Origin of the sequence: Candidatus Dormiibacter sp., assembly GCF_050999135.1 — a bacterium.
GTDB classification, from domain to species: domain Bacteria; phylum Chloroflexota; class Dormibacteria; order Dormibacterales; family Dormibacteraceae; genus Dormiibacter; species Dormiibacter spiritus.
The window spans coordinates 1-55895 of the sequence record NZ_JBPCPN010000050.1; the positions used below are offsets into that span (position 1 = coordinate 1).

Genomic DNA, 55895 nt, shown 5'->3' on the forward strand with positions numbered 1-55895 from the left:
AGCGACGACGGATCCCTCTTGCGTGAGCTCGTCCTCGACCCGAGTCGCAGCTACCAGCCCTCGACCAGCCCTAAAGTGGTCGCCAATCAATTGAGACAGCGGTCCACTGTCTCCTGAGACATGACAATGGCGGAGGGAGAGGGATTCGAACCCCCGGTGGCGTTGCCGCCACGACTGTTTTCAAGACAGTTGCCATCAACCGGACTCGGCCATCCCTCCGGTGTCAGGCGAGCATACAAAGAGGGCCGGCGCCCGACGCCAGCCCTCCTCGACTGCCTTGGCAACCGCCGTCAGTGCGCCTGAGGTGGAGCCACCTCGCCGCGCCAGCCGCCATTGGCGCTGCCGCCTCCTTCCATCAGCTTCTTGAAGCGCTCGAGATCACCCTTGACCTGCCGGTCCAGGAAGCCGAGCTTCTCGCCCACCTGCTCCTTCAGTCCCTCCGGCTCGACGTCCATCGCGAGGGAGACCTCGCAGCGCGCGTCGTCCAGGCGATGGAAGTCAACCACGCCGGCGTTCGTGCGGCCAGTGGTGTTACGCCAGGCGATGCGGGTGTCGGGCACCTGCTCGGTGATCTCCGCATCCCACTCCAGCTTCTGACCAGCGACCTCGGCCTTCCAGTGCAGGCGCTTGTCGTCCAGCTGGGTGACCGACTCCACGCCTTCCATGAACGAAGGAAAGCCCTCGAACTGCGTCCATTGGTTGTAGACCTCCCGGACCGGCGCGGGGATCTCGAGGGTTTGCTGAACTCGTGACATGAAGTACTCCTTTCGCTTGAAACCTAAGTATCTCGACAAATGAGCATTATAAGGATCCCCGCAGGCAGTCCAGGCCGAGAAGATACGGGCGCAGCGCATCCGGCACGGTGACCGAACCGTCAGGCTGCTGGTAGGTCTCCAGCACGCAGTCAAGGGTCCGGGTCAGGGCGAGCGCACTGCCGTTCAGCGTGTGCAGGTAGCGGGGTGGCTCGCCGGGGCCTGGGCGGTAACGCAGGTTGGCGCGCCGGGCCTGGAAGTCGCTGAACACCGAGCAGGAAGACACCTCCAGGTAACGACCGAGCCCGGGCGCCCAGGCTTCCAGGTCGTACTTCTTGTACTGCCCGAAGCCCATGTCGCCAGTGCACATGCTGAGCACCCGGTAATGCAGGCCCAGCCGTCGCAGCACCTCCTCGGCCTGCCCAGTCAGCTCTTCCAACGCGGCGAGCGAGGCGTCCGGCTCGACCAGCTTGACCAGCTCCACCTTCGAAAACTGGTGGAGGCGGATGTAGCCCCGTGTGTCCTTGCCGGCCGAGCCGGCCTCAGAGCGGAAGCAGGGCGAGTAGGCGACGTAGTTGAGCGGCAGCTGCGCTGCGTCCAGCATCTCCTCCCGGTGCAGGTTGGTGACAGGTACCTCGGCGGTTGGGATGAGCCAGAGATCCCTGCCCACCACCTTGAACGCGTCAGCGCCGAACTTGGGCAGCTGCCCGGTGCCGACCATGGCGGCGGTGTTCACCAGGAACGGCGCCAACACCTCGGTGTAGCCGTGCTCGCGCGTGTGCAGATCGAGCATGAACTGCACCATCGCCCGCTCCAGCCGCGCGCCCTCGCCCTTCAGGAAGGCGAAGCGCGAACCCGCCACTCGGGCGGCCCGCTCGAAGTCCATGATGCCCAGCGCTTCACCGATGTCGTAGTGCGTGCGGGGCGTGAATTCGAAGCGGGGCTGCGTCCCCCACTCCCTTACGACAACGTTGTCGTCGGCAGTCTCCCCGATCGGCACGCTCTCGTGGAACACGTTGGGGATCTGGAGCAGCAGCTCATCCCGCTGTCGCGCCAGCTCCTCAGCCTGCGCCATGAGCGCCTTCGCCTGCGCGGACAGCTCTCGCATCCTCGGCAGGAGCGTTTGGTCGCGGCTGCTGCCGAACTGCTTGGAGACCGCGTTCTGCTCCGCCCGGCTCGTTTCGGCTGCAGCCGTCATCTCGCGCCAGCGCCGATCCACCTCCAGCAGCTGGTCCACCGGCGCGTCCTCACCCTTGAGCGCCGCCGCCCGCCGGACCTGATCGGGATGGGCCCGGATGAACTCCATCGCCAGCATGCGGGCTACTGCTCCTTCTTCAGCTGTGGGAAGAGGATGACGTCGCGGATGGCCGCCTGCCCCGTCAGCAGCATCACCAGGCGGTCGATCCCTACCCCGAGCCCCCCGCTCGGCGGCATGCCATACTCGAGCGCGCGGACGAAATCCTCATCGAAGGGGTGCGCCTCTTCGAAGCCTGCCGACTTCTGAGCCAGCTGATCCTCGAAGCGCTGGCGCTGGTCGATGGGGTCGGTCAGCTCCGTGAAGGCGTTGGCGTACTCGCGGCCGCCGATGATGAGCTCCGACCGCTCCACGAACCGGGGATCGTCCTCCCGGCGGCGGGCCAGCGGCGAGGTCTCCACCGGATAGTCGGTGACAAAGGTGGGCTGCACGATCCCTGGCTCCACCAGCTCCTCATACGCCCCCGCCAGTTCGAGTCCGGTGAGCCGGCGCCCTGTCTGCTCGGCAACGAGGTCGACCATGCTCCGGCGCTGAAAGGGAGGTCGGAGATCGATCCGCTCACCCTCGTACTCCGGCTCCAGCTCGGTTCCCGCTGCCTCGGCGGCCGCTGTGAAGATTCGCTCGGTCAGGTCCAACATGCCGCTCAGATCGGTGAACGCGTGGTAGCACTCGAGCGTGGTGAACTCCGGGCTGTGCGTTCTGTCGATGCCCTCGTTGCGAAAGTTGCGGCCGATCTCATAGACCCGCTCCAGGCCGCCGACTATCAGCCGCTTCAGCGGAAGCTCCAGTGCAATGCGGAGGTAGAGGTCATGCTGGAGTGCGTTGTGGTGGGTGCTGAACGGCCTGGCGTGACCGCCACCAGGAATTTCCTGCAGGGTGGGCGTCTCCACCTCGATGTATCCGTCAGCGTCCAGCAGCCGGCGAACTGCGCTGATGATCCGGGAGCGCTTCAGGAAGACCTCTCGTGACTCGGCGTTCACTATCAGGTCCACGTAGCGCTGCCGGTAGCGCGTCTCCACATCCTTCAGGCCGTGCCATTTCTCGGGCAGCGGCCGCAGGGACTTGGCAAGCAGCCGGAATGAGTCCAGCCAAACGCTCGGCTCGCCGCGCCGGGTCTTTCGCGCCGGCCCGCTGGCGCCGACGATGTCGCCTCGATCCAGATCCGCAAAGCCGGCGTAGGCAGCCTCGCCCACGACGTCGCGCTGCGCCACCAGCTGGATTTGTCCGCTCCGGTCCTGCAGCGGAGCGAAGGTCATACCGCCCGACCCCCGCTTGGCGAGCAGACGGCCCGCCACCGTCACCCGCTCCACCTGGCCCTCCGCCTCCACGCGGCTGCGCACCTGAGCCGCTGTGTGATCGCGAGAGAAGCGGGGCGGGTACGGCTCCACCCCCGCCTGGCGAAGCGCCGACAGCTTCTCCAATCGATCTCGCATCTCGCCGGACGCGTCGAAGTGGTCGGGGGGCGAATCCATGGACGGATTCAGGGTAGGGAAGCTGCCCTATCGCCTAGCTGAGATTCACCTAACTGACTCTCAAGATCTTGCCCGAGCTGATGCCGCCGGGCGAAGACCAGGTGACCTCGTCGCCAGCACGCCTGCCCAGCAGGGCTCTGCCCAGCGGGCTCTCATTGGAGATCCGGCCGCCCAGGGGATCGGCTTCCGCCGCGCCCACGATGGAGTAGGTCTCGCTGCCTTCGGCCGAGAGGACTTCAACCTGGGTGCCGACGGTGACCACACCGGTCTCTCGCGGCGCCTCCTCGATCAGCACAGCGCTCTGGAGCAGGCCCTCCAGCGTCTGGATGCGGCCCTCGACCAGCCCCTGCTCATTCTTCGCCTCGATGTATTCGGCGTTCTCGGCTATCTCGCCGAAATCGCGCGCCTGCCGGATGCGGTCAGCTACCTCAACCCGGCGCACAGTCACCAGGTGCTTCAGCTCCGCCTCGAGCTGGCGCAAACCTTCAACGGTGAGCAGTACTGGCTTGCCCTCCATCAGCGAGCCGCCGATTCTACTGCCGGCGCCAGGAAACGTGCCGCTCAAGAAGGAGGATGGCTCGCGGCCCACTGTTGCAGTTCGCCCACCTCTGCCTCGAGGGCTGTGACACGACCTGTCGTGTCCAGGCCGCGCAGCTCCAGCGAACGCTCGGCTCCCCAGGGTGGCTGGTGCCTGCCCTCTCGCACCGCCGCGGCCACCTGCTGATGCGCTTCCCGGAAGGCGACACCCCGGCCGACGAGCTGCTCAGCGGTATCAGTGGCGTAGAGGCCGGGATCGCCCAACCCCTGCGCCAAGCGCTCCGAGTCGAAGGCCAGGTTCACCACCAGCAGCCGCGCCGCCTCCAGGCAGTCGAGGGCGTTCTCGACGGCCGGAAAGAGGGCTATCTTGTCCTCCTGCAGGTCACGGTCGTACGCCAGCGGCAGGCCCTTCAGGACAAGAAGGAGGCTCATGAGCGAGCCTATCGCCCTGCCGCTCCGACCTCGGATCAGCTCAGCGATGTCGGGGTTCTTCTTCTGGGGCATGAGGCTGGAACCTGTCGCCACCCGATCGGCGAGCTGGATGAAACCGAACTCGGCGCTGGCCCAGAGCACGAAGTCCTCGCCCAACCGGCTCAGGTGGATGGCGATGGAGGCGCAGGCGTAGATCAGATCCAGGGCAAAGTCGCGGTCCGCCACCGCATCCACAGTGTTGGCTGTCAAACCAGAGAAGCCGAGCTCGTCCGCAACGTGCTGGCGCAGGAGCGGCAGGGTGCTGCCGGCCAGCGCGCCCGAGCCCAGCGGCAGTAGATCTGCGAACGCATAGGCATGGCGCACCCGCTCCGCGTCTCGCAGCAGCGGCTCGGCGTGAGCCAGCAGATGCCAGCCCACAGTGATCGGCTGCGCCCGCTGGAGATGCGTGTAGCCAGGCATTGCCGTGGCGGCGTGACGGCGGGCCTGCTCCCCCAGGGCGGAGATCAGGGCCGCCAGGGCCGTGACCAGCGCCCCGGAGGCGGCCCGACAGTAGAGCCGCAGATCCAGCGCCACCTGGTCGTTGCGGGAGCGGCCGGCGTGGAGGCGCGCGCCGGCGTCCGGCGCCAGCTCGGTGAGCCGCCGCTCCACGGCTGTGTGAATGTCCTCGTCCGACTCCTGGAAGTCAAACGTACCGCCAGCGATCTCCTCTCCCACCCGTTTCAGGCCCTTCTCGACGCTCCGCAGCTGACCCTTCGTCAGGAGCCCCGCCGCCTGGAGCCCGCGGGCGTGGGCGATCGAGCCGGCTATGTCGTGTGGCGCCAGCTCGACATCGATCTCCAGAGAGCTGGAGAAGCCCTCCAGCTCAGGCAGCAGCCCCTCGTGGAAGCGGCCGCTGTAGAGCTTGCCCTTGGCGGAGGTTGGCATCAATCTCTAGGGAGTGAGCCGCTTCAGGTCGGCCGGCAGCAGCTTCTCGAGATCCAGGCTGGAGAGCTTGCCCTGAACCTCAGAGGCAGTGCGCACACCCATGCCGAACAGCTTGATGAAGCCGGCGGCGGCCCCCTGGTCGAACTCGTCGCCGCGGCCGTAGGTCGCCAGTTCCATGCGGTAGAGCTGCTCCGGCGCCTTCCGGCCCGCGACGCTGGCGTGGCCCTTGTAGAGCTTCAGCCGCACCTCACCGGAGACGTGCCGCTGCGTGTGGGCGACGAAGGCGTAGAGCGCCTCGCGCAGCGGGCTGAACCAGAGACCGTCGTAGACCATCTGCGCCCACTGCTGGCCAACAACGTCCTTGAACCGGGCGACGTCCTTCGGCAGCGTGATGTCCTCCAGCGCCTGGTGGGCCTGGAGCAAGAGCATCGCCGCCGGCGCCTCGTAGATCTCGCGCGACTTGATGCCCACCAGCCGGTTCTCCAGGTGGTCGATCCTGCCCACGCCGTGCTCACCGCCTATGCGGTTCAGGGTCTCGACCAGCTCCACAGCGTTGGTCGGCATACCGTCCAGCGCGATCGGCAGGCCGTCTTGGAAGGACAGCTCGACGTAGGCGGGTTCGTCAGGAGCCTTGGCCGGGTCCACCGTCCACTCGTAGACCTCGGCCGGAGGCTCGGCCCAGGGATCCTCCAGGACGCCGGCCTCGATCGAGCGTCCCCAGAGGTTGGCGTCGACCGAGTAGGGCGACTCGACCGAGGCGGGCACCGGGATGCCGTGCTGGCGCGCGTACTCGATCTCATCGTCGCGGTTCATCCCCCACTCCCTGACCGGGGCCACCACCCTGAGCTCGGGCGCCAGCGCGGCCGTCGCGATGTCGAAGCGCACCTGATCGTTACCCTTGCCGGTGCAGCCGTGAGCGATGCCCTGCGCACCCTCGCGGCGGGCGATCTGGACCAGCATGGCCGCGATGAGCGGCCTGCCCAGCGCGGTGGCCAGCGGATACTCCTTCTCATAGAGGGCCCCTGTCTGCAGGGAGGGCCAGACGAAGTCGCGCAGGAACGGCACCTTGCCGTCGACCACGTAGGCTGCCACCGCGCCGACCAGCAGCGCCCGCTGCTGGATGGCATCGAGATCCCTGTTCTCGCCCAGGTCGATGGTCAGGGCCACCACTTCGTAGCCCTGGTCCTTGAGCCAGCGGATGGCGACCGAAGTGTCGAGTCCGCCCGAGTAGGCAAGGACCAGCTTTTCACCCGATTCAGGCAACTCAGACCCCCAGAAACGAGCAGAGCCGCGGATAGGCGTCGGCGCGGGTCAGCACGACGATGATCGTGTCGTCCCCGGCCAGGGTGCCGGCGATCTCGTCCAGCGCCGATTCGTCGATGGTCCGCGCGACCAGACTGGCAGTGCCGGGCGGCGTGCGGATCACAGCGAGAAACTCCACCTGGGTGGCCGAGAGCACCAGCTCGCCCGCAGCCGAGACGGGCACAGCAGTGCGATAGCCGTCAGAAGTGCGCACCAGCCCCAGCTCCTGGATATCCCGCGAGACGGTCGCCTGGGTGGCGTGGATGCCAAGCTGGGCCAGCTCCTGGGAGAGCTCCTGCTGGGTGTGCAGGGAGCGGCGGCGGACCAGCCGCAGGATCGCCCGCCGCCGCTCTTCCTTGCTCTTGGTCGGCGCCGCCATGCTCGTCACCGGCTCAGATCCGCCTGGGCAGCCCGGACGCGCTCGACAGCTTGCTCGATCTGGTCGGCGGTGATGACGAGCGGCGGCACCAACCGCAAGGTGTGGTCGTCGGTCGCGTTGACTATCACACCGTGCTTCAGGCTCTGGAGCTGCAGGTCGCGAGCGACGGGCTCCTGGAAGACCACCGCCTGCATGAGCCCTCGGCCCCGTACTTCGCTGACCCCGGCGAGACCTGCCAGCTCCGACTGGAGCAGCTCGCCGAGCTCCAGGGACTGCTCAACAAGGCTCTGCTCCTCGATCGTCTTGAGGACCGCCAGCCCCGCCGCGCAGGCGAGCGGGTTGCCGCCGAAAGTCGAGCCGTGATCACCTGCCTCGAGCACGTCGGCCCGCGGCGCCGCCAGGCAGGCGCCGATCGGCACCCCCCCGCCCAGCCCCTTGGCCAGCGTCATCACGTCAGGTGCTATGCCCTCGTGCTGATGTGCGAACCAGTTGCCTGTCCGGCCGAGGCCGGTTTGCACCTCGTCCAGGATCAAGAGGAGGTTCTGTTCGTCGCACCACTCCCGCACCTGCTTCAGGAAGCCCGCGGGCGGCACCACCACTCCCGACTCGCCCAGGATCGGCTCCAGCAGTACAGCCGCAGTGCGCTCACCGGTCATCCGCTTCAGCGCCCCAATGTCGCCGTAGGGGATGTGGCAGAAGCCTTCGGGCAGAGGCGCGAACGGCTCCTTGTACTTGGCCGTGCCGCCGGCCGTGACGGTGGCCAGAGTCCGGCCGTGGAAGGCGCCCTCGGCGGCGATGATCTCGTTAGCGCCGCCGCGGTTCAGGCTGCCCCACTTGCGCGCCAGCTTGATGGCGCACTCATTCGCCTCGGCGCCGCTGTTGCAGAAGAAGACCCGGCTCGGAAAGGCCAGCTCGACCAGCCGCTGCGCCAGCTGCACCTGGGGTTCGGTGTAGTAGAGGTTGGAGGCGTGGATCAGGCGCTGAGCCTGCTCAGCGACAGCCTGGGCGACGGCTGGATGGGCGTGGCCCAAGACGTTGACGGCCAGCCCTCCCACCAGGTCCAGGTACTCGCGACCGTCGCTGTCCACCGCCACCGCCCCCTTACCTGAGGCCAGCGTGATGGGCAACCGCTTGAAGGTGCCCATCAGATAGCGGTGTTCGAGCTCGGCCAGGTTTTCTGCGCTCACGGTGTCACCATCGTGCCGATGCCGCCCTCGGTGAAGAGCTCAAGCAGGAGCGAGTGCGGCAGGCGACCGTCGATGATGTGGGCCAGCGGCACCGCCTCGAGTGAGCGCAGGCAGGCCTGCAGCTTGGGGATCATGCCGCCCGTGACCTCACCCCGGGTGAGCATCCGTTCGGCGCTGGCACGCTTGATCTCGCTCCTGACCTGACCCTCGCCATCGAGGATGCCGGTGACGTCGGTCATCAGGATCAGCTTTGCCGCGCGCAGGGCAACAGCTATCTCGGCCGCCACGGTGTCAGCGTTGATGTTGTAGGAGTTGCCGTCGTAGCCGAGTCCGATGGAGGCGATGATCGGCACGTAGCCGCGGTCGATCAGGGCCGTGATCGGCTCGGGGTTAACCTGGGTCACCTTGCCCACGAAACCCAAGGCAGGATCGAGTTCGCTCGCGATGATGCTGGGCCCGTCCTCGCCTGACATGCCCACCGCCTGCCCGCCCAGCCGGTTGAGGCGTGCCACCAAATCAGGATTGACCTTGCCGGTCAGCACCATCTTGACTACTTCCATGGTCTGCTCGTCGGTGACGCGCAGCCCGTTGCGAAACTCAGAAGTGAGGCCAAGCCGGCCCGACAGGGCGGAGATCTCCGGACCGCCGCCGTGGACCAGGACCGGCAGCATGCCCACATAGCGCAGCAGCACTATGTCCAGCAGCGTCTCCTCCTTGCGCTGCTCGATCGCGTTGCCGCCCACTTTGACGACGACTATCCGATTGTGGAAGCGCTTGATGTAAGGCAGGGCCTCGACCAGCACCTGGGCCCGAGCCTGCACGTCGAGGGTCACGGCCTCCTCCTCTGTCATGTCGTGTAGTCCGCGTTGATGTGCACGTACTCAGCGGAGAGGTCGCAGCCCCAGGCCTCGGCTTCACCGCTGCCCAGTCCGAGCTCCGCGTGGATCTCGATCTCCGCCCCCTCGAAGGCCCGCCGGACGGCACTTAGATCCACGTCCAGCCCTGCTCCCAGGCTGAAGATGGGCAGCCCGGCGATCTCCAGCCGGAGCCTGTCGAGGGCCAGCTCAGCACCGCTGTAGCCCAGCGCGCAGAGGATCCGGCCCCAGTTGGGGTCGCCGCCGTGAACAGCTGTCTTGACCAGGCTGGAGGACGCGACTGTGCGCGCCGCCAGCCGCGCCTGCTCTGAGTCGGCGGCGCCTGTCACTCGCACGGTGATGAGCTTGGTGGCGCCTTCGCCGTCCTGAGCTATCGAGCGAGCGAGCTCTCGGGCGACAGCCACTATCGCCCCCTCCAACAGCTCAGCTTCGGGCGTCGCCGGCTCTACCGGCTCGTTGCCCGCGGCGGCGTTGGCCAGGATGAGGAAGGTGTCGTTGGTCGAAGAGTCTCCGTCCACTGTCACCTGGTTGAAGCTGCGGTCGGCGACTCGCTTGGTGATCGCCTTGAGCCAGCCCGGGGCCACCGCGGCGTCGGTGGATATGAACGCAAGCATGGTCGCCAGGTTGGGATGGATCATGCCCGAGCCCTTGGCCATGCCGCCCACCCGCACAGTCACGCCAGCCATTTCCAGCTCCACAGCATGGGTCTTGGGCCGAGTGTCGGTGGTCATGATGGCGCGAGCGGCGAGCTCGCCCTGGTCTCTGCCCAGGCGGTTGCACGCATGGGCGATGCCTCGCTTCACCGCGTCCATGGGCAGGTTCCGGCCTATCACACCGGTGGTACCTACCAGGACCTGGTTGGGATCCAGGTCAAGCCGGTCAGCTGTCTGTTTGGCCATCTGAAGGGCGTCCTTGAAGCCCTGCGCTCCCGTGCAGGCGTTGGCGTTTCCCGAGCACACCACCAGGGCCTGGACCCGGTTGTTGGCCAGGTGAAGCTGGTCGATGATGACCGAGGCGCTCTTCACCCGGTTGGTGGTGAAGACGCCGCCGGCGTCGCAGGCTGATTCGCTGTAGAGGACAGTCAGGTCCTCCCGCTGCTCGTCCCCGAGAGCGCTGGCTCCTGCGGTGAAGGCCTTGACCCCGCAGACCGCCACACCTGCCTGCCAGCCCCGCGGCGCTGTGAGGCCGCCCTCGATGTGCCGGATGGGGGCGGTCACGGCCACTGCGCGGCCAGCCGCAGGCCTTCCCCCCGCTCGAAGGCGAAGGCCAGGTTGAAGCACTCGACCGCCTGGCCCGCGGCCCCCTTCAAGAGGTTGTCGATGGCAGCAGTCACGACTGCCTTCGGTCCCTGCTGAGAGACGTTGATGAGGCAGCGGTTGGTGTGCGCGGCAAGTTTGGTGGCAGCCGGCTCCCGCAGCACCTGGGTGAACGGCTGGCCGGCGTAGAAGTCGAAATACACCTTCTCCAGCTCATCGCGCGGGCTCATGAGGTCGAAGTAGCAGGTGGTGAGGATGCCCCGCACCATGGGGATCAGGTGGGGCACGAAGGTCAGCTGCGGCGGCTTGGCCGGCGCCAGTGAGCACAGCTCCTGCGTCAGCTCGGCCAGGTGCCGGTGGCCGCTGACCGCATATGCGTGAACTGAGTCGCTCACCTCCGAAAAGTGAGTGCCGAGACCGACGCTGCGGCCGGCGCCCGAGACTCCAGACTTGGCGTCGACCACCACATCGGGGCCCGCCAGGCCAGCCTTCACAGCAGGCGCCAGGGCGAGAATGGAGGCGGTCGAGTAGCAGCCGGGGACGGCTATCAATCGCGCCTGGGGCAATTCCGCGGCATGAAGTTCGGGCAGCCCGAACACCGCCTGGGCCAGCACTCCAGGGCTGGGGTGGTCCTGCCCATACCAGCGCGGATACTGATTGGCGTCCTTGAGCCGAAAGTCGGCGCTGAGGTCGATGACGCGCACCCCGCGGGTCAGCCACTCGGCGGCCAGACCGGCGCCGACGTTGTGGGGCAGGCAGCTGAAGATGACGTCGACCTGCTCGGGCTCCGGTGCGGCCAGAAATTCGCCTTTCCGCTCCAACAGAGGAAAGACCGATTGGTAAGGCCGGCCGGCGAACGAGCGCGAGGTGAGCTGGGCCAGCTCGACGCCCGGATGTAGTTCGAGGAGGTTGACCAGCGTCATTCCCGCATAGCCGTTGGCCCCGGCGACGGCTGCTCGAACCCTCCTCATACCTGCATAAACATACAAGGTGACGCATCTTTATGCAGGTCTGGCGCTTGCGCTGCTTGCCGGAATGAAGGTCGGGCGGCGCCGGTTCCATGGCCATGGCAAGAGCAACTTGGAACGGTGCAGTCCTGGCGGAGAGCGATTCGACAGTCGTCGTGGAGGGGAACCACTACTTTCCCCCGGATTCGGTCACTGAAGGGGTACTTCAGCCTTCCGAGGCGCACAGTACCTGTCCCTGGAAGGGCGAAGCGAGCTATTACAACGTTCTCGCCAAGGGCGAGACCAACACCGACGCGGCCTGGTACTACCCCGCACCGAAGGCCGCCGCCCAGCAGATCAAGGACCACGTGGCCTTCTGGAAGGGAGTTGAGGTAGAGGGCTAGACCACGCGGCACGGCCTCACTGTGTGATATCAGGCCGCGGCGCTTCAGCTTTTGAGCGACTGCCCAGCGTAGAAGTCCTTATACACTCGCTGTCACTCAACATGAAAACCGCGAAGGCGCTGGCCGGCGAGGGGCAACCGGCGCAGGCTGGGATTGCAGAGACGCTCCCGGCCACCTACGTCCTGCCCCTCCGCCGCGATCGGTCAGACCCTTCCGACGCTGAGCTGGCAGCCTATCTTGACTTGCTCTCGGCGCATGTGGAGGTGATAGTGGTCGACGCCTCCCCGGATCCCGTGTACTCCGCCCACACCCAGCTCTGGGGAGACACTGTGACGCAGCTCCGGCCGGCACCTGCGCTCCGCTGCCAGAACGGCAAGGTCTGGGGCGTGCTCACGGGACTGGCCGCCGCGGGACAGGAAGCTCTGGTCATCGCTGACGACGATGTTCGCTACGACCTGCCTCAGCTGCGCAGGCTCGTCGACGCGCTCACCGAGGCCGATGTGGTGAGGCCCCAGAACTATTTCTCTCCCCTGCCCTGGCACGCCCGCTGGGATACCGCCCGCAGCCTGATCAACCGCGCCACTGGTGGCGACTGGCCTGGCACCCTGGCCGTGCGCCGCTCCCGGCTGGCTGCCAGCGGCGGCTATAACGGCAGCGTGCTCTTCGAGAACCTGGAGCTGGTGCGGACCGTGCAGAGCACCGGCGGCCGCGAGCGGGTGCTCGGCGATCTCTTCGTCCGGCGCCAGCCCCCCAGCCAGAGACAGTTCTGGGGTCAGCGGGTTCGCCAGGCCTACGACGAGTTCGCCAGGCCCTGGCGGCTCGCCGTCTGGCTGGCCGTGCTGCCGCTTAGCGTCGCCCTGGCAGCTCGCCGCAGCTGGGCCGGGCTGGCCGTCGTCGCCGCGTCCTGGGTGGGCCTGGCTGAACTGGGTCGACGCCGGGACTCAGGCCGCACAGTGTTTCCCGCCTCCAGTTCCTGGCTGGCGCCGGCCTGGGTGTTGGAGCGCGGCGTCTGCAGCTGGCTGGCAGTCGGCTCGAGGCTCTGGCTGGGCGGGGTGCGCTACCGAGGCGGCCTGCTGACCCGGGCGGCCAGCTCGTCGGCGGCTCTTCGCCGCCGTCATCCGCTGAGTGAGGCGCAGTCATGATCGTCGAGCACTCGGCTGGCGGTCGGCTTGACGCCGCACCTGACGCTGATTCACTGGCGGCTCTGACCGAGTTCTTGGAGGCGCCCAGCTTTTCCTGTCTGGGGGCCAAATCCGCACTTCACCAGGGCGGGTTGCAAGCTCGCCGCTACGGTGAGCTCGGCTCGAGGGCGACCACTCGCCGGCTGGCCAGCGACCTGAACCGTTTCGCCGCGGGACATCGCCGACAGGCGCCCGGCTTCGCCAGCTACATCGCCTGTTTCAGCGGCCCCCGCGACCTGGATGAGGTCCGCTTCGAAGCGCGGCTCTGGCAGCAGCTCGCGGACCTGCACCGTTGGGATAGCGAGCAGTCCGATTGGGACGCCGGCGTGGATCGAGACCCGCAGAGCCCCCACTTCGGCTTCAGCTTCGGCGGCCAAGCCTTCTTTGTGGTCGGCCTGCATCCGGAGGCGAGCCGTCTGGCTCGTCGCTTCGACTGGCCCGCCCTCGCGTTCAACCCCCACGATCAGTTCGCTCGCCTTCGCACCGAGGGTCGCTTCAGCCGCTTGCGGGAAGCGATTCGGCGACGAGAGGTGGAGCTGCAGGGCAGCCTGAACCCCAACCTGGCCGACTTTGGCCTTGCGCCTGAGTCTCGCCAATATTCAGGCCGGCAGGTGCCGCCGGGCTGGCGCTGTCCCGTCAGCTTCACAGAGGACCAAACTGACTGACGTGAACCGGGCGAGGCTCGCCCCCCAGACCGGCACGGCGTTCCGGCTGGCGGCCGGGGAGCGGCTGCGGGTGGTTGATCCCTGCGGCGAGCAGGTGGCCGACCTGATGGCCTTCGCCGCCGACGACGTGGACGAGGTGCTCTCCTCAGGCCGCAGCCTTGACTACAACGAGACCCTCTTTCTCACCACCGGCCACATCCTCTATTCCAACCGCAGCCGGCCGCTGCTCACGATCGAGCGAGACGACGTCGGCCGTCACGACTTCCTTCTCACTCCCTGCAGCCCCGAGACCTTTCGCATCATCTATAAGCAAAACGGCCACCATCCGAGCTGCCTCGAAAACCTGAGCGGGAACCTGGCGCCCTTCGGCATTGCGGAGAGCCGCATCCCCACCACCTTCAACGTGTTCATGAACGTCCAGGTGGCCGCCGACGGCAGGCTCACCGTCGCCCGCCCGCTCTCCCGGGCTGGTGATCAGATAGTGTTCAGGGCCGAGCTCGACCTGATAGTCGGCCTCACCGCCTGCTCGGCCGAGATGTCCAACAACTACGCCTTCAAGCCGATCGACTACGAGGTCTTCAGCTGAGCTCCCACGAGGCCGCCGCCGGTCAGGTGCTGACCGATGAGCTCTGGCTCGACGCGCACTTTGTCGCCTGCCGGCCTGAGTACGAGTCCATGCTGCGGAGAGCCGGCATCCGGAACGGTGATCGCGTGCTCGACGCCGGCTGCGGTTCCGGCAGCTTCCTGCCCCTGCTGAGCGAGCTGGTCGGCGAGAGTGGCGGGCTGGAGGCGGTCGACCAGGCGCCGGCGAACGTGGCCGCGGCGCGCAAGGCCGGCTTTCAGGCGCGCACAGGTTCAGTGCTGAACCTGCCCTATCCGGACTCCAGCTTTGCTGCCGTGTGGTGCGCCAACGTCGGCCAGTACCTGAGCGACGAGGAGCTGGCGCGCGCGCTGCTCGAGTTCAAGCGGGTGGTGAAGCCTGGCGGTTTGGTTGCTGTCAAAGACGTCGACATGCTCCTGATGCGTGTCCACCCGGGCGATCCGTTTCTCCTCGCCCGGCTGGCGCAGGTCTGCGCCGAATCGGTGACCGCCAGCGTGCAGTCCCGCGGCTCAGTGCGGGGTCGTGAGCTGCGCCGCTGGTTGGAGCACGCTGGCCTCCAGTCGGTCTGGCAGAAGAGCGAGCTGATCGAACGCTGGGCTCCTCTCACTGACCAGGAGCGCGGCTTTTTCGCCGAGTGGCTCGCGTTCCTGGCCGCGGTCGCCTCCAACCAGGCGCTGCCTGACGCTGACCTCGAGGCGTGGTCTCGGCTGCGAGATCCCGCCCACCAGGACCACCCCCTGAACCACACTGACTTCTACCTCTGTGAGGGCCAGGTCCTGGCGGTGGGTCGCAAATGACCGGCTGGCCATGACCACTGTGGCTGCTGGCACGGGTTGACCGCGTCTTGAATGCCGACGCCGACAACGTGCCCAAGTTCCGCAGAAGAGGGCGTACGATGCACTCACCGCGTGAAGGAAATCCTCGCTTAGAGCAGTTGGCAGACCGAACGCAGAGGAGGGAGTAAATGTCTGAGCTGGCAGAGGAAACGAGACCGGTGCTCCCGGTCGCGGATCCGGCCCCGTTGGGTCTGGCCGCTTTCGCCCTCACCACCTTCGTGCTCAGCGCTCACAACGCCGGCTGGGCGCCGGAGCTCATCTTCGTGGGCCTGGCGTTCTTCTATGGCGGCCTCGCCCAGTTCGCGGCCGGTATGTGGGAGTTCAAGAACCGCAACACCTTCGGGGCCACCGCGTTCTCGTCCTACGGCGCCTTCTGGCTCTCGCTGGCAGCGTTCATCGTCCTGGTCCTGGCCGGGAAGGTGGCAGCTGCCGACGTGACGCACAGCCTGGGCTGGTTCGTGCTGGCCTTCGCGATCTTCAACACCTACATGTTGGCCTGGGCCGCCAGGGTCAACTGGGCGGTCTTCGGAGTCTTCCTGACCCTGGAGATCACGGAGATCCTGCTGTTCCTCGGATACTTGAGTGGCACCACCGCGCTGGTCACCCTTGGCGGCTACATGGGAATCGTTACGGCGCTCGTCGCCTGGTACACGTCAGCTGCCGGGGTCGTCAACAGCATGGCGGCGACACCGTTCCTCCCGGTGGGCAAGCCGCTCTGGGGCGCACTGCCGACCCCCGCACGGGCCGAGCTCCCGCAGGCCCGCACCCAGCCGTAGGGCAGCGCACAGGAGAGCCGACCAGCCCGGAGCTACTCCGGGGAATTGAAGAAGCAGCTCCGGGCGCCCGTGTGGCAGGCCGGGCCCTGAGGTGTGACGCGGAGCAGGATGGCGTCACCGTCGCAGTCGAGCCGGATCTCCACCACCTCCATGTGGTTGCCGGAGGTGGCGCCCTTCTCCCAGAGCCCGCGGCGGCGCGAGTGGAACCAGGCCCGGCCCGTTTCCCGCGTATGGCGCCAGGCCTCCCCGTCCATGTAGGCGAGCATCAACACCTCGCCCGTCGCCGCGTCCTGGGCCACCGCCGGGATCAGGCCCTGCGAGAAGTCGGGTCTCAGCGCCTGACCTCCACTCCGGCCTCGGCGAGAGCGGCCTTGACTTGGCCGATCGAGATCTCGCCGAAGTGGAAGATGGAGGCGGCCAGCGCTGCCTCCGCTCGTCCTGTGGTCACCGCCTCGACCAGATGCTGGGCGCTGCCGGCGCCACCCGAGGCGATGACCGGCAGCCGCACCGCCTCGCTCACGGCTCGGGTGAGATCGAGGTCAAAGCCCTCCTTGGTCCCGTCCCGATCCATTGAGGTGAGCAGAATCTCACCTGCACCGCGGCTCTCGCCCTCCCGCACCCATTCGATCGCGTCGCGGCCGGTGGGTCGCCGGCCGCCGTGGGAGAAGACCTCCCAGCCCGGGGCGTCCTGGCGGCGACGAGCGTCGACGGCGAGCACCATGCACTGGGCGCCAAAGAGCCCCGCGCCCTCGGTCAGAAGCTCCGGATCAGCCAGCGCTGCTGAGTTGACTGCCACCTTGTCGGCACCGTTCGAGAGCAGCTCCTGGACATCCTCGACTGAGCGGACACCGCCGCCCACGGTGAGCGGGATGAACAGCTGGTCAGCGGTCTGGGCCACCACGTCGAGCAGGATGCGGCGCTGGTCCGAAGAGGCAGTGATGTCGAGGAAGACGAGCTCATCAGCGCCCTCCCGGTCGTACCACGCCGCCAGCTCGACTGGGTCCCCGGCATCCTGCAGGTCGACGAAGCGAACGCCCTTCACCACCCGACCAGCCGTGACGTCGAGGCAGGGGATCACGCGCTTAGCGGGCAAGTTATCCGGCTCCGCACATGGCGAGAAAGTTGGCATAGATCTGGAGCCCGTTGGCGCCGCTCTTCTCCGGGTGAAACTGCGTTCCCTGCACATTCAGCCGGCCGGCCGCCGCGGCCCGGGTATGGGCGGCGGCCGCGACGGCGTCGGGCGAGGCTTCGGGTGTGTACGAGTGAACGAAGTAGAAGTAGGAGTCGTCGGCCACCCCAGCCAGCAGGGGTGACCACTCCAGCTGCCGAAGGCGGCACCAACCGGTGACAGGCAGCCGCTCGGCTCGCGAGACCTCGACGACCTCACCGCGGAGCAGGCCCAGGCCCTGGTGGCGGCCGTGCTCAGCCGACTGCTCGAAAAGCAGCTGGTAGCCCAGGCAGACGCCGAGCAGCGGCTTGCCCTTGCGCGCCAGCTCAACCAGGCCGCGGCCCAGGTTGCCGCTCTCCAGGTTGCGGAGAGCAGCGGCGAACGCGCCCACGCCGGGCAGCACGATGCCCTCACTGCGGGCAAGCTCGCCAAAGTCGGCGGTGAGCTGGGGCCGGGCGCCCTCTCTCATGAGCGCCCGCGCCACCGAGCGCACGTTGCCCAGGCCGTAGTCGACTATCGCGATCATCAGAACGCCTCGCCTCCGCTCAACCCAGCAACCCTTTGGAAGAGGGCGTCCCCGCCCCGCCTTCTTGCGCGACAGCCTGGCGCAGCGCCAAACCCAGGGCTTTGAAGGCGGCCTCCGCGACGTGATGCCGGTTGTGGCCGCGGATGCAGTCGACGTGCATGGTGGCTCCGGCGTGGATGGAGAAGGCCCGCCACCACTCCTCGATCGTCTCCGACTCCAGGCTGCCGATCCGGCCTCGCAGACCGAGGCCGTAGGCAAGATAAGGCCGCCTGCCCAGATCCAGCACCACCCGCGCCAGCGCGTCATCGAGCGGCGCGTAGGCGGAGCTGAATCGCGCTATGCCCGCTCGATCGCCAAGGGCCTGGGAGAGGGCCTCGCCGAGGACGATGCCGGCGTCCTCCAGCAGATGGTGGGGATCCACCTGGATGTCACCCCTGCCCAGCAGCCGGAGATGGAAGCAGCCATAGCGCCCGGTCTGCTCCAGCATGTGGTCAAGGAACGGCACTCCTGTGCTGATCTCGAACTCGGGCGCGGCGCCGGCGGCTTGGGCCGGGAGCCGGATCTCGCAGCGCAGCTGCGTCTCATGTGAATTGCGCTCGCAGCTGCCGACTCTCTCCACTACTCCTCCTTGGTTCTCGCGGCGATGGCGTGCGCGTGGGCTGTCAGACCCTCCAGCCGCGCCAGGGTCCGCGCCGCCCCCTCCAGCTTTCGGAACTGCGCCCGGTTCACGCGGGCGACGCTCGTCCGCTTGAGGAAGGTGTACACGCCCAGCGGCGACGAGTGGCGAGCGGAGCCGGCGGTGGGCAGCGTGTGGTTGGTGCCGATGACGTAGTCGCCGAGGGAGACCGGGCTCAGGGCTCCCACGAAAACTGCGCCGGCGTTCTCAACCCGCGCCAGCAGAGGCTCCGGATCGGCGGCAAGTATCTCCAGATGCTCAGGGGCGAATTCATTGGCCAGCTCGACCGCCTCCTCCAGTGAGGTGGTCAGCACTATCGCGCTTCTGCCCGCCGCCACCACGTCCGCGCGCTCCAGGCTCACCTGCAGCTCGCTGAACCCCTCCTCGGCGGCGTCGGCAAGAGCCGCCGAATCGGTCAACAGCACAGCCCAGGCCAGAGGGTCGTGTTCCAGCTGTGAGGCGAGATCCGCCGCCACCAGCGTGGCGTCGGCCTGGCCGTCTGCTATCACGAGGATCTCCGTCGGACCAGCCACACCGTCCACACCGACCGCCCCGAACACTTCCCGCTTGGCCAGCGCTACGTAGATGTTCCCGGGACCGGCTATGACGTCCACCGCCTGCACAGTCTCGGTGCCGTAGGCGAAGGCCGCGATCGCCTGGGCGCCGCCCATGCGGTAGACGCTGTCCACCCCGGCCAGTGCGGCGGCAGCGAGGATTGCGTCAGGTACCCTGCCGTCCGCGTTCGGCGGGGTGGCGAGCGCAACCTGTTGGACCCCTGCCACCCTGGCTGGGATTCCCGTCATCAGCACAGTCGAGGGATAAGCGGCACGGCCGCCGGGCGCGTAGAGGCCCGCTCGGCGCACTGGCCGGGTTAGCAGCTGCAGCCCGTCAGGGCCTTCCACATCGGCGTAGGTCTGGGCGGCATGGAAGGCGCGGATGCGCTGCGCTGCGAACTTCAGGGCAGCGATCTGGTCGGCTGGAAGACGCTGGGCGGCCAGCTGCATGTCTGCCTGGGACACCGCCCACGACTCACCAGACTGAGGGGCCCAGCCGTCGAAGCGACGGCTGTATTCTGCCAGAGCGGCATCGCCGCGCAGAGCCACCGCTCTGACGATGGCGGTCACGCTCTCCCGCTGCTCGTCGGTGCCGCCCAGGTTCAGCCGCCGGTCCAGGCGCATCTCTCTCCGCCAACCAGGCGCGTCGAACCGGCGCAGCGGCATCAGGCTTCCACGCTCTGGCGCAGCCGGGTGACCAGCCCCTGAACTGTGTCGCTGCGGGTTTTCAGCGACGCCTGGTTGGCTATCAGCCGGGCGCTGGACCGGCCCACCATCGCCACCACCCGCAGGTTGTTCTCGCGCAGCGTGCGGCCGGTCTGGGTCAGATCCACTATGCCGTGAACCAGCCCCAGGAGCGGCGCCAGCTCGATCGAGCCGTGGAGGTGGACCAGCTCCACAACCTGGCCCAGCCGTTGCATGAACCGCTGGGTGGCCAGGGGATACTTGGTGGCCAGGCGCAGCGTGGGCGGCCAGGTCTCCGGCGCAGCCAGCGGCGAGGCTTCCGGCACAGCCACTATCATGCTGCAGGCGCCAAAGCCGAGGTCCACCAGCTCGTAATGGCCGCCCGGGGCCTCCCACAGCTGGTCCTTGCCCGCAATTCCGAGGTCGGCCGCACCGTGATTCACGTAGGCAGCCACGTCGGCGGGACGAACCAGAACGCAGCGAAGTCCTGCCTTCTCCACGAGCAGCTTGCGGCCCAGCTCGGCGCGGTTCAGATCGACCACACCTGCTCTCCGCAGCAGCCCCAGGGAGTCGTCCAGAAGGGTGCCCGTCGGGATGGCGATGGTGATCACCGGGCGCTCGTCCCTGCCAGCTGCGCCACCGCGTCCGCCAGGGACAGGCGGAGCCAGCCCCTGTCCCGACCAACCGCTATCTCCCCTCGCGCGTTGACATGGCAATAGCCGCGAGCGCCCAGACCGGTCGCCCAGCTGCGCGCCGTCGGCGCCGCCCGAGGCTCGGTGCTGACGACTGTTCGCAGACCGAAGCCCCGCAGTGCCTGACCGAGGCGAAGGGCGACCTCCAGCCCGCCCTGGCTCCAGGCGATCGCCGCCTCCAGGTGCACAGGATCAGGTTGGACGCCTGCGCGCTGCAGGGCCTCACCCACCCGGTCCAGGTGGATCACGAACCCGGTGGCGGGAGCCGGACGTCCGAACCGCGCCAGCAGAGTGTCGTAGCGACCGCCCTGGGCGAGCGGCCTGCCGAGATCGGGTCCGTAGCCCTCGAAGGTGACGCCTGTGTAGTAGTCAAAGTCGCGGATCGCGCCCAGGTCCAGCGAGACCGGCGCTTCCAGGCCGTGCAGAGCCAGCAGCTCATGCACCCGGCGAAGCTCCGAGAGCGCGGCGTCGGAACGCCGGTTGCGGACCAGGCCGGCGGCGGCGTCCAAGATCTCCGGACCACCTCGCAGCGCGGGGAAGCGCAGCAGCAGCTGGTGCTCCTCGCGCCGGAGCGGAGTTTCGTTCAGGATCGCTTCCAGGCCCACAAAGTCCCGGGCGACGAGCTGCGCCTTGACCGCCGCCTTGGCAGCCTCGGGCAGCTTCAGCCCCTCCAGCAGGCCCATGAAGAAGCCTGAGTGACCCACATCGACCTGGTAGCGCCGCAGGCCCGCGGCCGCCAGCGCTTGAACAGCCAGGGCGATCACCTCGGAGTCGGCAAGTGGGCCCGAGGCGCCTATCAACTCCGCTCCCACCTGCTGGGTCTCCCGCTGTCGGCTGAAACCTTCAGGGTGGTTGCTCAGCACGGGTCCGGCGTAGCAGAGACGCAGCGGCAGGGGCGCTCCGCGGAGCTTGCCGGCCACCAGCCGCGCCACCGGCACAGTGCGCTCGGAGACCAGGCCCAGGACGGACCCATCCTGGTCGACCAGCTTGAAGAGGCGCCGGCGCTCCTCTTCGTCCAGGCCCAGCGCAAGCAGATCGACGCGCTCCAAGGAGGGCGTGACGACGTAGCGGTAGCCCCAGCGACGCATCTCCGCCAGCACAGCCTCCTGGCTGCGGCGGGTCGCCTCCGCCGTCTCGGGCAGCAGGTCGCTCAGGCCTGGAATGTCGCGCCGGCTGAGCGGGCTAGACGGCCTGGTGAAGAGACCTCCGGCTATTGGGCTCCAGCAACCTACTCTTCGTCCTCGTCGTCGACCTCGCCTTCGGCGTCGTCCTCATCGTCGACCACCTCATGCATGCCTTCCTCTTCCTCCAATTCGGCCTCGCTGCCGGCGACCAGGTCATCGCTCTCCTCGTCGTCGAGGACGAAGGCGTCAGCGTCGCGGTTGATGAGATTCTCCCGCGTGTAGGGACGAAATTCGGTCTCTCGCTTGCGAACAATCGGAAAGCTGGGCTTGCCCATGAACTTTGGATCCTGGTAGAGCTCGCGGAGGATCACCTTGACAGTGCTGCCGTCGCAGGACATGACCCCCACCTGATAGCGGTTGCCGCCCTGGATGAACTTCAGCAGCCGGCGGGCCAGCTTGGCCTCCAGACTGCCGACGCGGACGCCGCGCACTGTGTCGACCTCCACCCCGTCACCCTCGACGCGAAGCTCGGCCACGTCGCCCGGGACCACCTTGGAGCAGACGTCGCCTGCCGCCGCCTTGAGCGTGGTGACCACAGTCTTGCCCATCTCCTCCACGAAGAGGCTCAAGTCGACCTTCACTGTTCCGCCCTTCAGAGCCTGCTTGGCGCTCATCAGGCCCTTCAGCTTCTCGGCGTTCTTGCGGGCGACCGGGTTCATGGGGTTGAGCTTCAGGGCCGACTCATAGGCCTCCCGCGCATCCTTCAGCTTGCCCAGCTCAGTCAGGGCCTTGCCCAGCCGGTTGTAGGCACTCTCGTCGGGGCCGTAGGCGTCGACCAGCTCGCGGTTCAAGTCCGCTGCCTCCTCCCAGCGCGCGTCCACGGCGCACTGGACCGCCTGGTCCACATAGACGGACTTCGACTTGGCTGGCTCTTTGGTCTGAGTGCTCAACGGGCGCGCTCCAACTGCTGCTTCAGGATCATGGCGAGCGGGTGCGCTGCGCCGGACTGTCTAGTATAGGTGGACCGGGCGCGCCTATCGGCGTCTCCGGGGCTGAGTGCTGGCGTTAGGTCGATAGGCCGGGTTCATCCCGGCCCGTACACGACCTCGGCCCAGGCACCGATGCCGGCTTCACGAGAGCAACCGGCGCAGCCACTGACCTGAGGCTAAGCACAAACCCGGTGGGGTTCCGGAAGGGGAGGCCTGCCTCCCCTTGCCCGTGCCAGGCGGACGCCTCCGCATACGGGCGACTTGACAGAGGGACTCCGGCTGAGCAGTATTGGCGTCGGAGTACTATGCACGTCCTACGGGGCGGGCTATCCCCCGTCGGTGCACTCTCGCCCCGGACACCCGCCCGGGAAGAGGACGAGGGAAGGTAACCAGATTGCTTCAGAGGTTTCTGAAGGGAGAAGTGAATGACGAGACTGAAAGGTCTGAGACCGGTCGCGGTCGTGTTTGCGGCCAGCCTGGCCGCGGCAGCCTGCGGCGGCAGTAGCGGCGGCAGCAGCAGCACAGCTGACAAGGGTGAGATCCACATAGGCGTGGAGATGCCACTGTCAGGCACCGAGAGCACCCAGGGTCAACCGATCCTGAAGGGCGTCCAGTACGCCGCTCAGCGAGCCGGCAAGGTCAAGGGCTTCACCATCAAGGTGATCCCCTTCGACGACGCTGTGAACGGAGTGCACGACCCTCAGAAGGGCGCCCAGAACGTCCAGGCGATGGTCGGCGATACCAAACTGCTTGGCTTCGTGGGCCCGCTGAATTCAAACGTGGCCAAGACTGAGATCCCCATCGCGGCCGACGCGAACCTGACGATGATCAGCCCCGCCAACACGGGCGTCTGCCTGACGAAGGACAATGCTGACTCGCGCTTTCCCTACGACGCGGGCTGTGGCGGCCTGGCCAAGCAGCTTCGCAAGAGCAACCCGAACAACTACTTCCGCGTTGTGACCACCGACGACTATCAGGGCCCGGCGATGGCTGACTACTTCCTCCAGGTTCTGAAGATCCAGAAGGTAGGGGTCGCCTCTGACAACCAGACCTACGGCAAGGGCATAGCTGACGCCTTCACCGCTGAGTTCAAGGCCAAGGGCGGCCAGGTAGTCGGCCCCCGCAACGACTACGACCAGAACACGACTGACTTCAAGCCCTTCCTCACTGCCGCCAAGAACGCCGGCGCGCAGGGCATCTACGTGGGCGGCACGACAGGCACGAAGGTCTGCCAGGTCCGCGCCCAGATGAACGGCATCTTCGACGCCACCACTCCCTTCGGTGGGGGTGACGGCATTGTCCAGGACGGTGAGTGCGTCGGCCAGGCCGGCGCCATGGCCCCGAACGTCTTCGCCTCGATCGCGGCAGTGGACCCTGTCCACGTTCCTTCCGCCAAGTCGGTGATCGACGGCTACAAGAAGGCCTACCCCGATCCCGCCGACTACACCGCCTACTCGATCGTGGCGACCGATGCCGGAGGCATCCTGATCAACGCGATCAGCAAGGCGATCGACGACAACGGCGGCAACATGCCCAAGCGTGACGGTGTGCGCAAGGCAGCCGCTTCCACCAAGAATTACCAGGGTGCCCTGGGTTCGACCAGCTTTGATGCGAACGGCGACACCAGCGTCAAGATCATCTCGATCTACAAGTACGACAGCGCCGACCCCAAGAAGGCTAACGACGAGCCGTGGGTCGGGCAGGAGAACTTCGGCGAAGACAAGCCGACTGTGAAGACGTCCTAGGTAGATAGGTCTTTTCTCAGGGGAGCCCCGCATGGGGCTCCCCCTCTTCTTAATAAGGAGCAGCACCTGATTTGGCGACAGTCGCAGGCGCCCTGAAACAGACCCGGCTGGGCATCTCGGGCCGGGTTGGCGGCTGGATCTTCTACGGCGTCCCGCTGGTGGCGTTCCTCGTCCTGATCCTGCCCCGGCTTTTCTTGAACCCTGGCTTCTTCCTGCAGATCCTGGTGTTCGGGGTGACCGACGGAGCCGTGCTGGCCCTGATCGCCCTCGGCTACACCATGGTCTACGGGATCATCGAGCTGATCAACTTCGCCCACGGCGACATCTTCACCCTGGGTGGCTTCATCGGCGTCCTGATCTTCTCCCTCATCGGCATTGTGCCCGGCAAGGACTTGAACCTGGGCTTCCTGACCCTGTTCGTGGTGATCGGCGTCATGGCCGTGACGATGGCCATCAACGGCGGGATCAACGTTCTCATCGAGCGGGTCGCCTACCGTCCACTGCGGCATCAGCCGCGCCTGGCACCGCTCATCACGGCGGTCGGCATGTCGTTCATCCTGGAGGGCCTCATGTTCATCTGGAAGGGGCCCAACTTCATCCAGTCCCCCGACCTGCTGCCGGGCGGCCACTTCACGGTCCTCGCGGCCAACGTGGACTACAGGTCGATAGTTCTCATCGCAGCCGCCCTCGTCCTGGTGGTTCTGCTCACCCTCTTCATCGAACGCACCAAGCTGGGCAAGGCGATGCGGGCCACGGCTCAGGACCGCGATGCAGCCCAACTGATGGGCATCGACATCAACCGCACGATCTCCGCCACCTTCTTCATAGGCGCCGCCCTGGCGGCGGCGGGCGGCATTCTCTACGGCTTCTACCTCCACAACTTCCGCTTCGACACCGGCTTCATCACCGGCCTCTTTGCTTTCACGGCAGCTGTGCTGGGCGGCATCGGCAATATCCGGGGCGCCGCCCTCGGCGCGCTGCTGATCGGGCTGATCCGCGCCTTCAACGACGGCTACGGGCGCTCGGAATGGAGTGACGTGCTGATCTTCGCCATCCTGGTCTACGTGTTGGTCTTTCGGCCAACCGGCCTGCTCGGCATGCAGGTGCCCGAGAAATGAGCGTTGCAGTCGCCGCTCGGCGGCGCTTCTCAAAAGTCGACTGGCGAGACCCGAACACCCTCACCTATGTGGGGCTGGGCTTTCTGGCCCTCATCTATCCGACCCTCGTCTACCTGATCAACCCCGACCAGGGCCCTGCCCTGGTCAGCCAGGCGGCCGACGCGGGGGTGTTCGTCGTGATGGCGCTCGGGCTCAACGTGGTGGTCGGCTTCGCCGGCCTGCTGGATCTGGGCTACGCCGCCTTCTTCGCCATCGGCGCCTACACCTACGGCATGCTGGCCTCGGGCCAGCTGGCGCTGAGCCCGATCGGCCATGAGGTCCACCTGCCCTTCTGGGTGCTCCTGTTCGTGGCCGTCCTGGTCGCGGCGACCTGTGGCGCGATCCTGGGCGCGCCCACGCTGCGCCTGCGGGGAGACTACCTGGCCATAGTGACGCTCGGCTTCGGCGAGATAGTGCCGCGCGTATTCCGCAATCTGAGCCAGTTCACCGGCGGTGTGAACGCCATCTCCGCCATCGACGCTCCGGTCCTGCCCTACTGGATCGACGGGCCCTGGGACGGGGGAGCCAGCTTCGCAGTGGTGCAGAACTTGAAGTTCACGGCCGGCGAGCCGACGGCCTACTACGTGCTGATGGTGCTGATCATCGTCGCTGTCGTGGTTGTGATCCGCAACGCCCAGCGCTCCCGGATCGGCAGGGCCTGGATGGCCGTCCGCGAGGACGAGGTGGCCGCCGAGGCGATGGGCGTGAACACGGTGAACATCAAGCTCCTGGCCTTCGCCATCGGCGCCTCCGTCTCGGGTTTCGCCGGCTGCTACTTCGGCGCCAAGCTCTCGACGGTGAGTCCTGAGAACTTCACTTTCCTGGTCTCCGTGACCATCCTGCTCATGGTCACCCTGGGCGGCATGGGCAATATTCCGGGCGCCATCGTGGGCGCCTTGGTGATCTACTTCGTGCAGTACAAGCTATTGAGCGACCTGCCTCACTGGGTGGCCGCCGGGGCGGGTGCCCTGAACCTCAGCCAGCACGCCACCAACGTCGCCACCGACTACGCGACCCGGTTGAACTTCGTGATCTTCGGCCTCATCCTGGCAGTCACCATGCTGCTCAGACCGCAGGGCTTGCTGCCCAGCCGGGTGAGAGCGCAGGAACTGCAGAGAGGCACCACCGACGAATCAGTGTTTGACGCCGCGGCAACATGAGTGAAGTTCGTCCCGCTGGCGCGGGCGCCGCTGCCACCGCCGACGTTCGATCGCCGGCATCCCAGTTGGTCTTGGACCTGCGCACGGTGACCAAGCGCTTTGGCGGCCTCACCGCCGTCAATGACGCGAACTTCGCGGTGAAGCGGGGCGACGTGTTCGCTCTGATCGGCCCCAACGGCGCCGGCAAGACCACGCTCTTCAACTGCGTCACCGGCATCTTCGCGCCGACTAGCGGCGAGGTGGTTTTCCAGGGCCAGAACATCGCCGGCCTGAAACCGCACAAGGTGGCGCATCTCGGCATCGCCAGGACGTTCCAGAACATCCGCCTGTTCGACTACATGACAGCTCTTGACAACGTCAGGGTCGGCCAGCACGTCCGCATGCGAGCCAAGCTCTGGGACGCCATGCTCACGCTGCCCACCGCCCGAAACGAGGAGCGCCGGGTGACAGAGCGGGCCCATGAGCTGCTCCAGTTCGTAGGCATCCAGCGGCGGGCTCAGGACTACGCCCGCAACCTGGCCTACGGCCAGCAGCGCAGGCTGGAGATCGCTCGAGCTTTGGCCACGAACCCCACGCTTTTACTTCTGGACGAGCCTGCCGCCGGCTTCACGCCGCAGGAGAAGGTCGAGCTGATGGCGCTGGTCCGCAAGATAGTGGACAGCGGTGTCACGGTATTCCTGATCGAGCACGACATGAAGCTCGTGATGGGCATCTCGGACCGCATAGTGGTGCTGGACCACGGTGAGAAGATCGCCGAAGGCCTCCCCCAGGAGGTTCGCAGCAACCCCCGGGTGATCGAGGCCTATCTGGGCAAGGGAGCCTGATGTTCGGCGGCGGACACTGATGGCTGTCCTCGAGGTTGAAGGCCTCCAGACCTACTACGGGCGGGTTCGAGCCCTCCATGGCATCACCCTGCACGTGGACGCGGGCGAGATCGTCGCCCTTATCGGCTCCAACGGAGCCGGAAAGACGACCACCTTGCGCACCATCTCCGGCTTGATCCGGCCCACCGAAGGCACCATCACCTTCAATGGCCGCTCGCTGGACAACGTCACTGCAGCGGCTCGGGTGGGACAGGGCATCTGCCAGTCGCCGGAAGGCAGGCGGTTATTCGCCCGCATGACGGTGACTGACAACCTCTTCATGGGCGCCTACGCCCGCAGCGACAAGGCGGGCATCCAGAAGGACCTGGACCGGGTCTACGAACTCTTTCCCCGCCTAAAGGAACGGGCATCCCAGATCGCGGGCACGCTCTCCGGTGGGGAGCAGCAGATGCTGGCGATCGGCCGCGCTCTCATGTCCAAGCCCAAGCTGCTGATGCTGGACGAGCCATCGCTGGGCCTCGCCCCCATCTTCATTCAGACCATCTTCGACATAGTGCTTGAGATCAATGCGTCAGGGGTGCCCGTGCTCTTGGTCGAACAGAACGCCAACAAGGCGCTGGAGATCGCGCACCGCGCCTACGTTCTGGAGACCGGCAACATCGTCAAGGCGGGCACTGGCCGGGAGCTGCTCGAGTCTGAGGACATCGCCAAGGCTTATCTCGGCATGTAACGCGGCTCAGCGTCGGCACGACCCGGCCGCGCCCTGTGATCAGCCAGGCCGACTGAGCCGGGTCACCGAATAGCCGAGGTCGATTGTCCAGAGCGAGCCGGCGCCTGCGCTGGCTGCGTTGCACGTGTGCGGCTGCCGGCTCACCACCCGGTTGCTGCCCGGGTCGACAGCCTCCAGACTCAATCCCGGCACGTAGAGCCGGTTGCCGAGCGCTGCCAGCCCGTCCAGCCCATCCCGGCCGGCCTCCGGGCCGACCGGTACGCTGGCGACAACCCGATTGCTGCCGGGATCGATCCGGCTCAGGCTGCCGTTGCCCTCGCGCTCTTCGTTCCTCACCCAGACGCTGCCGAATGCCACCAGCACCGGCAGCGGCGTAAGGCCGACGGGGATGGTGGCGGCCACAGTGTTGCTGCTGGCGTCGATCCTCGTCACCAGCTGGGCCCGGCTGCTGGCCACCCAGACTGAGCCGAAACCGATTGCGAGCCCGCTCGGTCCGTGGCCAAGATGGCTCACTCGGGCCACCACTCGGTTGGTGCCGGGGTCGATCCTGACCACTGTGTCGGCGTCGTAGTCACTCGCCCAAACAGCGCTCTCGCCGGCGGCGATGTACCAGGCCTGGACGTCTGCGGCGATGGTCGCGATGACCTGCCCGGTTTTCGAGTCCAGCCTGACAATCGATCGGGTGTCGCCCCGCGCCACCCAAACGGAGCCCGGCGAGACAGCGACAGCCCGCGGCACATCACAGGAGCGGATGCGAAAGGAACCGTGCGGCACCTGGTGGATCGAAGCGGCCCCGCAGCCGGCATCCAGCAGCTGACGCGGATCTCCTATCGGGACTGTGCGGACCACCCGGTTGCTGGCGACGTCGATTTGGCTCATGGTTCCCTCGGCGGCATTCGCCACCCAGGCTGACCTGTCGTCGACAGCAATGCCCGCCGGGTTGGCCCCCACCTTGAAGGTGTGACTCGGGGCAGCGGACGAGGCCGGTTGGCCGCAGGCGCCGGCCAGACCTAGAACGAAGACCACCAGCAGCGGCGCCGACCGGCGCCGGATGGTGACCCTCACCTCCAACTCACTATCATGCCGGCGACAGCCGCGTCAAATAGCCGGTTGACATGCCCGCTAACCTCCTCTCTGTGGAATCGTTCGGCACACCGATCTGGGGCCTCTCACCGCGAGATCAGGTTGGCGCGCTGCCGGACCGCTGCGATGTGCTGATAGTGGGCGGAGGCATCACAGGGCTCGGACTGCTGCACTGGCTGCGCCCAATCCCTGGCGTAGTACTGGTGGAGCAGGATCGCCTGGGCGCTGGAGCCAGCGGCCGCAGCGCGGGCTTCCTGCTGGCTGGCACAGCCTCGTGCTACGCGGTAGCGGTGCGCAGGTTCGGCCGCCGGCGGGCCCAGGAGCTGTGGCACTTCACAGTCGAGACGCACGAGCTGCTCGCCGAGGCGCTGGGCGGACGTGCCCGCAGCTACCGCCGGCTGGGCAGCTACACCCAGCCCGCCTCCCCTCAGGAGGCCCTCGACCTGGAGGAGTCTGTGCTGCTGCTCCGCGAAGATGGCGCCGACGTTCGTCTCCAGGAGGGCCGGCTCCTGAACCCCGGCGACGGGGAGTTGAATCCGCTGGAGGCGCTGCTGGTCCTGGCCGCCCGGGCCCGGCCCGGGAGCGTTCGGGAAGGCGTCAAGGTGGATGGCTTGGACGCAGGCACCGACGGGGTTCGGGTTCGCGCGGGAGAGGCCGAGTGCCTGGCCGGCGCCGTCATCCTGGCCACCAACGCCTATACCGGCCAACTCGTGCCCGGAGCTCCCATCACACCCGTTCGGGCCCAGATGGCGGCGAGTGCCGGCGAGCGGCCCGGCCTGGTGGAGCGGCCGACCTACTCCGACGAGGGCTACCAGTACTGGCGGCAGCTGGCCGACGGCACACTGCTGGCCGGCGGCTACCGCAACCACTTCCTGACGACGGAGGTTGGCTACGAGGCGGTGCCGACGCCACAGCTGCAGGCCTGCCTGGACGAGCACCTGCGGGGGCTGGGCCAGAGCGGCCGGACAAGCCATCGCTGGGCCGGAATCATGGGCTTCACACAGACTGAGCTGCCGCTGGTGGGCCCGCTGCCGGATCTGCCGAACGTCTACCTCAGCGCCGGCTACAACGGCCACGGAATGGCCTACGCCTTCAACTGCGCCAAGCGCCTGGCCGAGCACCTCATCGGCCGGCGAAGGGTGCACGACCTCTTTCCCTGAAGCTCGACTGCCTGCGGCGGTCTCTCTGAGTCAGGAAGCGTACTGGCCCCGGTTTTGGCGGGCCGGCTCCCCTCGCGCGGTCAGCTCGACGACGCCGGCAGCGGCTCTGGCTCCACGGATTCCAACTCGCGCGCGACTACCTGCGGCGGCGCGTTCGCGGTCTTGTACTCCTTGAAGGCGGCCATCACTGTGGCCTGGAGGAGGCCGGCGATGGGCGCGCCGAAGAGGGCACCCCAAAGGCCGAACAGCTCGCTCCCTGCGACCAGGGCAAGAATGGCCACCGCGGGATGGATACCCACGGCTTTGCCCATGATTCGCGGCCCCACCACATCCCCTTCGATGATGTGAACGACTATGAACCAGATCAGCACCAGGCCGGCCCTGATCAGATCAGGCCCAGCACCGCCCCCGAAGAGTCCAACCAGCACGCACACGGCGCCCGAGACCATCACACCGAGAATGGGAACGAACTCCATGAAGAAGGCGAGGATGCCAAGCAGCAAGGCGTACCGAACGCCGATGAGCTCCATGCCTATGAAGACCAGGACACCGATCAGCACCGACAGGGTAAGGGTCCCGCGGACGTAGCCGCCCACCACAGTGTTCACGATGTGACGCATCTGGTTGGTCCGCTTCTGCTGCGTGCCAGGCAGTTGGTCGTGCATCCACTGGGTGAAGCGGGGCCCACTCGCCGTCAGGTAAATACTCAGGATCAGCACCAGGACTCCGTCAACGACTGTGCCAAGCACTGTCTGCACGACACCGAACACATCCTTCGCGGCATTGGCGGCCAAGCCCTGAAGCGAGGCGACCGCCTGGCGTTCCGCCGCGAGAACCTGAGCATGGCTCACCCCGAACGGCTGCAGCAGGCGTTCGTAGGTCGGCAGCAGGTCCTGCAGGGCGCGCGTGTAGTCCCCCAGATGGGAGACGAAGTTGCTGATCTCGTTGGCTGCCGAGAGCGCGATGAATGTGAGAAGGCCGAAGACCACAGTGAAACCAATGAGGTAGGAGATGGCGATCGCGAACACCCGCTTCATATAGCGGCTCAGCAGTTTGACCAGAGGCGTCACAGCAAACGCGATCACAGCCGCCAGCACAAGGATGAGCAGAGCTTTCGTGACGTGGCTGATCAGCCACACCACGATTACGGCGATGGCCAGCCAGGCCAGCACGATGAGCGGAACCATGAGAGCCCGCTGAAGGCGGGCGGGCGCTGGGGAGGGAATCATCGGCGGGGAGGCATTCCTTCTATCTGCCTAGTGAAGTGGTTGCCGGCTCACGAAGAAGAGGAATGCCGCCAGTAGGCCGAGCAGCCCGTATTCCAGGAAGACCTGCCGGGTGAGACTCCTCTCGTACGTGTGCCTGACGAAGCCGCGGTTGACGTACCAGATGAGCATCAGCATGACCGCAAACAACCCTTCGCCGAAATATGCTGTGGCGCTCAGGGCCCAGGCGAAGAAGGTGACCAGCTCCGCCACCAGCGCGGCGAACATGAGAGCCGGCCGGCCCGGAATCGGGGCGCCCAGTACCCGGAAGCTGCGATAGCTGGCCAGACCGGCGATGGCGAAGACAGCTCCCAGCCTGATGGCGAGGTCCTGGGTGGCTATCAACACGCCGAGGAAGGCGCCTGCCACGCAGACCACGAGGACCGTGTCCTGAACTATCAGATGGCCGGGTTTGGCCTGGGCTCGCAGGTGCTTCAGGTCCAGCTGCGCCACCGCCGCGAACGCGATCCCGAAGGCGGCGGCGGCAGCTGCGTAGCGCAAGAAGTGGCCGCGGCTGAGCAGCGCGACTCCGGTCAGCGCAACCACCGCCAGGGCGACCGGCACAAAGTGCTCGATCGCGGGCAGCCTCGACTCCACCCTCAGATAGCCGGCGAGGACTGCTGCGGCGAGCAGGACCAGCCCTCCGCTCAGAGCCCAGATCTGATTCCCCACCAGGTCTGACTGGAGGCCCAAAGCCAGCGCGACCAGGATGACGCCGGCGAAGACGAGGAAGCGGAAGTCCCTTTGCGGAACCGACCTCAGCGGAGGCAGCACGTGATCGTCGGCGGGAGGCGGTGTCTTCACGAGCGCTTGATGTTACCGAGCGACCTGTCCGCTTCGGCGGGCTCCGCAGGTGCCGGTCAGGTTCCCTGGCGCCCGTAGCGGTCTTCGAGCCTGATGACGTCGTCTATCTCTGGAGTGGAAACCTCGAAGATGTCACAGTCCTCGACAGCAGTCATGCGGTGCCGGGTGCCGGGCGTGATGTGGGCGGTGTCGCCTGGCTCAAGCCGATGCACCTCACCGTCCAGTTCCAGGTCCAAGATTCCTGACGAGAGCAGGATGCACTCGTCCTTCCGGACGTGATACTGCAGCGAGAGTGCCTCACCTCCATTCACGTGAAGGATCTTGCCCAGATACCTGTCGGTGATCGCCCAACGCAGCTCGTAGCCCCAGGGCTTGTCGGTGCGGCTCTCCGCCGCCTTCCGCACCTTGGTCGGCCGCGTCTCAGGCGGCGACGCGTCGTTCAAGTCCAACTATCTCCTCCAGCGCCGCGAGGCGGGCAGCCACCTCGTCGGCAGTCGCGGCCTCGGAGTAGACGCGGATCAGCGGCTCGGTTCCGCTGGCGCGCAGCAGCACCCAGCTGCCGTCGATCAGGGTGAATTTGTAGCCGTCGTCAACCCGGGTGGCAGCCACCCGCACTCCGGCAACCTCCTGCGGAGAACGCTCAGCCAGAAGGCCCAGGATCCTCCGCCGCTCCTGAGCGTAGTCGTCCCGGGGCAGGTGATGATCGTGCCGGGCGTACGCGCTCGGGCCGACGAGTTCCGCCAGCTCTTGGAGCAGTTCCGATAGACGCTTGCCGGTCCGGGCCAGGTAGTCGGCGAAGAAAAGGCCTGCCAGCAGCCCATCCCTTTCCGGGATGTGTCCCTGGAAGGCGAAGCCGCCTGACTCCTCACCGCCCACGAGCGCATCGACGGCCATCATCCTGGGCGCGATGCTCTTGAAGCCGATGGGAACCTCGTGCACCACCAGCCCGTAGCGCTCGGCCAGACGGTCTGCCATGAAGGTCATGTTGATGCTCTTCACGATCGGCGCCCGAAGGCCGCGGACCTCGACCAGATAACGGATCAGCAGCGCGAAAACCTGCAGCTGGTTGACGAAATGGCCGCGCTCGTCGATGACCCCCACCCGGTCGGCGTCACCGTCAGTGCAGATGGCAAGATCGTGACCGCCGGAGCCCATCAGGCCCAGCGCCTCCCGCAGGTTGGCCGGGATGGGCTCGGGGTTGACGCCGCCGAACCAGGGGTTGCGCTCAGCGTGCAGCTCGGTGACACCGGTTCGGCCGCCGCCGGCCAGCTCGGCCACGTAGCCGGCCCCCGAGCCGTGCATCGCTTCATGGACGAGACTCAGACCAGATCGCCGGATGGCTTCCAGGTCGACCATCCGGCCCACCTGCTGGAAGTACGATGGCCGCGGATCGAGGCGCTGGATCCGCTCGTCATTCGGCTCCGCCCGTTGGACGCGCGCAGCGCCCTCCGCCACTGCCGCGATCGCCTCCTCCAACCGCTCGATCAGGTCAGCCGGGGCTGAACTGCCTGTCTCCGGCCGGAACTTCAAGCCGTTGAAGATGTAGGGATTGTGGCTGGCGGTGACTATGACAGCTCCCGCAGCTCTTCGATCCACCACCGTCCAGCAGGCGACCTGGGTGGGCGTCGCCCGGTCGAAGAGAAGCGCCTGCAGGCCCTTGCCGGCCAGCACCCGCGCCACCTCTTCTGCGAACAGCTCTGAAGCAAAGCGGCGGTCGTAGCCGACAACCACTGTGCCGCTGCCCAAAGAACGGGCGATGCCGGCCGCAGCCAAGCGCACGTTCTCATAGGTGAAGTCGTCGCCGACGACACCGCGCCAGCCGTCGGTCCCGAACTTGATAGCCACCGCCGTACTAAAGGTACTGAGCGCGCCCGTCGCGACTCAGGGACTGGACCACCTTCTTCACGTCCTGGGCCCGCTCCTTGGGACAGACCAGGAGGGCGGCAGGAGTGTCGACCACTATCAGGTCCTGAACGCCGATCATAGCCACCAACTTGCCGGGGGCGGAGACGTAGGCGCCGGTCGTATCGATGAGCACGGCGTCGCCCTCCACATGGTTTCCCTCTTGGTCGGTCGGCAGCAGCTCGGCGAGATCCGCCCAAGACCCGACATCAGTCCACTCAAACTCCGCCGGCACCATGAGCAGCCGCTTGGTGCGCTCCATCACCGTGTAGTCGACAGCGTCGGTGGGCAGGCTGCAGTAGATCTCCGCCGCCTTCCCCTCGTCGCCTTCGCGCCGGGCCCGGAGGACACGAACCAGACCGTCGTAGTGATCCCTGCCGTGTTCGCGCAGCTGCTCGGCGAAAGCGTCGCAGCGGAAGCAGAACATGTTCAGGTTCCAGTAGTGGTGGCCACTCGCGACGTAGCGAGTCGCCGCTCGCAGCGGTGGCTTCTCAGTGAACCCATCCACCCGGCGCGCCGTCCAGCCCAGGCCCCTCATCTCCCTTCCCGCGTCGATGTAGCCGAAGCCGGTGGCCGGGTACGTGGGCAGCAGCCCAATAGTGACCAGCTCTCCCGTCGCCGCCGCCACGTGCCGAGCTGTTCGAACAGCGGCACGATAGGCGGCGGCACCCTTGATGACGTGGTCCGCCGCCAGGGAGAGCATCAGCGCCTCAGGGTCCCGCTCCAGGAGTGTCAATGCCGCCAGGCCGAGGGCATTGGTTGTGCCCCGAGCGGCCGGCTCGACTATGAATCCACTGCTGTCCAGCCCGGGTAGGAGCCCGCTCAGCAGGGACAGCTGGCTGACTTCCGTCAGGATGAGCGTCTCCGCGGCCAGGGGGGCGATCCGCTCGTACGCCTCCACCAGCAGCGGCTGGCCGCTGCCCGAGAGTGGCAGCACATGCTTGGGCGAGCTGCGCCGGGAGCGCGGCCAGAGCCTTGAGCCGGCGCCCCCGGCCGGAATGACAGCGTAGAAGTGTCGAGGGCGCGTCAAGCGACTTCCGCCGCCAGCTCCACCGCCCGACTCGTGTCCTCCCAGGGCGCATCGATGTCGGTCCGGCCGAAGTGACCGTAGCAGGCTGTCGCGCGGAACAGCGGCCGCCGCAGGTTGAGCTCCTTGATGATGCCCAGCGGGCTCAGATCAAAGAGGCGGTTGACAGCCCGCTCCAGCTCTCTCTCGCCCACTGTCCCGGTGCCCTGGGTGTCGATCCGCAGGGCCACCGGCTTGACGACGCCGATCGCGTAAGAGAGCTGCACCTCGCAGCGCTCGGCGAGGCCGCCGGCAACTATGTTCTTGGCGACGTAGCGCGCGCCGTACGCCCCGGCGCGGTCCACCTTGGTCGGATCCTTGCCCGAGAAGCAGCCGCCGCCGTGCCGGGCCCAACCGCCATAGGTGTCGACTATCACCTTGCGCCCTGTCAGGCCCACGTCGGCCGCCGGCCCCCCGATCACGAAACGGCCTGTGGGGTTGATCAGATAGCGGGTGCCGTCGGTCGCCAGCCCATCCTTCAAGACGGGTTCCAGGACCTGCTTTATGAGGTCGTCACGGAGCTGCTCCTGATCCACCTCCTCATTGTGCTGGGCGGAGACCACCACGGTTTCGACCGAGCAGGGACTGCCGGCCTCGTCGTAGCCGACTGTCACCTGCACCTTTCCATCGGGCCGCAGGTAGGGCAGCGCTCGCGACTTCCGCACCTCCGCCAGGCGGCGCGAGAGCCGGTGAGCGAGCTGGATCGGGAGCGGCATGAGCTCAGGTGTGTCCCGGCAGGCAAAGCCGAAGACCATGCCGGAGTCGCCGGCGCCCCCCACGTCAACCCCCTGGGCGATGTCGGGTGACTGCTCATCGATGCTGACCAGCACACCGCAGGTCTCGGCGTCCAGCCCGTACTTGGCTCGGGTGTAGCCGACCTCGCGGACGGTTTGTCGGATGATCCTCGGGATGTCGACATAGCAGTCGGTGCTGAGCTCACCGGAGACCAGCACCAGGCCAGTGGTGACTGTCGTCTCGCAGGCCACCCGCGCGAGTGGATCCTTGGCCAAAATGGAGTCGAGCACCGCGTCGGAGATCTGATCGGCCACCTTGTCAGGGTGGCCCTCCGCGACCGATTCAGACGTGAAAACCGACTGGGCTGGGCTGTGCGCGCTCTTCGCCATGCGTACCTCCTGAGACTCCGGACGCCGGCAAGGTCGCGCCACCGCATGGGCCGACCCCAGACGCCCCGGGCATTCCCGACTGGTTTTGGTCAGCCTACCAGCCCGTTGTGCCTGCCCTAAGCTCCTCGAATGCGGGTTCTCATCCTGGCCGACATGGAGGGGGTGGCCGGCATCAGCAAGTGGGCGCAGACCACTGGAGGCGACTCCTCGGCCTATCAGGAGGCCCGCATCCTCTACACGGAGGAGGTCAACGCGGCCGTGCGAGGAGCACGTTCGGGCGGAGCGAGCGAGGTGATAGTCCTCGATTGCCACGGCGCCGGCGGTGACTGGTCGTTCAACTCGCTGATCCCGGAGCGGCTGGAGCGGGGCTGCGAGTTTGCGGTCCAATCCTCCTGGACCGAGTACGTGGAGCCGCTCGAGCAGGGGTGCGACGGTGCCCTGCTGATCGGTATGCATGCCCGAGCCGGCACGCCTGCGGGCGTCCTGTCGCACACCGTATCAGGCAGCCAGTGGCACAACCTCTGGTTCAACGGCCGCCTGGTCGGCGAGACCGGCATCAACGCCGCCCTCTGCGGCCAGTGGGGCTGCCCGGTCCTGCTCGTGACCGGAGACGCCCAAACCGCGGCGGAGGCCAGCGACCTGCTCGGCTCCGGCCTTACCACGGTTGCCGTCAAGACGGGCATCGGCCGCTTCAGCGCCCGCCACCTGCAGCCGGCGGAGGCCCGGCGGAGGATCGAGGCAGCTGCCAGCTCGGCCCTCGGCGACCTGGCCGCGGTACGGCCCTACGACCCCGGTCGACCCTGCGCCATCGAGGTCGAGTACGCCCACGCCGACGGTCCTGAGCGGTATCGAAACCGGCCTCAAGTGGAGATTCTGGACGGCCGCCGTATCCGCAGCACAGGACCTGACTGGTGGACCGCCTGGCGGCAGTTCTACCTATAGCTAGCCGCCGGCCAGGTTCAAGTAGTGCACTGCTGAGCTGCGGAAGAGCGTCCGGCCGGCGTCCTGAAGCAGCTGGGTGGTGGCCTGGCGAGCTGCCTCGATCATCTCCTCGACGTGAGCGCGCTGCATGTCGAGACCCTGCTCAGGCTTCAGCACCGGACAGAGGAGCAGCAGCCGGACGCGTCGCTTCAGCCGCTCAAAGTCGCTCAGAGCCCGGTGATGGAGCGCCAACTGCAGAGTCCGCGCCAGCAACTCCGCCCAATTGCCAGGTAGGCGGTCGACCTCGCCCCCGGCCATCAGGCTGATCGCCAGGATCTCTCGCGCGCCGCTCTCCACGGCCAGCGAGATGGGCAGATTGTCGATGATGCCGCCGTCCAGATAGCCGTGGCCGTCGATGTCCACCGGTGGAAACACGCCCGGGATCGCTGTCGAAGCCTGCAGGGCGAGCCGCAGGGGCCCGCTGTCGAACACCCGGGAGGTGCCGGCGTGGAGGTTGGTGGCCACAACCTGCAGCGGCACCTTCAGCTGCTCAAAGGTCTCCGTCCCGGTCACGTCAACGCTGCGGTCGATCACCCGGGCAACGTTCCTGGCCGGCAGGACCGAGATGCCCTGAGTGCGCATGCGGGTCATCAGCAGGCTCAGCGGATGACCGCGAAACACGTCAGCTGCCGGCTTGGAGAGCCAGATCTCACGGAGCATGTGCGCTCCTGCCAGAGAGGGATAGGCGGCGATGACCACCGCGTTGAGCGCTCCCACGCTGACTCCGATCAGGCGCTCGGGTGGTGCGATACCCGCCTCGAACAGCGCCAGGAGGACGCCCACCTGGGCGGCGCCACGGGCGCCGCCGCCGCCCAGGACCCAGGTCCTTCGGCGGGCATCCTTGCCGTCTCTTCGGGCTAGGTTCCCTCTTCCCAGGAGTTGAGGTATCGCTCCTGCTCCTCGGTCAGGCGGTCGATGCCGATCTTCATCGCCTGCAGCTTCAGCCGGGCGACGTCCTTGTCGATCTCGACTGGAACCGAGTACACATTGCGCTCCAGCTCCTCGTGATGTCGCGCCATGTGCTCGACCGAGAGCGCCTGGTTGGCGAAGCTCATGTCCATCACAGCAGCGGGATGACCCTCGGCCGCCGCCAGGTTGACGAGCCGGCCCTCCCCCAGGACGTGCAGGCGACGATCGTCGCGCAGCCTGTACTGCTGCACCGAGGGCCGCACCGCTCGGACCTCGGTGGCCATGTCGTCGAGCGCCGAGAGGTTGATCTCGGAGTTGAAGTGACCCGAGTTGGCGAGGATGGCGCCGTCCTTCATGGTCTCGAAGTGGCTGCGGTCCAAGACGTTGACGTCACCTGTCACCGTGCAGAAGATGTCGCCCTGCCGGGCCGCGTCGGCCATCGGCATGACCCGGAAGCCGTCCATTGCCGCCTCCAGCGCCCGAACGGGATCGACCTCGGTGACTATCACGTCAGCGCCGTGACCCTTGGCCCGGCTCGCCAGGCCGCGCCCGCACCAGCCGTAACCGGCGACCACGAAGGTTTTGCCGGCAAGCAGCACGTTGGTGGCCCGAATGATTCCGTCCAGAGTGCTCTGCCCGGTGCCGTAACGGTTGTCGAAGAGGTGCTTGGTGTCGGCGTCATTGACGGCGATGATGGGATAACCGAGCACCCCCTGAGCGGCCATGGCCCGCAGGCGCACGACGCCAGTCGTTGTCTCCTCGGTCCCGCCCCTAACTGCCGGCAGCCCCTGCCTGCGGTCCCGATGGAGCATGGTGACCAGGTCGGCGCCGTCGTCCATCGTGAAGTTCGGCTCGTGATCGAGAGCAGCCGCCAAATGGCTGTAGTAGGTGTCGTTGTCCTCGCCCTTGATGGCGAAGGTCTTGATGCCGTGCCGCTCGGAGAGTGCGGCTGCGACCGCGTCGTTGGTGGAGAGCGGATTGGAGGCGCAGAGCGCGACGTCAGCCCCGCCGGCCTGCAGTGTGAGCATCAGATTGGCGGTTTCCGAAGTGACGTGGAGGCAAGCCGAGATTCGCAGCCCGGCCAGCGGCCGCTCTTGCTCGAAACGCTCTTGAATCAGCTTCAGAACCGGCATCTCGCGGGACGCCCACTCGATCAATGCCTGGCCCTGGCCGGCGAGCCCCGGGTCCTTCACGTCGGATAGCTTGAGTTCAGTTGTCATTCAGGTTCCTTCATACCGGATGACGCTCCGGACCTCCAATTGAGGCAGGTGATCCCGGCCGGCCAGACCTGCCAGCTCGACGAGGAATTGAGCGCCCACCACCTCTCCGCCCAGCTGCCTGATCAGTTCCACGACGGCGCCGGCGGTCCCGCCGGTGGCTATCACGTCGTCGACGACAAGCACCCGCTGACCTGCCCTGACCGCATCCTCATGCACGTGCAGGATGTCGTCGCGATATTCCAGCGTGTAGGAGATGGCCCGGGTCTTCCAGGGCAGCTTCCCCTCCTTGCGGACGGGCACGAAGCCGGCCCCGAGCCTGATCGCCATGGCGGCGCCGAACATGAAGCCCCGCGCCTCCATGGCGGCGATGAGATCGATCTTCTGTTCCAACCAGGGCCGGCTCATAACCTCGACCGATTCCCTCAGTGCTTCCGGATGAGCGAGCAGCGGCGTGATGTCCCGGAAGAGGATGCCCGGCTGGGGAAAGTCGGGCACCTCGCGGATGAAGTTGCGCAGCTCCATCAGCGCCCCGCCAAGGCCAGGCGGAAGTACTCATGCGTCAAGGCGAGCCCTTCCTCGATCGCGACCTGCGGCTCCCAGCCGAGCCGCTCCTTCGCCCGTTGGGTGTCTGGCCGCCGCTGCTTGGGGTCGTCCTGGGGCAGCGGCTGGAAGACGATTTCGGAGCTGCTGCCGGTCACCGACCTCACCCTCTGAGCCAGCTCCAGCATGGTGACCTCGTATTGAGTGCCGATGTTGAACGGGTCGGGATCCGGGCCGTCCAGCACCGCAAGAGCGCCGCTGATCAGGTCGTCCACGTAGCAGAGCGAGCGCGTCTGCGAACCGTCTCCGTACACGGTGAGCGGCTCTCCCTGCAGCGCCTGCCGGAAGTAGTTGGGAATCACCCGGCCATCATCCACTCGCATGCGGGAGCCGTAGGTGTTGAATATCCGCACGATCCGCGTCTCCACCCGGCGCGTGCGGTGGTAGGCGAAGGTGAAGGCCTCCGCGCAGCGCTTCGCCTCGTCGTAACAGCTGCGGGGACCAATCGGGTTCACGTTTCCCCAATAGGACTCCGGCTGCGGATGGACGAGGGGATCGCCATAGACCTCGGAGGTCGATGCCAGAAGGAAGCGGGCACCCTTGTCCTCGGCTAGCCGCAGCATCGCCTGGGTGCCGAAGGTGCCGACCCGCAGTATGTCCACAGGGATTTGCGCAAAGTCCACGGGCGAGGCGGGCGAGGCGAAGTGGAGGACGCAGTCGACAGGGCCCTCGATCCCGATTCCCTCGCTCACGTCGTGGCGCAGGAACGAGAACCGCCGCTCGCCGGCGAGGTGAGCCAGGTTGTCAGGCACCCCCGTCACCAGGTTGTCCAGCCCGACGACCTCCCAGCCACGCGCCAACAGGCGATCACAGAGGTGCGAGCCGAGAAAGCCGGCCGCGCCGGAAACCACAGCCCTGGTCGAGCCGGACTTCTTTTCCGCCGGCATCAGTTGCGGCCGATTCCGCGGTAGACGAAGCCCAGGCTGCGCATCCGCGCCGGGTCGTAGATGTTGCGCCCATCGACCACCACGGGCCGGCGCATGGCGCGCTTCAGCTTGGCCAGGTCGAGCTGCCGAAACTCGTTCCACTCGGTCACGACCACCACGGCATCGGCGTCCCGAGCAACTGCGTAGGCGTCCCGCCGTACGTCGAGCTCAGGCAGCAGGGCCTTGGCTTTCTTCCCGGCAGCCGGGTCGTAGCCACAGACCTTGGCGCCCTTCTGCAGCAGCAGGTGGGCGATCTCCAGGCTGGGCGCCTCCCGCATGTCGTCAGTGTTCGGCTTGAAGGCCAGCCCGAAGAGGCCTATGCGCTGACCGCGCAGCGTGCCCAGGCACTCACGCAGCTTCTCAACAGCGAGCGTGCGCTGATCGCGGTTGATGGCCATAACCGCGTGCAGCAGTTCGGGGTGGTAGTTGAACCGCTCAGCGATTGCGGCGAGCGCCTTCACGTCCTTCGGAAAGCACGAGCCACCATAGCCGATGCCAGCCTCCAAGAAGTGCGGGCCGATCCGCTTGTCAAGGCCCATGCCCTCCGCCACCCGCTTCGCGTCAGCGTCCACCCGCTCGCAGATGCGGGAGATCTCGTTGATGAAGGAGATTCGCGCGGCCAAGAAGGCGTTGGAGGCGTATTTCACCATCTCGGCCGTGTAGAGGTTGTAACGGAGGATGGGGGCGTTGAGCGGTTCGTAGAGCTTGGCCACCTGGTCGGCAGCCGCTTCGTTGTTGGCTCCGATGACCACGCGATCCGGCTTCATGAAGTCGTGCAGCGCCGAGCCCTCGCGAAGGAACTCGGGGTTGGAGACGACGTCGACCTGGAATTGGGGTTGGTGCTTCTGGAACACCTCTGACACGAAGTCCCCGGTTCCGATCGGCACGGTTGACTTGTTGACTATGACTATCGGACCTGTCAGGTGCTCGGCGATCGATGCGGCCGCGCTGCGCACGTGGTCGAGGTTGGCTTCACCGCCCTCCCCTTCCGGGGTGGCGACAGCTATGAAGGCGATGCCGGCGCCTGCGACCGCCTCTGAGTACACGGTAGTGAAGTTGAGACGGCCGGCCATGCCGTTGCGCTGGACCACCTCCTGCAGCCCGGGCTCATAGAAGTGCAGCCGGTGACGCCGCAGGGCGCGGATCTTCACGTCGTCGATGTCGATGACACAGACCTTGTTCCCGAGGTCCGCTAGACAGGCAGCCGTCGTCAGCCCGACGTAGCCGGCGCCCACCACCGCAATGTGGCTCAAGGCATCCGCATTATGTCAGGTAATCGGCGCCCGCTCATCCGAGCTGCGGCTGCCAAGCAGTGATTCGTAGGCTCGGATGGTGGCACGGGCCGTCGCCCGCCAGCTGAACTCGGCGGCGCGGGCCAGCCCGGCCTGCACCTGGGCAGCCCGTCTGGCCGGATTCAACACCAGTTCGGCAGCTGCCCGACCCATTGCCTCGGCGTCGCCGTCCTTGACCAGCACTCCGGCGTCCCCCATCACTTCGGGCAGGCTCGAGTTGTTGTAGGCCACCACCGGCGCCCCGCAGCTGAACGCCTCCAACACCGGCAGGCCGAACCCCTCGTAACGGCTGGGAAAGAGGAAGCAGGCTGCAGCAGAGTAGAGATCGACAAGTTCCTCATGGCTCACATAGCCGAGGCGCCGGGCCTCCCCCATATCGGGCGGCGCCTGACTGCCGGCGCTGCCGCCCAGCACCAGGTCGACATCGGCGCCCCCGAGCCGCGCCGTCTGCCAAGCCTTCAGCAGCGCGCGCGGATCCTTGCGGGCGTCCAGCGCTCCGGCATAGAACAGATAGGGCTTGCTGATCGCATGCCGAGCGGCCACGCGCCCTGCGGCGCCCCCCTGCGGCCGGAAGCCTCGCCCCAATCCAGGCTGTACGGTTCGGAGCCGGTCCGGTCGAAGCCCGGCATAGCGCAGGCCGTCGGCGGCGGTGTGCCGGGAGACTGCCAGTACCAGGTCTGCTCCGCTCAGCAGCCGCCGCCCCACCCGCCAGCGCAGTCGCTCGCCGAGCAGGCGTCGACCGCCCAACGCCCAGGGGATCAGGTCATGAAGGGTCGCCACCAGGGGAACTGACGACCGGCTGGGCAGCGCCAGCGTGGTGGCGTGGTAGAGGTCAGGCTGGATCAGAGTCAATTTTCGACCCATCGTCACAGCCTCTTCCCAGAGGCCGAGCCGGCCCCTGTAGCGCGGGCGGACGCCGTACGCGACGAAACCGCCGGCGGGCACCTCCGGCGCCGGCTCCCGGAGGTCGATCAGAAGAGCCACTCGATCGTCGAAGCCCTCCTCCAAAAGACCGGCGAGCAGACCCCGGACATAGGTGCCGATGCCCCGCTTGGCGTCCTCGCCCTGCAGCGGCCGGGCGTCGATCAGCACGCGGCCCCGCGCGCCACTCCGCTCGGGATCACTCGCCATCGGCGCCTCCTCTCGAGGCCAGCTGCAACACGCGGCGCACGCTGCGTAGGTTAGCCACAAGCTCTTGTGGCAATATCGGCAGGAAGTGCCCATCACCCAAACGGTCGGCGGCGCCTGAGAAATGGCCAGGACTGACTGGCCGCGGACCATCCTCCACGTCGACCTCGACGCCTTCTACACCTCGGTCCACCAGCGCGATGACGCCTCACTCAGGCACCGACCGCTGGCCGTGGCCGGACGCAACAAGCGAGCAGTCGTGATGGGCGCCTCCTATGAAGCGCGCAGCCATGGCGTGCACTCGGCTCAGCCTCTGCACGAGGCGCTGGAGCGGTGTCCGGGGCTGACGGTGGTACCCCCGGACCCAGCGCGCTACAAGGACGCCAGCCGCCGCGTTCACGCCATCTTCCGGCGCCTGACCACCGCCGAACTGATCGAAGGGGTAGCCCTGGACGAGGCGTATCTCGACGTCACCGTGCGGAGCCGGCACGCGGGGCCGGAGGAGATCGGGCGGCGGATCAAGTTCGCCATCCAGGAGGAGGTGAAGCTCACTGCCAGCGTCGGAGTGGCGACCAGCAAACTCGTCGCCAAGGTCGCCGGCGCCAGCCGAAAGCCTGACGGCCTGGTGATCATCCAGCCCGGCCAGGAAGCCAGCTTTCTCGGACCCCTGCCCGTGGGAGTGGTGCCGGGCCTGGGCCCGAAAACCGAAGAGAAGCTGCGCCTGATGGGCGTTCGCACAGTCGGGGAGCTGGCCGACTACGACACCCAGCGGCTGCTGCAGGCGTTCGGCAGTTCCGGCGCCATGCTGCAGCGGCTGGCCCAGGGGCGCGACCGGAACCCCGTGCGGGGGGCCAAGCCGGCTCAGACCATCAGCGCCGAGCGCACGTTTGAGGATGACGTCACCGACCGCGAGCAGCTGGAGGTTTCGCTCCGGGAGCTGGTCCAGGCGGTATCTGAGAGGCTGCGCGGAGATCTGCTCCAGGCCCGGACTGTCTACATCAAGCTGAAGCTCACCGGCTACGGCCAGCTGAGCCGCCAGGTCAGCCAGACCAGCCCCACCGACGACCCCGAAAGCATCTTCCGGGCCGCGCTGAGCGCGTTGCGGAAGTCGTACTTCGAAGACCGCCCGGTGCGCCTGCTGGGAGTCGGCGTCAGCGGCCTGAAGCACCCCCAGCCGCAGCTTCAACTCACGCTGTTCGAGTAGGGCCGGCCGGTAGCTCGCGGCCCGACATCTCGCCCGAACGCCGGCGCCGGCGCGGCTTGGCCCGGCCCTCCAGAGCTGAACGGTCCACCACCGGCCGCACCTGGGCCTGAAGGAGGTCCCCCACCGTCCGCCAGCCGAGCCGTTCTGAGCCCAGCAGCGCCAGGCGTCGGAAAACCGCCGCCGTGGCCTGCGCGTCGCTCAGCGCTGCATGCGCGGGTGAGGCCTCGACACCCAGCATCTCCACGACCCGGGCGAGGCCAGGCGTCTGCCCGGCGGGCAGCTCGAGCACCGCCCGGGCGAGGGCTGAGGTGTCGAGGACTGGGTGCTCCAGCTTCTGCTTCAGACCCCTGCCGATCAGGTAGCTGTCGAAGGCGTCATGACTGTGCTCGACCAGAGCGGCTCCTTCGGCGAAGTGGAGGAACGCTGGTCTGACATCGGCGAAGCCGGGTGCCCCTCTCAGCATGTCAGGGCTGATGAGATGTCGGCGCCGAGCGTACGGATTGATGGGAGCGCCGGTCTTGACCAGGGTGTCGAAGAGCGAGAGTGAGCCTTCCAGCTCAAAGCGTTCGGCGCCTATCTCGATGACCAGGAAGGGCGTATTGCCGGTGGTCTCGATGTCGAAGGCGACGAACTGGGCTTCACCGAGTGGAGTCTCCGACACCACCGGCGAGGGCTGCGGCAGCGGGCCGCGCTGGAACGGCACGAGGCCGCGGCCGCTCCGCGGCTTCAGCATCAGGTCCTTCACGAGCGGTCGGTTCACGAGGACCGGCCCAGGGCACGCCGGACCAGCGCCCACTCCTGTTCGTCCAGAGCGCGCAGCACGAGTAGAGCCAGCCCGTAGACCAAAGCCCCACCGGCTATGACCAGCAGTGCGGTGACGCCTGTCCGGTGCTGGAACGGATAGAGGGCGGCGCCCATGACCAGGCCTGCCAGCAGCACGCGCCAGCTGAGGTGGAAAAGCGGCATCCTGCCCAGGTGGCGAAAGACCAGCACGGCACCCAGGAGAGTAAGTGCCGCCTCGGTCAGCACAGTCGCGGCACTGGCGCCCAGATAGCCGTAGAGCGGGATCAGAATTAGGTTGCAGGCCACGTTCACCACCATCGAGCCCAGCGCGGCAACCGTGAACAGCGCCTGCCGATCGATGGCGTTGAGGGCGCCGGTGAAGGCTGTGCTGATGAACATGAACACGACGCCCAGGGAGAGGATGCGCAGGGCGGGCGTCGCCTCCGGGTACTGGTAGATCACGCGAAAGGCGTCGGTCAGGAGAAAGAGACCCACTGTGGCCGGCCAGCCCAACAGCAGCAGCGCCTTGTAGAAGCGGTTGACCGCCCAACCGACCTGGCCGGTTCCCTCGCGATGGTGCACAGCCAGGGCGGGAAAGACCACGTTGAGCATCGAGAGAGGGACGAAGAGAAGTGCCTCGAATGGCTTGTATGCCGCCCCGTACCAGCCCGCCTCCGTGAAGCCCCGCATGGCTTTCAGGATTGGCTGATCGATCTTGAAGTAGATGCCTGTGATGACCAGCGTGAGGGCAAAGGGCAGGCCTGCCCAGAGCCAGCGCCGGATCAGCTGCGGCTCGAAGTGGAGCTCGAGCCTGGCCAGCCCCCGCAGCCGCAGCACCAGCGCGAAGTAGACGCAGGAGAACCCGTAGCTGGCGGCGTAGGCCCAGAGGAAGAAGGGGAGTGTCTGCTTGGTCCTGATGCCGAACACCACCAGCGCGATGAGGATCAGGCTCTCGGCCACTATCGCGACCGCCTCGAAAGCCAGCCGCTGCACGGCGTACAGCGCGCCCCGCAGCAGGTTCGAGAAGGAGGTGACGAGCATGAGCACGAAGCCGGGCAATAGGAACTGAGCAAGGTCCAACGGCCAAAGCGCCAGGGCAAAGACCAGGAGTGCCAGCGGTGCGAAGAGGAGGCGAACTGGAATCAGGTTGCCCAGGTAGCGGCTGATCTCTGCCGGCCGCCGCGCCGCCTCCCGGGTGAAGAGGGTGTTGAAGCCCAGATCAAGAACCACTGTGACGAGGCCAGAGACGGTGATCAGGAGCTGGAAGCGACCGTAATCCTGGGCCAGCAGGTAGCCGGTCATGAGCCCCACTGTGAGGAGGGCCACGAGCCGCGACAGAACCCGGGCCGCGAGCACCAGCGTTGTATTGCGAAGTGATCGCGAGCCCATGCCCTCTCTGAGCTGACTGGCGGCGCCGCTCGGGGCCGGGACGTGTGCCAACGCGCTCATGCTAGTTGACGGCTGCGCTCGCAGGCTCGCGTCGAGGAGATGGCGTCACTTGGGCGGGCGCTTCGGTCTTGCGAGCGAGCGTGGCGTTGAGAGGTTCCCCCTGTGCTAGATTGGCCTCTGAAAGGAGCCAGAAAAGAGATCGCTACCCCGGCCGAAGAGACCACCTCGACACTGCTTCAGAAGACCAACCGCCGCAACTTCATAGTCTGGTTTCTGGGCGGCCTGATGGGCGCCATCGGCCTGGCCGGCCTGGCGCCGCTGCTCGTCTACATAGTTCCCGGCGCCGGCGCCAACAAGTTCCTGGACCTCCCAATCACCTTGGACAAGCCGCTGGATCAGCTGCAGGACGGTCAGGGTGTCAGCTTCGACGCTCCCGCAGGAAAGGGCTTCGTGATGGCAGACGGAGGCGGCGACAACCATCCGGGGAAGATCGCCTTCAAGGGTTTTGCGATCAAGGCAGGTGGCAACGTGGCACTGCTGTCGGCCACCTGCTCGCATTTGGGCTGCAGCGTTTCGCTGAACGAGGGCCAGGGCTTCAGCTGCCCCTGCCATGGCTCCGCGTTCGGCCTGAACGGCAATGTCAAGCGCGGCCCGGCGACGAGCCCGCTCTCTCACTACACCTGGAAGAAGGGCGCCAAGCCCAACGAGATCATCGTCCACGGCGTCGATCTGCCGGGCGTGGGCTAGCGGGAAACCAAAATGGCGAGCGTGCCCCGTCCCCGCCAGGTCCAGGTAGCCGTCGTCGACTGGCTCGACCGCCGCTTCCCCTTCACCTCGTCGGTGGACGAGGCGCTCTACCAGCGCGTGCCTAACTACGCCAACGCCTTCTACTACTGCTTCGGCGGGATGACTTTCATCCTGATTGCTCTCCAACTGGTGACCGGCGTCTTCCTGGCCTTCTACTACGTGCCTGACGTCGCCGGCAACCCGGCCCCGGCCTACACCAGCGTGCAGCACATCATGAAGGACGTCTACCTCGGTTGGCTGGTGCGGGGCGTCCACTTCTGGGCGGCCAACCTGCTGGTGGTGATGATAGTGCTGCACATGGCCCGCGTCTTCTGGACGGGCTCCTACCGGGCGCCTCGCGAGCTGAACTGGATGGTCGGCGTGATCATGCTGCTCGTCGTCCTCGCCTTCTCCCTCACCGGGTACCTGCTGCCCTGGGACACCAAGGCTTACTGGGCCACCTCGGTCACCATCCAGATCATCGCCGGAACGCCGATTTTGGGCGGGCTTCTGCAGTCGCTGGCGCAGGGAGGTCCCACGCTCGGGCCGGCTACCCTGCAGCGCTTCTTCACAATCCACGTCTTCCTGCTGCCGGGAGCGATCCTGCTGCTCATGTACGTGCACTTCAGGCTGATCCGGCAGCACGGCATTTCCGAGCCCATGTAAGAGGTGAGAGAGATGAGCGAAAAGGCCACACCAAATTCGGAAGGACTTCCGCCCACGGCGCTCTGGGATGGCTACCTGCGCGAAGGCCCCGGGGCGGCGACGGCGGCGCTTCGGGTGATCGAAGTGGACGGCCACGGCGGTCATGAGCTGGAACCCACCTACAAGCGGATGCCGATCGGCACTGACCACATCCTGTACCCGGTGGTGGTCAGCCTCGCCATGTTTCCCATCCTGATGGGCGCGTCGGGGCACCATCTGGCTGACGACATGCCGGAAGAGGAGACCCACCCCTTCTTCCCGGACCACTTCTGGCCCTACCCGATCATCGCAGTGATCATGCTGCTCGGCGTCGGCCTCCTGTCAGCTTTCGTGCAGGAGAACATGTCCCTTGAGCAGTCGGCCGACCCCCGGGCGGTGGTGGTGCCCCGGCCTGACTGGTACTTCCTGTTCCTCTTTCAGTTCCTGAAGCTGGGCCAGCCAGAGGTGGTGTTCTCCATCTTCATTCCCGGGGCCATAGTGACGGGGCTGCTGCTCTGGCCCTTCATCGACAACCTGGTCGGCACCCGGCTGGCCCGCCGCTTCGGCTGGGTCAGCTGGCCGGTGCCAGGACGCAACTTCATCACCGGCACCGGCTGGGTGCTCTTCCTCGGCTTCATAGTGGCGCTCACGTTCTGGTCGCTCTTCGGGATCACGATCTTGGGGATCGCCGGCGGGTAGCTGTCGTCATGAACCTCGTCGGCTCAGCCTGAGCGCTGACGCGATCCGGAAAGCTACCTGAACTTGAGGTAGTAGATCAGCACAACGGCGAGGACGAATGCCGGGTAGTAGAGCCGGGACAGGAAGGCAAGCCGGTTCAGCGCCACAGTCCGCCTGTCGTCGTAGTAGCGATCTCCCAGAAGTCCGATCAGAAGGCACGTGCCGGATAGGAAGATGAAGGCGTAGTAGCCCCACTCGATGGCCACTGTGTACTCGACATTCGGCAGCGAGCCGGTCACACCGCTCAGCAGCACAGCACCAGTGAGGATGCCCGTGATACCGAAGGAGACGCGGGCTCCCGTCTGGTTGGCCGGGAAGAACAGTGACACATAGGTCACGAGCGCCAGCAGCGCGAGGGGCAGCAGGTTCTTGACCAGGAAGGAAGACAGATTGCGCTCGATCGAGAGGTCGGTGACGAACTGGGAGTACTCGATCCCACTGGCCGGGACTTCCCGCTGCGGGCCCCCCAGCAGCGATGTGTTGCCGACCGACGCCCGATAGAACTGCAGCTCGATGGGCTGCCAGTTGTCGATCGAATTGATGGACTGTGAAGCGTTCGCCCCGCTGGTCAGCCGTTCGCTCTGGGGTTGCGTCAGCAGCACCGAATCAGCGACGTAGACCACCTCGGCGGAGGACAGGGTCTTGTTCTGGATGGCGATCGTCAGATCCTGCTTGTCGAAGGGGAAGTTTCGGAAGTCCAGAGTTGCCTTGAACTTGCTGTTGACTCGGTACAGCCGGTAATTCACGCCAGCCGTCGTCTCAGAGCGCAGCGGCTCGCCGAGACTCAGCGAAGGATCGACGGCATTGACAAACGTGATGTTGGCGGCGTCATCGCTGCCTATGTACTTGAGCCAGAGAAAGAAGTCGGCACTGAACGTTTGCGCCTGCTGGTCCAGATCGCCTACCTCATTCATGTTGACGCCGGTATAGACGATGCGCTTGCGCACGAGGTAGCCGTTGCCGGCCTGGATCAGGTCACCGGCCGCGAGCTTGCGGGCGAAGTCAGGTCCGGCGCTGGCCCCAAACGAGGCGAGCTGCACCGGTGCGGAGGTGAGGTCCTGATTATTGGCGATGCCCACATCTATGGATCGGACCGCGGAACCAGCCGGGCTGAAGTAGAGAGGCCCGGTCAGACCGGGTATGGCGTTGTCCCGATTCTTGAATGAGGCCAGGGCATCCCGAATCCGCTGCCGAGCCGCGCCGGCGTCCTTGGGCGGTCCGCTGACGCCGGTGTCCCGAAGGACCTGAACCGCAGCGATGGCGGCGTCGTAGCTGGTCAGACCGCGCCAGCTCGGCTCGGTCCCGAACCTCGCCTGGAAGTCGTGATACCAGCGGAGGCCGTCACCGGTCAGGCCGTCAATCATGGCAGGAGTCGCCACATACATGCCATCTGTGAAGGCGCCAGGCGTGGCCTTCTCCTCGGGCTGATCGCGGAAAGAGTCGAGGAAGGTCACGTCGCCCAGAGAGTCGCTGCCCAGCAGGAGCGGATGCAGGTTCGCCTTCTTGAAGCCGATGACCACCTGCTTGGCGAGATCGGGCGACATCGCGAGGACCACTGGTCCCGGGTTGGGATCGGCCTGCAGCTCCTGGATCGCAGGGCTGACAGTCGCTTGGTCGATGACACCGGTGGCAGAGTTGAGCTGGATCACGTGCTTCAGGTGGCCGCCCTGGGTGTAGGCGGCCTGGAAACCTGCGAAGAGGTTGCTGCCGTAGGTCCGGTTGCCCCAGATGACGCTCGCCTCCTTGTGCCCCAAGACGTCCCGGAGATAGGCGGCCAGGAGGCTGTCCTCGTCGTGGTTGTCGAAGATGGTGCTGAAATACCAGGGGCTGGCCTGGGTGACCGCATCAGTTGTGGCGGTGGCCGAGATGGCCGGCATGTGAGCCTGCTGGTAGACGGGACTGGCGGCCAGCGACGCATCGCTCGTGCGGTGGCCGATCACGAGGAGCGCCCGTCCGTCCTTGACTATCTCCTGGGCGCGCAGCCGCGCCTCGGCGGGATCGTCCTTGTCGTCGTAGAGAAGCAGGGAGACCGGGTGGCCGTGCACACCTCCGTGCGCGTTGACTTGATCCAGGTACATCTGGACGCTGCCGGCCATCTCCTTGCCGTAGGCAGCGGAGCTGCCCGACATCCCGGCCACCAGGGCGACGTACACAGGGCTGGCCCCGTTGGACCTGCTCAGCACTATCCCCATGCTGCCCAGCGCAATCAGCGCCACCAGGGCGGCGCTGGCGCCGATCAACCAGCTAGGGCGGCGACGCCAGACCGAAACGCGCTCTTCAATCAGCCGGGACGGGGCCGGCGGCTCCGCCAGGTGATCCAGTTCGGGCGGGTGTTTCTCCGGCACCGACCGCAGCCGACGCGCGGCGTCGCGCGCCACGCTCCTGTCATTGGCGTCGCGCGCCCGCTCCAGGCAGTACCGCCGTTCGCCGTCGTTCCTGGCCAGTGAGGCGAACCAGAGCCAGGCGCGTTCGTATTTCGGGTTGAGTTGGATCGCCTCGGCGAGCAGCTGGCGGGCTTCATCAGAGTTGCCGTCGTTTGCAGCCTGGATCGCCTGTCGCGTGAGCGAGAGCGCAGTCGGCGTCTGATCAGCCATCGGCCTCCCTCGGGCCAAGGGCCCCTGCCGCTCCCACCGTCACGGTTTCGCTATCGGCCCCGGGTCTGCCCGCTGTGCGACACGGTCGCCAAGTGCCGCCAGCTGCGTGTCATCGGGGATCGTTCCTTCGGGCGTCAGCGCATTCACCACGTGCGGTAAAGCCTGGGCGAGCCCCGCCTTTACAGCCTCGGGCGACTGACCCGCCTGCTGAGCCACGGCCTCGATCTTCTCGCCGCCGAGCATGCGCTCGATGTCGTCAGGGTGGAGCGGCTGGTTCTCGCCGCCGACACCCACGACTGGGCCTTGTCCCCCAGACCCGCCGCGCTGCATTTGTCGACCAGGCCCTGAAGAGCGCCTCTCCCCCCAGCGCCCCCGAGCAAATCCTCCATCGCGTTGCCCATGGCGTTTCCTGCGCCTTCGCCCAAGGCGCCGCCGGGCATCTTGCCAGTGAGCTGCCCGAGCATCGCCGTGACGGCGGGCATCGCCCAATCGGGCATGGGCCGGGAGTGCTCATCGCCGCTCGGAGCGAGCAGTCTGTCGAGCTCATCGTCACTCATTCCAGTCGCGTCAGACATCACTTTCCCCTGAGTCGCTGAGCCAAAGGCAGATGTCACTATGTGTAACCGGCACAGTTGGCTTCACGAGCGGTGCCCGGTTTAGGCTCGGGCAGCCAGTTCCTGGAGGGCCTCTCCCGTCAGGCGGTAGACAGTCCAGCCGCTCCGCGGCCGCGCCCCCAGTTTGTCGTAGAAGCCGATGGCCGAGTCGTTCCAGTTCAGCACCGACCACTCCAGGCGTCCGCACCCGCGCTCCTGGGCCAGGCCCGCCAGTTGAGCGAGCAGCTTGAGACCCACTCCCCTACCGCGCTGCTCGGGTCTGACAAAAAGGTCCTCCAAGTAGAGGCCAGGCCGGCCGAGGAAGGTCGAGTAGGTGTGGAAGAACAGCGCGAAGCCCAGCGGCTCCCGCTCCTGCTCAGCGATCAGCACCTCGGCATAGCGCTGTTCGCCGAAAAGCGTGAGGCGCAGGTCGGCTTCGGTCATCACCACCTCCCGCGCAAGGCGTTCATATGCCGCCAGCTCCCGGATGAAGCCGGCGATCAGTGGCACGTCCTGCTCGGTGGCGCTGCGAACGGTGACGCTCACACTTTCTCAGTCACGCGGTACTCCAGGTACTTGCCCAGGAGCAGCCGAGTGTGCGCCTCCAGGGCGGGCAGGACGCTCAGCATCAGGCCCACCACCGGGTAGCTGAAGTACTGCAGGTAGATGAGAAAGCGCCGAGCCCGGCTCCAGTGCGCTGGTTTGGGCGGCAGCATCAGGTGCTCGAGCGCTATGAGCGCCAGAACCGTCGACAGGGTGGTTGTCAGGATGGCGAGGCTGTAGATCCAGAGATGCTGGCCCAGATCGGTCAGGGAGAAGTCGACGCTTGCGTACACCGGGATCGACGCCCCGAACATGAGGAGGATCGGCAGGAAGATCCAGTTCAGGTGGTTCAGGTAAAGGTTGAGGAAGCGCCGCAGGCGCGCCGCCAGCGGAATCTCGGGGTGGTTGAACAAGCGCTTGAGCACGTAGGGGATGTCGGTGATGCCCCAGGACCAGCGCTTGATCTGGTTGTACTGATTCAGGTGGGTGGCGGCGTAGTCGCGCGACTGCGGTGAATCTCCGTAGAGCGGCAGATAGCAGGACACCACCTTGAATTTCGTGCCGAATGTGAAGAACGACTTCCAGTAGAAGCGGGAGTCTTCAGGGATGACGTCCTTGTCCCAATAGCCGACATCGTGCACGAACTTCAGGCTGCACGTGTAGCTGGAGAAGGCCACCAACCGGTGCGGCTGGGAGTGGAGGAACATCTGCCACTGCGTGGTGCTGGCGGACATGACGCGGACAGCTGTGGGCACCTGCCAGATGTTGTTGTGGAACATGGGCACCGGCTGCCAGATGACAGTTTCCCGGTCAGGATGGCGCGCGTGGTGCCAGCTGATCCAAGCGAAGTACTGGGGGTGGACGCGGTAGTCGGAGTCCAGGTCGGTGATGAGCACCTGTCGGAGGTCATAGCCGAGCTTGCCGAGACGCTTCACCATGTCCTTGCCGCCATGGTTCATGGCCGCCGACTTGCCGGGAACCAGCGGCGGCTCCATCGGGTCCTTGATGTGGAAGAAGCCGGCGAAGTGGTCGCCGAAGGTCTCCTGCAGGCGCGCAACGTTGACCCAGCCGGCCTTATCGTCCACCCGCGTGATGACGCCGACCAGCTTCAACTCCTTCGGATAGTTGGCTTCCGCGATGGCCCGCACGGTCCTCTCCAGCACCGCGTAGGGCTCCGTGTAGGTGGGAATGACGCTCAGGTGGTGATAGGAGAGCGGGTCGACCACGCCTTCAGGGACAGGCTGCCGGCAAAGCTCCAGCCAGTCAGTCGCCATGTCACGCCGCATGCGCACGTAGGTGGACCAGATGCCAGTGATGACCATGAAGGAGCGAACGAACCAGTAGAGATCGAAAACCAGCACGGCGATGGCCACCGCGAAAGCTCCGTTTGAGGCGAACACGATGGGGATCCAGGCAGGGGCCAGCAGGAGGATCCAGGTGCTGCCGCCGGGGATCGCTTCCAGCAGACGATCGCCCGCCTGGCGCAGGGGCGAGGGCTGGGGCGGCGCCAACGGCCTGGCTACAGTGGACATCCGGCCCGATTATGCAGCGGCCTCAGGTCTCCACCGGCAGGAATACCTCGACCACCTGGCCGCTTTTACTGGTCATGAGCAACCTCCCCAAGTTCGAAGAGGCAACCTTCGACGACACAGTCCTCAAGTCAGACAAGCCGGTCCTGGTGGACTTCTACGCCGACTGGTGTGGGCCCTGCCGCATGATGGCCCCGGTGATCGACCAGCTGGCGAGTCAGTTCGAGGGCAGGATCACAGTCGGCAAGCTGGACGTGGACCACGCCCAGAGCATCGCCATGCGCTATGGCGTCATGGGCATCCCCACGCTGGGCGTCTTCAGCGCCGGCAAGCTGGTGGATCGACTCACCGGCTATCCGGGCCCCGGCGCGGTCCGCGCGTTCGTGGAGAAGCACGCAGCTCAGCCGGCTCAGCCCTAACGTTGACGGCCGGTTTGGCCGGCCGTCTTGTCGGTCGAGCTGCGCAGTTGGCAGGTCGCCCAGCATTCGATAATGGGCTGAGCGTGCCCGCCTACCTCCTCGCCAACGTCAGAGTCACCAATCCGGAAGCCTATGCCGAGTACAGCCGGCAGGTGCCTGCCACCGTCGCCGCGCACGGCGGCCGCTTTCTGGTCAGGGGTGGCCCGGGCGAGGTGGTGGAGGGAGAGTTCTCGCTCCAGCGGCTGGTCATCATCGAGTTCCCTGACCGCGATCGGCTCCGAGCCTGGTACGACTCCCCCGAGTACCAGGCGATCTACCCATCCGGCAGGCGAATGGTGAGTCGACAATTGTCTTCCTGGACGGTTATTCAGACCCCGAACTGGGCGCTCGGGCCTGATATCAGCCGGCACCTGCGGCATCCGGGCGTCAGGCGCTGGGCGAGCCTAAGGGGGTGAACTGGCCGGTGTCGACGCCGCTCTCGGCACGGATCACATGCATCACAGCGTTGATCAGCGCCAGATGGGTGAAGGCCTGGGGGAAGTTGCCCAGGTGACGGCCGCTCCGGGCGTCGATCTCCTCCGCATAGAGCTGGAGCGGACTCGCGTACGAGAGCAGCTTCTCGCAGAGCTGACGGGCGCGAGCGACCTCGCCGATCTCGACCAGCGCCGAGACCAGCCAGAAGGAGCAGATGGCGAAAGTGCCCTCTTCGCCGCTGAGCCCGTCGTCTGTCTCCTCGACCTTGTAGCGCAGCACCAGCCCGTCCACTGTGAGCTCATCGGCGATGGCGAGCACCGTCGCCTTGATCCGAGGATCGTCCGGGGCGAGGAAGCGCAGCAGCGGGATCAGCAGCACTGACGCATCCAGCGCCTTGGTTTCGTAGTGCTGGACGAAGACCCCGCGCTCGTCGACGGCATGCTCGCAGATGTCCGCGTGGATTTCGTCAGCGATCTTCTGCCAGCGCGCTGCCAGGTCCGTGTCGGCGTGCAGCTCGGCCAGCCGGGCGCCCCGGTCCAGGGCGACCCAGCACATGACCTTGGAGGAGGTGAAGTGGCGCGGCTCACCACGCACCTCCCAGATGCCCCGGTCAGGCTTCTGCCAGTTCGCTATGGCAGCTTCGACGGCCCTCTTCAGGATCGGCCAGACCAGCTCGGGCAGATAATCGCGGGAGCGGGTGTGCAAGTAGACGGAGTCGAGCAGCGCTCCCCAGACGTCGTGCTGCCGCTGGCTGTAGGCGCCGTTGCCCACCCGCACCGGTCGCGCCCCCTCGTAGCCGCTCAGATGGTCCAGGGTCCGCTCGTCCAGCTGTTTCTCCCCGCCGATGCCGTAGAGGATCTGGACGTCGTCAGACTCCTTGGCGACGTCC

General features: G+C 66.6%; 58 protein-coding genes and 1 tRNA gene (1 of these 59 running past the window's edge). 19 read left to right on the forward strand and 40 right to left on the reverse strand.

Annotated features, from left to right (window positions below; all coding sequences use genetic code 11):
- Positions 1-127: 127 nt before the first annotated feature.
- From ACR2MZ_RS12170 to argC, 12 genes are all read right to left on the reverse strand, one after another.
- A tRNA-Ser gene (locus ACR2MZ_RS12170) sits at positions 128-219 on the reverse strand.
- A 71-nt stretch (positions 220-290) separates the two neighbouring features.
- Complete coding sequence (locus ACR2MZ_RS12175; RefSeq protein WP_434005305.1) at positions 291-755, reverse strand: SRPBCC family protein; 465 nt, start codon at positions 753-755, stop codon at positions 291-293.
- A 46-nt stretch (positions 756-801) separates the two neighbouring features.
- Positions 802-2067, reverse strand: a complete 1266-nt coding sequence (serS, locus tag ACR2MZ_RS12180) for a serine--tRNA ligase (RefSeq protein ID WP_434005306.1) — start codon at positions 2065-2067, stop codon at positions 802-804.
- Between the two features lie 5 nt (positions 2068-2072).
- Positions 2073-3479 carry a lysine--tRNA ligase gene (locus ACR2MZ_RS12185; RefSeq protein ID WP_434005307.1) on the reverse strand — a complete coding sequence of 469 codons (1407 nt, stop codon included), beginning with the start codon at positions 3477-3479 and terminating at the stop codon, positions 2073-2075.
- 49 nt (positions 3480-3528) lie between these two features.
- Positions 3529-3996, reverse strand: a complete 468-nt coding sequence (gene greA, locus ACR2MZ_RS12190; protein ID WP_434005371.1) for a transcription elongation factor GreA — start codon at positions 3994-3996, stop codon at positions 3529-3531.
- Positions 3997-4040: 44 nt separating this feature from the next.
- The gene (gene argH / locus ACR2MZ_RS12195; RefSeq protein WP_434005308.1) at positions 4041-5372 is read right to left on the reverse strand and encodes an argininosuccinate lyase; all 1332 of its coding nucleotides are present in this window, start codon (positions 5370-5372) and stop codon (positions 4041-4043) included.
- A 6-nt stretch (positions 5373-5378) separates the two neighbouring features.
- Positions 5379-6635: an argininosuccinate synthase gene (locus ACR2MZ_RS12200; protein ID WP_434005309.1), complete on the reverse strand. Its 1257-nt coding sequence runs from the start codon at positions 6633-6635 to the stop codon at positions 5379-5381.
- A 1-nt stretch (position 6636) separates the two neighbouring features.
- Positions 6637-7053, reverse strand: coding sequence for an arginine repressor (locus tag ACR2MZ_RS12205; RefSeq protein ID WP_434005310.1), 417 nt, complete (start codon positions 7051-7053; stop codon positions 6637-6639).
- Between the two features lie 5 nt (positions 7054-7058).
- Positions 7059-8240 (reverse strand): acetylornithine transaminase, encoded by a 1182-nt coding sequence (locus ACR2MZ_RS12210; protein WP_434005311.1) that lies wholly within the window; start codon positions 8238-8240, stop codon positions 7059-7061.
- Positions 8237-9091, reverse strand: a complete 855-nt coding sequence (argB, locus tag ACR2MZ_RS12215; RefSeq protein ID WP_434005312.1) for an acetylglutamate kinase — start codon at positions 9089-9091, stop codon at positions 8237-8239. The genes ACR2MZ_RS12210 and argB overlap by 4 nt, the downstream gene beginning before the upstream one ends.
- Positions 9088-10338, reverse strand: a complete 1251-nt coding sequence (gene argJ / locus ACR2MZ_RS12220) for a bifunctional glutamate N-acetyltransferase/amino-acid acetyltransferase ArgJ (RefSeq protein ID WP_434005313.1) — start codon at positions 10336-10338, stop codon at positions 9088-9090. Before argJ ends, argB begins: the two co-directional genes overlap by 4 nt.
- A complete protein-coding gene (argC, locus tag ACR2MZ_RS12225; RefSeq protein WP_434005314.1) occupies positions 10329-11342 on the reverse strand; it encodes an N-acetyl-gamma-glutamyl-phosphate reductase in 1014 nt (337 codons plus the stop codon). The genes argJ and argC overlap by 10 nt, the downstream gene beginning before the upstream one ends.
- A 95-nt stretch (positions 11343-11437) precedes the next feature.
- On the opposite strand from argC, the gene ACR2MZ_RS12230 reads away from it, so the two are divergent.
- From ACR2MZ_RS12230 to ACR2MZ_RS12255, 6 genes are all read left to right on the forward strand, one after another.
- Positions 11438-11722: a DUF427 domain-containing protein gene (locus tag ACR2MZ_RS12230; RefSeq protein ID WP_434005315.1), complete on the forward strand. Its 285-nt coding sequence runs from the start codon at positions 11438-11440 to the stop codon at positions 11720-11722.
- Positions 11723-11823: 101 nt separating this feature from the next.
- Positions 11824-12864, forward strand: a complete 1041-nt coding sequence (locus tag ACR2MZ_RS12235) for a glycosyltransferase family 2 protein (RefSeq protein WP_434005316.1) — start codon at positions 11824-11826, stop codon at positions 12862-12864.
- Complete coding sequence (gene gntA / locus ACR2MZ_RS12240) at positions 12861-13568, forward strand: guanitoxin biosynthesis heme-dependent pre-guanitoxin N-hydroxylase GntA (RefSeq protein ID WP_434005317.1); 708 nt, start codon at positions 12861-12863, stop codon at positions 13566-13568. Before ACR2MZ_RS12235 ends, gntA begins: the two co-directional genes overlap by 4 nt.
- Positions 13561-14154, forward strand: a complete 594-nt coding sequence (locus ACR2MZ_RS12245) for a DUF1989 domain-containing protein (RefSeq protein ID WP_434005372.1) — start codon at positions 13561-13563, stop codon at positions 14152-14154. Before gntA ends, ACR2MZ_RS12245 begins: the two co-directional genes overlap by 8 nt.
- A 26-nt stretch (positions 14155-14180) precedes the next feature.
- Complete coding sequence (locus ACR2MZ_RS12250; RefSeq protein ID WP_434005318.1) at positions 14181-14966, forward strand: methyltransferase domain-containing protein; 786 nt, start codon at positions 14181-14183, stop codon at positions 14964-14966.
- Between the two features lie 167 nt (positions 14967-15133).
- Positions 15134-15781, forward strand: a complete 648-nt coding sequence (locus tag ACR2MZ_RS12255) for an acetate uptake transporter (protein ID WP_434005319.1) — start codon at positions 15134-15136, stop codon at positions 15779-15781.
- Between the two features lie 32 nt (positions 15782-15813).
- On the opposite strand, the gene hisI is transcribed toward ACR2MZ_RS12255, so the two are convergent.
- From hisI to ACR2MZ_RS12295, 8 genes are read right to left on the reverse strand one after another with little or no spacing between them, the layout of a single operon-like run.
- Complete coding sequence (hisI, locus tag ACR2MZ_RS12260) at positions 15814-16116, reverse strand: phosphoribosyl-AMP cyclohydrolase (RefSeq protein WP_434005373.1); 303 nt, start codon at positions 16114-16116, stop codon at positions 15814-15816.
- Complete coding sequence (gene hisF, locus ACR2MZ_RS12265; RefSeq protein WP_434005320.1) at positions 16113-16874, reverse strand: imidazole glycerol phosphate synthase subunit HisF; 762 nt, start codon at positions 16872-16874, stop codon at positions 16113-16115. The genes hisI and hisF overlap by 4 nt, the downstream gene beginning before the upstream one ends.
- Position 16875: 1 nt before the next feature.
- Positions 16876-17475, reverse strand: coding sequence for an imidazole glycerol phosphate synthase subunit HisH (hisH, locus tag ACR2MZ_RS12270; RefSeq protein WP_434005321.1), 600 nt, complete (start codon positions 17473-17475; stop codon positions 16876-16878).
- A 19-nt stretch (positions 17476-17494) separates the two neighbouring features.
- Entirely contained in the window at positions 17495-18094 is a 600-nt protein-coding gene (gene hisB / locus ACR2MZ_RS12275) for an imidazoleglycerol-phosphate dehydratase HisB (RefSeq protein WP_434005322.1), read from the reverse strand.
- Positions 18094-19371 carry a histidinol dehydrogenase gene (gene hisD / locus ACR2MZ_RS12280; RefSeq protein ID WP_434005323.1) on the reverse strand — a complete coding sequence of 426 codons (1278 nt, stop codon included), beginning with the start codon at positions 19369-19371 and terminating at the stop codon, positions 18094-18096. Before hisD ends, hisB begins: the two co-directional genes overlap by 1 nt.
- Positions 19371-20000 carry an ATP phosphoribosyltransferase gene (gene hisG, locus ACR2MZ_RS12285; protein WP_434005324.1) on the reverse strand — a complete coding sequence of 210 codons (630 nt, stop codon included), beginning with the start codon at positions 19998-20000 and terminating at the stop codon, positions 19371-19373. The genes hisD and hisG overlap by 1 nt, the downstream gene beginning before the upstream one ends.
- A complete protein-coding gene (gene hisZ / locus ACR2MZ_RS12290; RefSeq protein WP_434005374.1) occupies positions 19997-21295 on the reverse strand; it encodes an ATP phosphoribosyltransferase regulatory subunit in 1299 nt (432 codons plus the stop codon). The genes hisG and hisZ overlap by 4 nt, the downstream gene beginning before the upstream one ends.
- Before the next feature lie 14 nt (positions 21296-21309).
- Positions 21310-22155, reverse strand: a complete 846-nt coding sequence (locus tag ACR2MZ_RS12295; RefSeq protein ID WP_434005325.1) for a tetratricopeptide repeat protein — start codon at positions 22153-22155, stop codon at positions 21310-21312.
- 464 nt (positions 22156-22619) lie between these two features.
- On the opposite strand from ACR2MZ_RS12295, the gene ACR2MZ_RS12300 reads away from it, so the two are divergent.
- From ACR2MZ_RS12300 to ACR2MZ_RS12320, 5 genes are all read left to right on the forward strand, one after another.
- Entirely contained in the window at positions 22620-23939 is a 1320-nt protein-coding gene (locus ACR2MZ_RS12300; protein ID WP_434005326.1) for a branched-chain amino acid ABC transporter substrate-binding protein, read from the forward strand.
- A gap of 71 nt (positions 23940-24010) precedes the next feature.
- Positions 24011-25057, forward strand: coding sequence for a branched-chain amino acid ABC transporter permease (locus tag ACR2MZ_RS12305; RefSeq protein WP_434005327.1), 1047 nt, complete (start codon positions 24011-24013; stop codon positions 25055-25057).
- A complete protein-coding gene (locus tag ACR2MZ_RS12310) occupies positions 25054-26256 on the forward strand; it encodes a branched-chain amino acid ABC transporter permease (protein ID WP_434005328.1) in 1203 nt (400 codons plus the stop codon). The genes ACR2MZ_RS12305 and ACR2MZ_RS12310 overlap by 4 nt, the downstream gene beginning before the upstream one ends.
- Complete coding sequence (locus tag ACR2MZ_RS12315) at positions 26253-27080, forward strand: ABC transporter ATP-binding protein (protein WP_434005329.1); 828 nt, start codon at positions 26253-26255, stop codon at positions 27078-27080. The genes ACR2MZ_RS12310 and ACR2MZ_RS12315 overlap by 4 nt, the downstream gene beginning before the upstream one ends.
- Before the next feature lie 19 nt (positions 27081-27099).
- Positions 27100-27810, forward strand: a complete 711-nt coding sequence (locus ACR2MZ_RS12320; RefSeq protein ID WP_434005330.1) for an ABC transporter ATP-binding protein — start codon at positions 27100-27102, stop codon at positions 27808-27810.
- 39 nt (positions 27811-27849) lie between these two features.
- On the opposite strand, the gene ACR2MZ_RS12325 is transcribed toward ACR2MZ_RS12320, so the two are convergent.
- Entirely contained in the window at positions 27850-28875 is a 1026-nt protein-coding gene (locus ACR2MZ_RS12325) for a Vgb family protein (RefSeq protein WP_434005331.1), read from the reverse strand.
- Between the two features lie 50 nt (positions 28876-28925).
- Between ACR2MZ_RS12325 and ACR2MZ_RS12330 the strand changes: the two genes are divergently transcribed.
- On the forward strand, positions 28926-30053 hold the full coding sequence (locus tag ACR2MZ_RS12330; protein ID WP_434005332.1) for an NAD(P)/FAD-dependent oxidoreductase: 1128 nt from the start codon (positions 28926-28928) through the stop codon (positions 30051-30053).
- Positions 30054-30133: 80 nt separating this feature from the next.
- Here ACR2MZ_RS12330 and ACR2MZ_RS12335 read toward each other — a convergent pair whose 3' ends face one another.
- Genes ACR2MZ_RS12335 through metK form a run of 6 tightly spaced genes read right to left on the reverse strand, consistent with a single transcriptional unit; the run spans position 30134 to position 36214 of the window.
- On the reverse strand, positions 30134-31282 hold the full coding sequence (locus tag ACR2MZ_RS12335; protein WP_434005333.1) for an AI-2E family transporter: 1149 nt from the start codon (positions 31280-31282) through the stop codon (positions 30134-30136).
- Between the two features lie 27 nt (positions 31283-31309).
- The gene (locus ACR2MZ_RS12340; RefSeq protein WP_434005334.1) at positions 31310-32122 is read right to left on the reverse strand and encodes a hypothetical protein; all 813 of its coding nucleotides are present in this window, start codon (positions 32120-32122) and stop codon (positions 31310-31312) included.
- 56 nt (positions 32123-32178) lie between these two features.
- Entirely contained in the window at positions 32179-32565 is a 387-nt protein-coding gene (locus ACR2MZ_RS12345) for a cupin domain-containing protein (RefSeq protein WP_434005375.1), read from the reverse strand.
- Positions 32543-33967, reverse strand: coding sequence for a phosphoglucomutase/phosphomannomutase family protein (locus ACR2MZ_RS12350; protein ID WP_434005335.1), 1425 nt, complete (start codon positions 33965-33967; stop codon positions 32543-32545). The genes ACR2MZ_RS12345 and ACR2MZ_RS12350 overlap by 23 nt, the downstream gene beginning before the upstream one ends.
- Positions 33968-33974: 7 nt before the next feature.
- Positions 33975-35054: a mannose-1-phosphate guanylyltransferase gene (locus tag ACR2MZ_RS12355; protein ID WP_434005336.1), complete on the reverse strand. Its 1080-nt coding sequence runs from the start codon at positions 35052-35054 to the stop codon at positions 33975-33977.
- A complete protein-coding gene (gene metK, locus ACR2MZ_RS12360; protein ID WP_434005337.1) occupies positions 35051-36214 on the reverse strand; it encodes a methionine adenosyltransferase in 1164 nt (387 codons plus the stop codon). The genes ACR2MZ_RS12355 and metK overlap by 4 nt, the downstream gene beginning before the upstream one ends.
- Before the next feature lie 129 nt (positions 36215-36343).
- Here metK and ACR2MZ_RS12365 point away from each other — a divergent pair, with 129 nt between their 5' ends.
- Positions 36344-37156 carry a M55 family metallopeptidase gene (locus ACR2MZ_RS12365; RefSeq protein WP_434005338.1) on the forward strand — a complete coding sequence of 271 codons (813 nt, stop codon included), beginning with the start codon at positions 36344-36346 and terminating at the stop codon, positions 37154-37156.
- Here ACR2MZ_RS12365 and ACR2MZ_RS12370 read toward each other — a convergent pair whose 3' ends face one another.
- Genes ACR2MZ_RS12370 through ACR2MZ_RS12395 form a run of 6 tightly spaced genes read right to left on the reverse strand, consistent with a single transcriptional unit; the run spans position 37157 to position 43273 of the window.
- A complete protein-coding gene (locus tag ACR2MZ_RS12370; RefSeq protein ID WP_434005376.1) occupies positions 37157-38083 on the reverse strand; it encodes a patatin-like phospholipase family protein in 927 nt (308 codons plus the stop codon).
- Positions 38053-39324: an adenosylhomocysteinase gene (gene ahcY, locus ACR2MZ_RS12375; RefSeq protein WP_434005339.1), complete on the reverse strand. Its 1272-nt coding sequence runs from the start codon at positions 39322-39324 to the stop codon at positions 38053-38055. The genes ACR2MZ_RS12370 and ahcY overlap by 31 nt, the downstream gene beginning before the upstream one ends.
- Positions 39325-39846, reverse strand: coding sequence for an adenine phosphoribosyltransferase (locus ACR2MZ_RS12380; RefSeq protein WP_434005340.1), 522 nt, complete (start codon positions 39844-39846; stop codon positions 39325-39327). It lies immediately after the preceding gene.
- The gene (locus ACR2MZ_RS12385; protein ID WP_434005341.1) at positions 39846-40811 is read right to left on the reverse strand and encodes a UDP-glucuronic acid decarboxylase family protein; all 966 of its coding nucleotides are present in this window, start codon (positions 40809-40811) and stop codon (positions 39846-39848) included. Before ACR2MZ_RS12385 ends, ACR2MZ_RS12380 begins: the two co-directional genes overlap by 1 nt.
- Entirely contained in the window at positions 40811-42103 is a 1293-nt protein-coding gene (locus ACR2MZ_RS12390) for a UDP-glucose dehydrogenase family protein (protein WP_434005342.1), read from the reverse strand. The genes ACR2MZ_RS12385 and ACR2MZ_RS12390 overlap by 1 nt, the downstream gene beginning before the upstream one ends.
- A gap of 15 nt (positions 42104-42118) precedes the next feature.
- Positions 42119-43273, reverse strand: coding sequence for a glycosyltransferase family 4 protein (locus ACR2MZ_RS12395; protein ID WP_434005343.1), 1155 nt, complete (start codon positions 43271-43273; stop codon positions 42119-42121).
- 121 nt (positions 43274-43394) lie between these two features.
- Between ACR2MZ_RS12395 and dinB the strand changes: the two genes are divergently transcribed.
- Entirely contained in the window at positions 43395-44474 is a 1080-nt protein-coding gene (gene dinB, locus ACR2MZ_RS12400) for a DNA polymerase IV (protein ID WP_434005344.1), read from the forward strand.
- Here dinB and ACR2MZ_RS12405 read toward each other — a convergent pair.
- Together ACR2MZ_RS12405 and ACR2MZ_RS12410 are read right to left on the reverse strand one after the other, a co-directional pair.
- Complete coding sequence (locus tag ACR2MZ_RS12405) at positions 44458-45234, reverse strand: 3'-5' exonuclease (RefSeq protein ID WP_434005345.1); 777 nt, start codon at positions 45232-45234, stop codon at positions 44458-44460. The two genes, dinB and ACR2MZ_RS12405, sit on opposite strands and share 17 nt — an antisense overlap.
- Positions 45231-46697 (reverse strand): flippase, encoded by a 1467-nt coding sequence (locus ACR2MZ_RS12410; RefSeq protein WP_434005346.1) that lies wholly within the window; start codon positions 46695-46697, stop codon positions 45231-45233. The genes ACR2MZ_RS12405 and ACR2MZ_RS12410 overlap by 4 nt, the downstream gene beginning before the upstream one ends.
- 111 nt (positions 46698-46808) lie before the next feature.
- On the opposite strand from ACR2MZ_RS12410, the gene ACR2MZ_RS12415 reads away from it, so the two are divergent.
- The 3 genes from ACR2MZ_RS12415 to ACR2MZ_RS12425 are packed head-to-tail and all read left to right on the forward strand — an operon-like array spanning position 46809 to position 48815.
- The gene (locus ACR2MZ_RS12415) at positions 46809-47393 is read left to right on the forward strand and encodes a QcrA and Rieske domain-containing protein (RefSeq protein WP_434005347.1); all 585 of its coding nucleotides are present in this window, start codon (positions 46809-46811) and stop codon (positions 47391-47393) included.
- 21 nt (positions 47394-47414) lie between these two features.
- A complete protein-coding gene (locus tag ACR2MZ_RS12420) occupies positions 47415-48098 on the forward strand; it encodes a cytochrome b N-terminal domain-containing protein (protein WP_434005348.1) in 684 nt (227 codons plus the stop codon).
- A gap of 12 nt (positions 48099-48110) precedes the next feature.
- Positions 48111-48815, forward strand: a complete 705-nt coding sequence (locus ACR2MZ_RS12425; RefSeq protein ID WP_434005349.1) for a cytochrome b family protein — start codon at positions 48111-48113, stop codon at positions 48813-48815.
- Between the two features lie 53 nt (positions 48816-48868).
- Here the strand turns inward: ACR2MZ_RS12425 and ACR2MZ_RS12430 are convergent, their stop codons facing one another.
- From ACR2MZ_RS12430 to ACR2MZ_RS12445, 4 genes are all read right to left on the reverse strand, one after another.
- Positions 48869-51448 (reverse strand): ABC transporter substrate-binding protein, encoded by a 2580-nt coding sequence (locus ACR2MZ_RS12430; RefSeq protein ID WP_434005350.1) that lies wholly within the window; start codon positions 51446-51448, stop codon positions 48869-48871.
- 39 nt (positions 51449-51487) lie between these two features.
- Positions 51488-51778, reverse strand: coding sequence for a YidB family protein (locus ACR2MZ_RS12435; protein WP_434005351.1), 291 nt, complete (start codon positions 51776-51778; stop codon positions 51488-51490).
- 326 nt (positions 51779-52104) lie between these two features.
- A complete protein-coding gene (locus ACR2MZ_RS12440) occupies positions 52105-52587 on the reverse strand; it encodes a GNAT family N-acetyltransferase (RefSeq protein WP_434005352.1) in 483 nt (160 codons plus the stop codon).
- On the reverse strand, positions 52584-54116 hold the full coding sequence (locus tag ACR2MZ_RS12445) for a glycosyltransferase family protein (RefSeq protein ID WP_434005353.1): 1533 nt from the start codon (positions 54114-54116) through the stop codon (positions 52584-52586). Before ACR2MZ_RS12445 ends, ACR2MZ_RS12440 begins: the two co-directional genes overlap by 4 nt.
- A 74-nt stretch (positions 54117-54190) precedes the next feature.
- Between ACR2MZ_RS12445 and trxA the strand changes: the two genes are divergently transcribed.
- The gene (gene trxA / locus ACR2MZ_RS12450; protein ID WP_434005354.1) at positions 54191-54532 is read left to right on the forward strand and encodes a thioredoxin; all 342 of its coding nucleotides are present in this window, start codon (positions 54191-54193) and stop codon (positions 54530-54532) included.
- A gap of 83 nt (positions 54533-54615) precedes the next feature.
- Positions 54616-54987 (forward strand): DUF1330 domain-containing protein, encoded by a 372-nt coding sequence (locus ACR2MZ_RS12455; RefSeq protein ID WP_434005355.1) that lies wholly within the window; start codon positions 54616-54618, stop codon positions 54985-54987.
- On the opposite strand, the gene ACR2MZ_RS12460 is transcribed toward ACR2MZ_RS12455, so the two are convergent.
- Positions 54959-55895, reverse strand: the 3' end of a protein-coding gene (locus ACR2MZ_RS12460; RefSeq protein WP_434005356.1) for a glycoside hydrolase family 15 protein. 1094 nt of this gene lie beyond the right edge of the window; 937 of the gene's 2031 nt are visible here — the last part of the coding sequence; its start codon lies beyond the right edge, outside the window — the gene reads right to left on this strand; it ends in the stop codon at positions 54959-54961. The genes ACR2MZ_RS12455 and ACR2MZ_RS12460 overlap by 29 nt on opposite strands.

Bases quoted from the DNA above. Each gene is read 5' to 3' on its own strand.
- ACR2MZ_RS12185 (WP_434005307.1), bottom strand. From the start codon at position 3,479: ATGGATTCGCCCCCCGACCACTTCGACGCGTCCGGCGAGATGCGAGAT.
- argB (WP_434005312.1), bottom strand. From the start codon at position 9,091: ATGACAGAGGAGGAGGCCGTGACCCTCGACGTGCAGGCTCGGGCCCAG.
- serS (WP_434005306.1), bottom strand. From the start codon at position 2,067: ATGCTGGCGATGGAGTTCATCCGGGCCCATCCCGATCAGGTCCGGCGG.
- ACR2MZ_RS12320 (WP_434005330.1), top strand. From the start codon at position 27,100: ATGGCTGTCCTCGAGGTTGAAGGCCTCCAGACCTACTACGGGCGGGTT.
- gntA (WP_434005317.1), top strand. From the start codon at position 12,861: ATGATCGTCGAGCACTCGGCTGGCGGTCGGCTTGACGCCGCACCTGAC.
- ACR2MZ_RS12315 (WP_434005329.1), top strand. From the start codon at position 26,253: ATGAGTGAAGTTCGTCCCGCTGGCGCGGGCGCCGCTGCCACCGCCGAC.
- ahcY (WP_434005339.1), bottom strand. From the start codon at position 39,324: ATGACAACTGAACTCAAGCTATCCGACGTGAAGGACCCGGGGCTCGCC.
- ACR2MZ_RS12175 (WP_434005305.1), bottom strand. From the start codon at position 755: ATGTCACGAGTTCAGCAAACCCTCGAGATCCCCGCGCCGGTCCGGGAG.
- argH (WP_434005308.1), bottom strand. From the start codon at position 5,372: ATGCCAACCTCCGCCAAGGGCAAGCTCTACAGCGGCCGCTTCCACGAG.
- ACR2MZ_RS12380 (WP_434005340.1), bottom strand. From the start codon at position 39,846: ATGGAGCTGCGCAACTTCATCCGCGAGGTGCCCGACTTTCCCCAGCCG.
- metK (WP_434005337.1), bottom strand. From the start codon at position 36,214: ATGGCGAAGAGCGCGCACAGCCCAGCCCAGTCGGTTTTCACGTCTGAA.
- ACR2MZ_RS12430 (WP_434005350.1), bottom strand. From the start codon at position 51,448: ATGGCTGATCAGACGCCGACTGCGCTCTCGCTCACGCGACAGGCGATC.
- dinB (WP_434005344.1), top strand. From the start codon at position 43,395: ATGGCCAGGACTGACTGGCCGCGGACCATCCTCCACGTCGACCTCGAC.
- ACR2MZ_RS12235 (WP_434005316.1), top strand. From the start codon at position 11,824: ATGAAAACCGCGAAGGCGCTGGCCGGCGAGGGGCAACCGGCGCAGGCT.
- ACR2MZ_RS12395 (WP_434005343.1), bottom strand. From the start codon at position 43,273: ATGGCGAGTGATCCCGAGCGGAGTGGCGCGCGGGGCCGCGTGCTGATC.
- ACR2MZ_RS12335 (WP_434005333.1), bottom strand. From the start codon at position 31,282: ATGATTCCCTCCCCAGCGCCCGCCCGCCTTCAGCGGGCTCTCATGGTT.
- ACR2MZ_RS12435 (WP_434005351.1), bottom strand. From the start codon at position 51,778: ATGCAGCGCGGCGGGTCTGGGGGACAAGGCCCAGTCGTGGGTGTCGGC.
- argC (WP_434005314.1), bottom strand. From the start codon at position 11,342: ATGAGGAGGGTTCGAGCAGCCGTCGCCGGGGCCAACGGCTATGCGGGA.
- ACR2MZ_RS12255 (WP_434005319.1), top strand. From the start codon at position 15,134: ATGTCTGAGCTGGCAGAGGAAACGAGACCGGTGCTCCCGGTCGCGGAT.
- ACR2MZ_RS12385 (WP_434005341.1), bottom strand. From the start codon at position 40,811: ATGCCGGCGGAAAAGAAGTCCGGCTCGACCAGGGCTGTGGTTTCCGGC.
- ACR2MZ_RS12425 (WP_434005349.1), top strand. From the start codon at position 48,111: ATGAGCGAAAAGGCCACACCAAATTCGGAAGGACTTCCGCCCACGGCG.
- ACR2MZ_RS12230 (WP_434005315.1), top strand. From the start codon at position 11,438: ATGGCAAGAGCAACTTGGAACGGTGCAGTCCTGGCGGAGAGCGATTCG.
- ACR2MZ_RS12205 (WP_434005310.1), bottom strand. From the start codon at position 7,053: ATGGCGGCGCCGACCAAGAGCAAGGAAGAGCGGCGGCGGGCGATCCTG.
- hisH (WP_434005321.1), bottom strand. From the start codon at position 17,475: ATGATCGCGATAGTCGACTACGGCCTGGGCAACGTGCGCTCGGTGGCG.
- trxA (WP_434005354.1), top strand. From the start codon at position 54,191: ATGAGCAACCTCCCCAAGTTCGAAGAGGCAACCTTCGACGACACAGTC.
- ACR2MZ_RS12310 (WP_434005328.1), top strand. From the start codon at position 25,054: ATGAGCGTTGCAGTCGCCGCTCGGCGGCGCTTCTCAAAAGTCGACTGG.
- ACR2MZ_RS12445 (WP_434005353.1), bottom strand. From the start codon at position 54,116: ATGTCCACTGTAGCCAGGCCGTTGGCGCCGCCCCAGCCCTCGCCCCTG.
- hisD (WP_434005323.1), bottom strand. From the start codon at position 19,371: ATGCCGCTGCGCCGGTTCGACGCGCCTGGTTGGCGGAGAGAGATGCGC.
- ACR2MZ_RS12300 (WP_434005326.1), top strand. From the start codon at position 22,620: ATGACGAGACTGAAAGGTCTGAGACCGGTCGCGGTCGTGTTTGCGGCC.
- ACR2MZ_RS12365 (WP_434005338.1), top strand. From the start codon at position 36,344: ATGCGGGTTCTCATCCTGGCCGACATGGAGGGGGTGGCCGGCATCAGC.
- ACR2MZ_RS12330 (WP_434005332.1), top strand. From the start codon at position 28,926: ATGCCCGCTAACCTCCTCTCTGTGGAATCGTTCGGCACACCGATCTGG.
- greA (WP_434005371.1), bottom strand. From the start codon at position 3,996: ATGGAGGGCAAGCCAGTACTGCTCACCGTTGAAGGTTTGCGCCAGCTC.